This is a genomic window from Amycolatopsis mediterranei, from assembly GCF_026017845.1.
Classification (GTDB): domain Bacteria; phylum Actinomycetota; class Actinomycetes; order Mycobacteriales; family Pseudonocardiaceae; genus Amycolatopsis; species Amycolatopsis mediterranei.
Genome location: NZ_CP100416.1, coordinates 9,364,366 through 9,420,528, shown reverse-complemented (window position 1 = coordinate 9,420,528; position 56,163 = coordinate 9,364,366). Strand labels below are relative to the sequence as shown.

The following is a 56,163-nucleotide window of genomic DNA, read 5'->3' as shown; positions in this document are numbered from 1 at the left end:
GGTCGCCGTCGGCGAGACCGGCCTCGACTACTACTGGGACTACTCGCCGCACGACGCCCAGCAGGAGGCGTTCCGCTGGCACATCGACCTCGCGAAGCGGCTGGGCAAGCCGCTGATGATCCACGACCGCGAGGCCCACGACGACGTGCTGCGCATCTTGGCCGAAGAGGGTGCGCCGAATGCCGTAATTTTCCATTGCTTTTCCGGGGACGCGGAAATGGCCCGCCAGTGCGTCGAAGCGGGATATGTCCTTTCCTTCGCGGGCACCGTCACGTTCAAAAACGCCAAAGGCCTCCACGCCGCGGCCCGGCTCTGCCCACCGGGGCAGTACCTCGTCGAGACCGACGCACCGTTTCTGACCCCCCACCCGTTCCGTGGGCGGCCCAACGAGCCGTTCGGCGCCGCCTACACCGTCCGTCACCTCGCGGCGCTCAGGGGCGAAGCTGTCCACGAAGTCGCCGAAGCGGTCCGGACCACCGCCGAGCGGGTCTACCGACTCCCCAGTGTCACAACGGGTTGAACGCATTGCGACAACAGGGTTCCCCGCTCGTCCACCTGATGGAGTGACCCAGATCACGACACTCCGGGGGGTGTTTGCGCAACCCGCCGCGACCCGTTACTGTCCCGTGATCGTGCCGGTCGGTACTGCGCATGCAGTTGCCGGCTGTTACGCCCACAGTCACGTCAGTGCACGTCGGGGAAGCGGAACCAGGAGCGGTACGGCCTGGAACCGTGACGATGGCGCCGGCTGCGGGCCCAGACGTAAAGACGTCGCCCCGAACGATGTCTTGGGAAAGGGAACGACCCGGTGACAGGTAGCAGACAGGCTGGAGCGCGCTCCGCGGCCGTCCTCGAGCGCGATTTCGAGAACACTGCGTACGGCCAGCTCGACTTCTCCGACGACCCGAACATCACGCAGCAGGACATCCTCGCCGCGCTCGGCCCGGACGCCGACGCGATGATGGCCGAGATCGACGTCGACGTCGACGAGCTGATCCGGCTCATCAACGCCGAGACGACGTACCTGCCGCCGATCGTCATCCCGGACGAGATCGAGTCGGACCGGACCGCGTCCCCGCAGGCCAAGCGGGCCGCGCTGGACGAGGGTCTGCGCGAGACCACCAAGATCTGGAAGCGCCGGTTCCTCAAGGGCGCCGTCCTCAGCGTGATGATCAGCGTCGCCGGCGGCGGCGCGGCCGCGCTGGCGATGAACAAGAGCATCACCGTCGACGTCGACGGCCACCAGCAGACCGTGCACTCCTTCGGCGGCACCGTCGGCGAGGTGCTCGAGGACGCGGGCCTGTCCGTCGGCGCGCACGACTCGCTGTCCCCCTCCCCGCAGGCGGAGGTCGGCGACGGCGGTGTCATCAAGCTCGAGCGCGGCCGCCAGCTGAAGATGATCGTCGACGGCGCGGAGCACACCTCCTGGGTCCGTGCGACCCACCTCGGCGACGCGCTGTCCCAGCTGGGCATGACCGGCATGGACAAGCCCGGCACGTGGATGTCGATGCCGAAGGACGGCGAACTGCCCCTGCAGGGCGCGACCGTCGAGATCAAGACCCTCAAGAACATCACCCTGTACGACGGGGCCAACGCGCCGAAGCAGGTGAAGACGACCGCGGTCACGACGAAGGAGTTCCTGGGCGAGTACAAGCTCACCCTGGGCCCGGAGGACCAGGCCGAGGGTGGTCTGGACGTCAAGCTGACCGACGGCGCCGAGGTGCACATCAGCCGCACCGGCGTCTCGACGGTCGTCCAGAAGGAGTCCATCGACCCGCCCGAGCAGAAGGTCGACGACCCGGACCTCGCCAAGGGCAAGACCTCGGTCGAAGACCCGGGCACGCCCGGTGAGAAGGAAGTGACCTACAAGGTCACGCAGAAGAACGGCAAGGAGGTCGCTCGCGAGAGCGTCTCCGAGAAGGTCCTCACCCAGCCGAAGCCGAAGATCATCCACGTCGGCACCAAGCAGGCCCCGACCCCGGACGTCGGCGACGGTTCCGCGTGGGACCGCATCGCGCAGTGCGAGTCGGGTGGCAACTGGGCCATCAACACCGGCAACGGCTACTACGGCGGCCTCCAGTTCGACAAGCAGACGTGGAACGCCTACGGCGGCGACGAGTACGCCGCGCTGCCGAACCAGGCCTCCCGTGAGCAGCAGATCGCGATCGCGGAGAAGGTCAAGGCCGGCCGCGGCGGCAGCTACAGCGCCTGGCCGGTCTGCGGCAAGAAGGCCTGACGCTTTCCCGGAACGGCCCCCGTCCTCAGTGGACGGGGGCCGTTCCGCGTGCGCCAATCACGCGAGTTCCGCCGCTGATCACGCGAGTTCCGGGGTCAAGTAGGCTCGTCCGGTGGTTGAACTGCTGGGACCTGCCGAGATCCGCGGGCTGGCGGCCGAACTCGACGTGCGGCCGACGAAGAAGCTCGGGCAGAACTTCGTGCACGATCCCAACACCGTCCGCCGGATCGTCGAGCTGGCGAACGTCGCTCCGGGCGACGTCGTGCTCGAGGTCGGGCCCGGGCTCGGGTCGCTGACCCTCGGGCTGCTCGCCACCGGTGCCCACGTCGTCGCCGTCGAGATCGATCCCAAGCTCGCCGAGCGGCTGCCCAAGACCGTCGCCGAGCGCGGACCCGAGGTCGCCGGGAACCTCGACGTCGTCGGGGCCGACGCCATGCGCGTCACCCGGGGAGAACTGGGTGAGCCGACCGCCCTCGTCGCCAACCTGCCCTACAACGTCGCCGTGCCCGTCGTGCTGCACCTGCTGGCCGAAGTACCTTCGCTCCGGAAGGGCCTCGTCATGGTGCAGACCGAGGTCGCCGACCGGATGGCCGCCGGCCCCGGCAGCCGGATCTACGGCGTGCCGAGCGTGAAGCTCGCCTGGTACGGCTCCGCACGCAAGGTCGCCGCCGTGCCACGCTCGGTGTTCTGGCCCGTGCCGAACGTCGATTCCGCGCTCGTCGCCTTCGAACGCGGCGACACGACGGCGTCCGAAGACCGGGAGCTGCTCTTCGGTCTGGTGGACGCCGCCTTCTCACAACGCAGGAAGACGCTCCGGGCCGCGCTCGCCGGCTGGGCGGGCTCGGCCGAGCGCGCCGGCGAGCTGCTGACGGCCGCCGGGATCGACCCCCGGACCCGCGGCGAGCAGCTGGACGTGCACGACTTCGCCCGGATCGCCGCCGCGCGTTAGCCATCCGCCCGTGGGATATCCACAGTGGAAGCGTGAAAATACGCCCTCGCCGCCCGTGATCCCGCCATTCGGACACCTCCACTCGTGTGATCTGGGCCAACGGGCTTGCGTTCGCTCCTCGGGATCGGTTTTACTCAGTACGTCCATCCCGAGCGACTGAGAGACCTGGCTCGCCGAAGTCGCAGCAACCACCCTCCACAGGGCAGGTGCTACCGCCAGGACCGATGGAGGCCGTTTTCGATGAAGAGGGTAGCTCGCCCCCTGCTCCTGACCAGGCGTCGCGTAGTCGACGAAGGCCGCCGCTCCGTGACCGCATGTCGACGCTCCAACTGAGCTTGTCGTAGCCGGTCCACCTCTTCTTCATGCACCGTCCGAACAGGACGGAACTTGCTTGCGGCCGGGTGCCGCCATGCGTGCACCCCGTTTTCTGGAGCCTTCGTGATCACCGTCGAAAATCTGTCGAAAACCTTTGCCACCAATGGAAATTCCGTCGTCGCGCTGCGGGACGTGAGCGTCGAAGTCCAGGCCGGCTCGCTCTTCGGCGTGGTCGGTCCCGCCGGGTCCGGCAAGTCCGTTCTCGCCCGGTGCATCGCGCTGCAGGAGCGCCCCGACCGCGGCGTCGTGCGCCTCGACGGCCTCAACACCGGCACCCTCGACGGCCGCCGCCTCCGGGAGATCCGCCGCCAGCTCGGCGTCGTCTCGACGAAACCGGAGCTGATCGCCGAACGCACCATCGCCGGCAACATCGCCTCCCCGCTCGAGCAGCTCGGCATCGACGGCCCGCAGCGCCGCAGCCGGGTCGGCTCGCTGCTCGACCTCGTCGGCTTGACCCCGCGCGCCGCGCAGCGGCCCAGCGAGCTGTCCGCCGGTCAGCTGCGCCGCGTCGCGGTCGCGAAGGCCCTGGCGGCGGCCCCCGCCGTGCTGCTGGCCGACGACCCGACCGCCGGTGTCGACCCGGAGGAGGCCGGCGCGGTGCTCGCCGTCCTCGACCGGGCGCGCTCCGAGCTGGGCGTCACCGTCGTCGTCACGACGCCGGACGCGGGCGTGGTCCGCAGGGTCTGCGACGACGTCGCGGTGCTGGAGGACGGCACGGTCGTCGAGCGCGGCACGGTCCTCGACCTGATCTCGGACCCGGCCAGCCGCACCGCGCAGGCGCTGCTGCCGGCCATCGAGACCGCCCGCTCGCAGGCGGCGCGCTACGACCGCTCGGCCGACGTCGTGCTGGTCGGCTTCGCCTCGGTCGGCGCGCTGCTGCCCGAGGCCGCGGGCCGCTTCGACGTCGAGTTCGCCACCATCGGCGGCGGCCTGACCCGCGTCGGCGACACCCCGGTCGGCCGGTTCCGCCTCGGCGTCCGCGGCGAGCGGGCCGACGCGGCGCTGGCGTGGGTCGCCGAGCGCGGCGGCCACGTGACGTACACCGCCCGCGGGCCCCAGGGCGTCGCGGCCGCTTGACCCGTAGCTCCCGAACGCCCCGATGCGCAGGTCGCATCGGGGCGTTTCGGCGGGCACGTAGGCTGGTCGGGTGCTCGCCGTAGTTCCGCCCCCAGTCACCGTCCGGGTCCCGGCCAAGGTGAACCTGCACCTTGCGGTCGACGACCTGCGCGAAGACGGTTACCACGAGCTGGTGACCGTCTTCCAGGCGCTGTCGCTGACCGACGAAGTGACCGTCGCGGTCACCGAAGAGCCCGGCATCGAGGTCTACGGCGAGGGGGAGGGCTCGGTCCCGACCGGCCCGAAGAACCTGGCCTGGCGGGCGGTCGAAGCGCTGGCCGGGCACGTCGGCCGCGCCGGGGAGCCGAAGGTCCGGGTGGTGCTGCGCAAGGGCATCCCGGTGGCCGGCGGCATGGCGGGCGGCAGTGCCGACGCCGCGGCGACGCTCGTCGGGCTGGCGAGCCTGTGGAACCTCGACGTCACCCGGGACGAGCTGGCCGAAATCGCCGCCGGCCTGGGCAGCGACGTCCCGTTCGCGCTCTACGGCGGCACCGCGCTGGGTACCGGCCGCGGTGAGCAGCTGGTCCCGGTGCTGTCGCGGCACACGTTCCACTGGGTGCTGGCCTTCGCCGCCGAAGGGCTGTCCACGCCGAAGGTGTTCGGCGAACTGGACCGCCTGCGCGCGGCGGGCAACCCGCCCCGGATCGGCTCGCACACGCCGGTCGTCGAGGCGCTGGCCTCCGGCGACCCGCGCCAGCTGGCCCTGCTGCTGGGCAACGACCTGCAGGCGGCGGCGGTCTCGCTGCGGCCCGACCTGCGCCGCACGCTCCGGGCGGGGGTCAACGCGGGCGCGCTCGCGGGCACGGTGTCCGGCTCCGGCCCGACGTGCGCGTTCCTCTGCGAAGACGCGCAGTCGGCGGTGGAGGTCGCGGCCGAGCTGTCGGGTGCCGGCGTGTGCCGGACGGTCCGCGTGGCCCACGGCCCGGTCCCCGGCGCCCGCGTGGTCGGCGGCGACGACGCGAACCGGCCGACGCCGCCGCGGGTGCACGCGTGAAGCACGCCGAGTTCGCGTTCCCCGGCCCGCTGCGCGACAAGCTGGTCGCGGCGATCCTGCGCGGGGAGAAGACGTCGACCACCGGCTTGGTCGCCGAGTACGAGAAGTACGGCGAAGAGCTGCCTGTCGTCGGCGAGCGCGAGCTGATGATCGACTCGGCCGGCGTGGGGGTCGCGGTGCTCGAGACCACCGAGGTGCGCGTGCTTCCTCTGTCCGAAGTGGACTTGCAGCACGCGCTCGACGAGGGTGAGGGCGACACGAGCGTCGCCGGATGGCGCGCCGGCCACACGGAGTACTGGCAGGGCGACGAAATGCGCGCCGCGCTCGAAGATCCGGAATTCACCGTGGACGACGCGACCATGGTCGTGGCGACCCGGTTCATCATCGTTGAAAGGATCGGCTGAACGGATGGCCAACCTGGTCAATCTCGAGTCGGTGAGCAAGTCCTACGGGGTTCGCCCGCTCCTGGACGGCGTCTCCCTCGGCGTCGCGGCCGGGCAGCGCATCGGCGTCGTCGGCCTCAACGGCGGCGGCAAGACCACCCTGCTGGAAGTCCTTTCCGGACTCGCCGAGCCCGATTCCGGGCGGGTGAGCCACGTCGGCGGCCTGCGGATGGCCGTCGTCACCCAGCGGACCGAGTTGCCGCACGGCAGCAGCGTCGGCGAGGTCGTGCTCGAACGCTACGGCGCCGAGCACGAATGGGCGGCGGACGCGCGCGTCCGATCCATTGTGGACGGTCTGGGTATCACCGCGATCGGGCTCGACACGCCGACCGCGAACCTCTCCGGTGGCGAGCGGCGCCGCGTTTCGCTGGCGGCCGCGCTGACCGGCGAGCTCGACCTCGTCGTGCTCGACGAACCGACCAACCACTTGGACGTCGAAGGTGTCCAGTGGCTCGCCGACCACCTGCTGACCCGGCGGATCGCGGTCGTGGTCGTCACGCACGACCGGTGGTTCCTCGACACCGTCGCGACGCTGACGTGGGAGGTCGCGAACGGCCGCGTCGAGCAGTACGAAGGTGGTTACGCCGACTGGATCTTCGCGCGCGCCGAGCGGGCGCGGCTGGCCGCGACGGCCGAGGAGAAGCGGCAGAACCTGGCCCGCAAGGAGCTGGCGTGGCTGCGCCGCGGCCCGCAGGCACGCTCGTCGAAGCCGCGCTACCGCATCGAGGCGGCCGAAGCGCTGATCGCCGACGTCCCGCCGCCGCGGGACTCCGTCGAGCTGCAGGCGTTCGCGAAGCGGCGGCTCGGGAAGACCGTGCTGGAGCTGGAAGACACGACGTACCAGGTCGGCGAGCGGACGCTGCTCGACCACGTCACCTGGCGGATCGGGCCGGGCGACCGGATCGGCCTGGTGGGCATCAACGGCTCGGGCAAGACGTCGCTGCTGAAGCTGCTCGGCGGCGACATCGAGGGCTCGACCGGCCGCCGGATCGAGGGCAAGACCGTCGCGCTCGCGCACCTGCGCCAGGAGCTCGACGACCTGCCCGGCGACCTGCGTGTGCTGCAGGCGATCGAGCAGGTGGCCGGGCGCGTGGTGTTCGGCAAGCAGGAGATGACGGCGTCGCAGCTGGGCGAGAAGCTCGGGTTCCCCCAGGCGCGCCAGTGGACGCCGGTCGCGGACCTCTCCGGCGGCGAGCGGCGCCGGCTGCAGCTGTGCCGGCTGCTGATGGCCGAGCCGAACGTGCTGCTGCTCGACGAGCCGACGAACGACCTGGACATCGACACGCTGCAGCAGCTGGAGGACCTCCTCGACGGCTGGCCGGGCACGATGGTCGTGGTCTCCCACGACCGCTACCTGGTGGAGCGGGTGTGCGACACGATCGTCGCCTTGTTCGGCGACGGCCGGATCACCCACCTCCCGGGCGGCATCGAGGAGTACCTGAACCGCCGCGCCCTCGCCAAGGAACCGGCGCCCGCGGCGGCCTCGACGGCGGCCAAGACCGAGGCGAAGAAGTCGGCGGCGGACCTGCGCGCGGCCCAGAAGGAACTCGGCCGGCTGGAGCGCAAGCTCGACCAGCTGCACGCGAAGGAGCAGAAGCTCCACGCGTCGCTGCTGGCGGCGGCGACAGACCCGGCGAAGCTGATGGAGCTCAACGCGGAGCTGAAGGGCGTCCAGGGCGAGATCGAGGACGTCGAGGGCCGCTGGCTGGAGACGTCCGAACTGCTGGAGTGACACGGCTGCCAGTAATGTCTGCCTCATGAGCAGGTTCGTGGACACGCTCGTCGCCACCGCGACGAAGCGGGGGCAGCAGCGCGGCATGGTCACCGGAGAGCCGAAGGAGCCGGTCCGGCGGACCTGGGCCGAGGTGCACGAAGAAGCCCGGCGAATCGCCGGCGGGCTCGTCGCGGGCGGGTTCGAGCGCGGGACGGCGGTCGGGGTGCTGGCCGCCGCGCCGGTGCTGATCGCGCCGACCGTGCAGGCCGTCTGGCTGGCCGGTGGCAGCGTCACCATGCTGCACCAGCCGACCCCGCGCACCGATCTCGCCGAGTGGGCCGAAGACACCGTGCGGGTGCTCGGCATGATCGGCTCAGACCAGGACGCTTTGGGGGGTCCAGGGGGGCTTGCCCCCCGGCCGGGGTCCGGGGCTGGGCCCCGGAATGTCACAGTGCTGCTGGGCGAGCCGTTCGACCAGCTGGCGCCCGTCCTGGAGCAGAAGGGCATCGGCTTCCAGCTCATCACCGAGCTCGCCGCCGCCGAGCCGCTGCCGGACGTCGTCGTCACCGATGAGGGCGACACCGCGCTGCTGCAGCTCACCAGCGGCTCGACCGCCGACCCCAAGGCGGTGCGGATCACCTACGGGAACCTGTACTCCAACGTCAAGGCCATGGTCGAGCGCGCGGAGTTCGACTTCGACGTCGACGTGATGGTGTCCTGGCTGCCGACGTTCCACGACATGGGGATGGTCGGCTTCCTGACCGTGCCGATGACCTTCGGCGTCGAGCTGGTCAAGATCACGCCGGTCGAGTTCCTCTCCGGGCCGCTGATCTGGCCGGAGCTCATCACGAAGTACCACGGCACCACGACGGCGGCGCCGAACTTCGCGTACGCCATCGTCGGACGCCGGATGGCGCGCGTCGACGAGGATGACGCCTACGACCTCTCGAAGCTGCGCATCGCGCTGAACGGCGCCGAGCCCATCGACGAGACCGCCGTCCAGACCTTCGTGGACGCCGGAGCCCGGTTCAAGATGCCGGCGGAATGCGTCTTCCCGGCCTACGGCATGGCCGAAGCGACGCTCGCGGTGTCGTTCGCGCCGCTGTTCACCGGTCTCACCCTCGACGTCGTCGAAGCCGACGCGCTGGAGGCGGAGAACCGCGCGGTGCCCGTCCCCGAAGGCGACCCGCGGCGCGGCACCGACGGTGTCCGGTCGTTCGCCCTGCTCGGCCGGCCCCTCGACGGGCTGGAAGCGGAGATCGTCGACGACGCCGGCAAGCGCGTCGACGAGCGCGAGGTCGGCGAGATCCGGCTGCGCGGCGAGGCTGTGACCCCCGGCTACCTGACCATGGACGGCCCGCTCGCGACGCAGGACGAGGACGGGTGGCTGAACACCGGCGACCTCGGTTACCTGGTGGACGGCCAGATCGTCATCTGCGGCCGCCGCAAGGACGTCATCATCATGGGCGGCCGCAACCTGTACCCGACCGACATCGAGCGCGCGGCGACCTCGGTCGAGGGCGTGCGCGCGGGCAACGCGGTGGCGGTCCGGCTGGACGCGGGCAGCCGCCGCGAACGGTTCGCGGTGGTCCTCGAGTCGAAGCTGGCGGGGGACGCCGAAGCCGAGAAGAACCTGATGAAGCAGGTGTCGGCCCGGGTCCGCGACGCCGTCGACATGCGGCCGTACGCGGTGGTGGTGCTCCCGGCGGGCAGCCTCCCGAAGACGCCGTCGGGCAAGGTCAAGCGCGCGGCGACGGCGCAGCAGTTCGCGGACCGGATCAAGAAGAACGCGGACGCCTGATCGACGCAGTGAATGACTCATTCATGTCGTCAGATGACATGAATGAGTCATTCACTGCGTTCGGGGTCAGCGTTGCTGGACGCGCACCGCCCGGAGCGTCGGTGGGGCGGCGCGCTCGGTGGTGGCTTCGGGCGCCGTGCGGGCGCCGGGGAGGTCGGGGGCCTGGCCGGTACGGGCGGCGAGCTGGTCCTCCACCGCGTCGAGGAACTCGTCGACCTCCCGCTCGTCGTAGCCGCGCTTACCGATCAGCGGCTTCGCGAACATCACGTGGTGCACTTCGGCGGCGGTCAGGTCGTCCTCGTCGGCGAGCGTCTTGGCGATCCGCCGGATGAACGCGTCCACCTCGTGCTTCGCGTAACCACGGCGGCCGATCGGGGCGTGACCGAAGGTGACCTCGGCGAGGTCTTCGGCGGTGAACGACATGGAACTCTCCGATTCCGGGGTAGGGCGGGTGCGAACTCCCGTACACCGTCCTAACCCGTGAACAGGCTGCCCGAAAGGGGCTGACCCCAACCTCACCCCGACGGGCGGGCCCGCGCCCGCCTTCGGGTGAGCTTGCGCTACTCAGCGCTGTGTGTCCGGGTTCACACCGTGACACCCGACAAGAAGTGCTGTCAGCCGCGCCCGAACCACTTCCGGGGCCCCTGCGGCCGCCGCTCCTCCTCGACCTCCGCCGGCCGCGGGTTGCGCAGCTCCACCAGCGCCGCCTCGGCCTCGTCGAGGAACAGGTCGACCTGGGCCTGGTCGTAGCTGCGCATGCCGACCGGCATGATCGTGAACTCGACGTAGTGGATGTCGTCCGGCGTGAGGATGTTCCGCCCGGCCAGCGCCTCCGCGATGAGGTCGAGGAAGGCGTCCACCTCGTCCTCGTTGTAGCCGCGCCGGCCGAACCGGGGCTTGCCGAAGGCGATCGACCGAGCTTCGTCGGGGGTCATGGCTTCACCTCGCCACCCATGTCAGCCCGCGTGGAAGGAGTTCTGCGCGGCGGCGAGGCCGGTGCCGATCAGTGCTTCGGTCGCGTCCGCGCACCGGTCCACCTCCAACGGGAGTTCTTTGCGCTCGACCGTCGAAAAGTCCTTCAGCACGAAGTCCGCCGGGTCCTGGCGGCCGGGTGGGCGGCCGATGCCGAACCGCACCCGGTAGTAGTCGCGGGTGCCCAGCGACTTCGAGATCGAGCGGAGTCCGTTGTGGCCGTTGTCGCCGCCGCCGAACTTCAGCTTCAGCGTGCCGAAGTCGACGTCGAGCTCGTCGTGCACCACGACGACGCCGGACGGCTCGATCTTGTAGAACTTCGCCGCGCCGGCCACCGGCCCGCCGGAGAGGTTCATGTACGACCGCGGCTTCACCAGCACCACGCGGCGGCCGGCCAGCCGGCCCTCGAGGACTTCGCCGCCGGACTTGTGCGTCTTGAACTTGCCGCCGATGCGGGCGGCCAGCTCGTCCAGCACCATGAACCCGACATTGTGCCGGTTTCCGGCGTACTGGGGTCCGGGATTGCCGAGGCCGGCGAGCAGGATCAGCTCGCCGGCCCCAGGCAGGTCTTCCGTCATGCGGCGATGTTATTCGGCCGCTTCGGTGGGCTCTTCGCCCGCCTCGTCCTCGTCGCCGGCCTCTTCACGCTGCGGCTCGTTGACGGCCACGACGAGCGACTCCGGGTCGGTGACCAGGGTCGCGCCCTGCGGCAGCTCGACCTGGCCGGCCAGCACCTGGGAACCGATCTCGAGGCCCTCGATCGAGACCTCGAACTGCTCCGGGATGTGCAGCGCCTCGACCTCGACCTGCAGGGTGTCGACGTCCTGGTTGACCAGGCCGCCCGGGCCGGGGTTGCCGGTCACGACGACGGGGACGTCGACGACGATCTTCTCGCCGCGCTTCACGACCAGCAGGTCGACGTGCTCGATGTAGTTCTTCAGCGGGTGGACCACGATGGTCTTGGTGAGCGCCAGCTCGACCGAGCCCTCCAGGTCCAGCGTGATGACGGCGTTCGAGCCGTTCTCGCGGACGACGCGGGCGAACTCGATCGCCGGCAGCGCGAAGTGCCGCGGGTCCGACCCGTGGCCGTAGAGGACGGCGGGGATCTTGCCGGCGCGACGCGTGCGGCGCGCGGCGCCCTTGCCGAACTCGGTGCGCGGCTCGACGGACAGACGTACCTCGGACACGGTGTGGCACTCCTTCAAATCAAAGACAGCATGCTGCGGCGGGGGAAGCCGATGTGTTCTGTTCAAGGAAGTTCCGGCGGCGAGTTTCCGGGCGTGCACGACGACGGGGGCTACTCGAGCCGCCGCGTCGATCACGCCGGGCACCCCAGAAGGGCCCCGCCTCGCCGAGACAACCTCAAGAGTGTAAACCAACCTCATCACGGTGGGTTGCGGCGGGTGCCCGGCCCAGGCTAGAACCCTCCTGGAACCCCGGTACGTGACGACACAAATCCGGTGGCGGGACAACGCCGGCCGAGGTGTGCTCGGTAGCGGGAGAGCAGGGGGCGGTAAATGCGGGCTCGAGCGAGCAGAGTGGCGGCGGTGCTGCTGCTGGGTGGGCTGCTGGCGGGCTGCCAGGTGGCGGTCGCCGGCACCGCCGGTGTCTCCGCGGCCGACCAGGCGACGGCGGACCGGCGCGCCGAGCAGCGCGAAGCGGTCGACGCGGCCCTCACGGCGCTGGGCCAGGCGCCCGCGATCGCGCTGAAGTCCACGGTGCAGGGCGCCGATCAGCAGTTCCGGATCACCCGCGGCGGCTACGCCTTCGGCGGGCTGCCGCTCGACGGCCGCTTCATCCAGGTGACGGCCGCCGCCGCCCAGTTCTACCTGCAGGCCGACGCCGACTACTGGAAGGCGCACGCCATCGACGAGGGCACGCAGTTCGGCACGAGCTGGGTGCGCTCGCTCGGCTCCGAACTGCCCTTCGACCCGGCGGCCCGGTTCGCCCCGCCGGCGCTCGCCGCCGGGCTGCGCAAGGCGCTGGCCGGGCTCGACCGGCAGGGTGAGCCGGTCAAGGCGAAGCAGCCGGACGGCACCGAGGTCTACCAGCTCGGCGCCGCGCCCAGCGTCCTGCGCGTCACGACGGCCAAGCCGAACCGCGTCGTCAGCTTCGCGCCGGTGCTGCTCGACCCGCAGAACGGCCCGAAGTACGGCGCCGAGTTCCAGGTCGCCACGCTCGCCGGGGACGCGGTGAAGACGTTCCACACCGACCTCGACGCCGCCGTCGGCGGGCTCGGCCAGCCGTTCGAGGGGCTGGTGCAGGCCAGCGCCGTCGTCACCAACGACCACCTCGACTGCAAGGACTTCGTCGGCTCCTGCACGACGACGGTCGACGTCTCCAACAGCGTCGTCGGCACGCCGGCGTCGGGGGAGAAGAGCGTCGTCCACATCACCCTCTCGGTGGAGGTCAGCGCCGAGTCGCTCGGCGCGCAGACGTGCACGACGGCCGGGGACGCGGAGCCGTACAAGACGATCCAGCTGTCCTGCGCGGTGAAGTTCAAGCTGCCCAACCGCACGGCCAGCTACCAGGTGCTGTCGAAGCCGAACGCGACGGCGGAGGTGCGCGCGGGCCTGGACGTCGACGCCGTCAAGCAGCGGGTGGCCGCGGAGTTCGCCGGCCTCGGCGGCTGACCTGGACACCTACCCCCGGGTGTGTTGCTTCCGTTGAAGTAGGTGATCTTCCGTTCCTACCATCGGCCGGGAAGGCCGACGACGAACGAGGAGATTCCATGGCCAAGCTGGTGGTTTTCGGAGCTACGGGGTACGCCGGAGGCAAGATCGGCGCCGAGGCGCTGCGTCGCGGACACGAAGTCGTCGGCGTCGCGCGCAACGCGGGCTCGGTCCCCGAAGGCGTCGAGGCCCGGCAGGGTTCGCTGCACGACGAGGACCTCGTCGCGCAGGTCGCGAAGGACGCGGATGTCATCGTGGTCGCCACCCCGGCCCGCGAGCTCGACGGCAAGAAGCTGATCGACGCGGTGCCGGCCCTGGCGCGGATCGCGAGCGAGAACGGCGTCCGGCTGTCGTTCGTCGGCGGCGCGGCGAGCCTGCACGTGGCCGAGGGTGGCCCGCGGCTGTTCGACACCCCGGAGTTCCCGGCCGAGTACAAGGACGAGGCCGGCAGCCACGCCGAGGTCCTCGGCCTGCTGCGCGAGCAGCCCGAGAGCCTCGACTGGTTCTACGTCAGCCCGGCCGCCGAGTTCGGCGCCTGGACCCCCGGCGAGCGCACGGGCGAGTTCCGGATCGGCGGTGACGTCCTGCTGACCGACGAGAACGGCAAGTCGCACATCGGCGGCGACGACTTCGCGATCGCGTACGTCGACGAGATCGAGCAGCCGAAGCACCGCCGCGCGCGCTTCACCGCGGCTTACTGAAGCTCTTTCAGCACGGGCGCGAAGGTCTCGAGGTTCGGCTCGAAGACCGTGATGTTGGAGAAGCCGTAGCGCTCGCGCCGGGCTTCCAGCTGCCCGGCGATCTCCTCGACCGTGCCCAGCAGGAGCTGGGGGGCGTCGAGGAGTTCCCGGGCGTCGGCGACGGCGCTGCGCTCGGTCAGTTCGTGCCACGCCTCGGCGGCTTCGAGGCGGTTGTCAGTGACTTCGACGTGCTGGACCAGCATGTTGTATTCGGGGTCGCGGCTCGTCCGGGACCGGAAGAACGCGACCCGCTCGTCCATCGCCTCGGCGTTGTCGAGCTTGAAGGTGCCCGGCGGCTTCCCGGGCTGCTGCCGGAGCCCGCCGAACCCGACGACGTCCGCGTGCTCGGCGGCCAGCTCCAGGACGCCGTCGCTGTTGCCCGCGATCAGCAGCCGCGGGTGGTCGATGCCCTCGTCCTCGAAGTGTTTCCGCAGGTAGCCGAGGCTCTCTTCGAGGCGGTCGATCCGTTCTGACGCCTTCTGCCACGGCAGCCCGGCGGCGTCGAACTCGGCCTTCATGTGGCCGGCGCCGAGGCCCAGGTCGAGGCGTCCGTCGAGCAGGGCGGCTGTCGTGGACGCTTCGCGCGCGAAGAGCGCGAGGTTGTAGAAGGGCACGTTGGAGACGAGGGTGCCCAGCCGCGGCCGTTCGGTGACGGCGGCGGCCATGGCCAGCACCGGGAACGGCGCGAAGCGGCCGGTGCCGAGGTGGTCGGGCACGGTGATGACGTCGTAGCCGAGCTCCTCGGCGCGCCGGCACTTGGCGATCCAGGCGTCCCGGGTGCCGATCTCGCGGAAGCTGACGCCGAACTTGAAGTTCCCCATGCCGGCGACGCTAGCGCCGGGAACCCCCGCCGGGCGCGGAGTTCGCGCCCGGCGGACGGGTCGTCAGGCGTTGCCGTCGAAGAGGGACGTCACCGAGCCGTCTTCGAAGACCTGCTGGATGGCCTCCGCCAGCATCGGGGCGATCGACAGCACCGTCAGCCCCGGGAACCGCTTCTCCTCCGGGATCGGCAGCGAGTTCGTCACGATGACCTCGCGCGCCTTGCACGCCGAGAGCCGCTGCGTCGCCGGGTCGGACAGGATGCCGTGCGTGGTCGCGATGACCACGTCGGCCGCGCCTTCGTCGATCAGGGCCTCGGTGGCCTTCACGATCGTGCCGCCCGTGTCGATCATGTCGTCGATCAGCACGCAGAGCTTGCCCTCGACCTTGCCGACCACGCGGTTGGCCACCGCCTGGTTGGGCTTGTCCGGGTCGCGCGTCTTGTGGATGAACGCGATCGGGCGGTCACCGAGGGTCTGCGCCCACTTCTCGGCCAGCCGCACGCGGCCCGAGTCCGGGGAGACGACCGTGATGTCCGCGTCGCCGTAGGTGGCCTTGATGTGGTCGGCCAGCACGGTCTGCGCCATCAGGTGGTCGACCGGGCCGTCGAAGAAGCCCTGGATCTGCGCGGTGTGCAGGTCGACGGTCATGATCCGGTCGGCGCCCGCGGTCTTGAACAGGTCCGCGATCAGCCGCGCCGAGATCGGCTCGCGGCCCTTGTGCTTCTTGTCCTGGCGCGCGTACGGGTAGAACGGCATCACCACGGTGATCCGCTTCGCGCTCGCCCGCTTGAGCGCGTCCACCATGATCAGCTGCTCCATCACGTACTCGTTGATGGGCGTGGTGTGGGCCTGGATGACGAAGGCGTCGGTGCCGCGGACGGATTCCTCGAACCGGACGAACAGCTCGCCGTTGGCGAACGTGTGCGCCGTCTGGGGGGTGATCGTCACGTTGAGGTGCTGGGCCACCTCTTCGGCGAGCTCCTTGTGCGCGCGTCCGGAGAAGAGCATCAGGTTCTTCTTCGGCGTGCCTTGCTTCGGACTCATGCTGGTGACTCCCCGTCGGTTCCTGCTGCTGAATCGGCGTCGAGGGCGGCCTGGGCCGCCTCCGCCGCGGGCGTACCTGGCCGGCGCCGGATCGCCCAGCCTTCGATGTTGCGCTGCGGCGGCGCCGACACCGCGAGTGTGCCCGGCGGGACGTCTTCGCGGATCACGGCACCCGCACCACTGTAAGCGCCGTCACCGATGTGCACCGGAGCGACGAAGGTGTTGTCCGCGCCCAACCGGACATGCGACCCGATAACGGTCCGGTGCTTGTGCACGCCGTCGTAGTTCACGAACACGCTCGAGCAGCCGATGTTGCTGTGCTCGCCGATCGTGGCGTCACCCACGTAGGTCAGGTGGGGCACCTTCGTGCCGGCGCCGATGTCGGCGGCCTTCGTCTCGACGAACGCACCCAGCTTCGCCTTGACGCCCAGCTTGGTGCCCGGCCGCAGGTAGGTGAACGGGCCGACGTTGACGCCGTCACCGAGCTCCGAGTCCGAGCCGTGCACGCGGACCACCGAGGCGCCCGCGCCGATGGTGACGTTCGTCAGCGTGCTGTCCGGGCCGACCGTGCTGCCCTCGCCGATCGACGTCGTGCCCTTCAGCTGCACGCCCGGCTCGATGACGACGTCACGGGAAAGGGTGACGCCGGCGTCGATCCAGGTCGTCGCCGGGTCGACGATCGTGACGCCTTCGCGCTGCCAGCGCTGCACGATCCGGCGGTTGAGCTCGGCGCCGAGCACCGAGAGCTGCACGCGGTCGTTGACGCCTTCGGTGAGCCACGGGTCGTCGACCACCAGCGCGCCGACGTGGAGCCCGTCGCCGTTCGCGATGCCCAGCACGTCGGTGAGGTAGAGCTCGCCCTGCGCGTTGTCGGTCGAGAGACGCGAAAGGCCGTCGCGCAGCACCGCCGCGTCGAAGGCGTAGACGCCCGAGTTGATCTCGGTGATCTCGGCCTGCTCCGGGGTGGCGTCCTTGTGCTCGACGATCCCGGTGACCTTGCCCGCGCTGTCGCGCACGATCCGGCCGTAGCCGGTCGGGTCGGCGACCACCGAGGTGAGCACGGTGACCGCGTTCTTCGCCTCGGTGTGCTCGTCGAGCAGCGCGCCGAGGGTCGCGGTGTCGAGCAGCGGGACGTCGCCGTAGCTGACGAGCACGGTGCCGGTGAGGTCGGCGGGCAGGGTCGCGAGCGCGCAGGACACGGCGTGGCCGGTGCCCTTCTGCTCGGCCTGGACCGCGGTGCCGACGGTGCGCCCGAGCGCGTCCCCGACCGCGGCCAGCCGTTCGCCGACCGCTTCGCGGCCGTGCCCGACGACCACCACGAGGTGTTCGGGGTTCAGGCCGGCGGCGGCCCGGACGGCGTGCTCGACCAGGGGCCGCCCGGCGATCGGGTGCAGCACCTTCGGCGTCGAGGAACGCATGCGGGTGCCTTCACCCGCAGCCAGGATCAACGTGCTCAGCGGGCCGGTCAACGGCGCTCCCAACGGTTACCAACAAGCGGCTTCTGTCGGGCGCCAATCCTAACTGTGCTGGATGTCAGCAATCCGACCGGCAGCCACGGCGGAAAGAGTGCCGGTGAGCGGGTCGGCTCCGGACCGTGTCCGCCTACCTTCGGCCGAATTGCTAACTGTGGTCTTCGGCGTCCCACGCGGGGTCGGTCGGCGGCGCCTCGCTCGCCCACGCGGCGGCCGGGTCCGCGGCCATCGAGTTGGCCGACGCCACCTGGTTGCCGCCGCCGCGTTTCGCCTGGTACATGGCCGCGTCCGCGCGGGCGAGGACCTGCTCGCCGCGTTCCTGCGGCCGCAGCGAGACCAGCCCGATCGACAGCGTCACGCCGTGCGAAAGGTGGTGCGGCAGGTTGGCGACGGACTTCACCGCGCGGCCGAGCGCCATCTTCGCCGCGGACGCGGGCGTGCCCGGGAGCAGGACGATGAACTCGTCGCCGCCGTAGCGGGCCACCAGGTCGTCGCCGCGCAGGGCGTCACGAAGGGTGCTCGCGACGACACGCAGCACGTTGTCGCCTTCGGCGTGCGACTGCTTGTCGTTGACGCCCTTGAAGCCGTCGAGGTCGACCAGCGCGACCGCCAGCGGTTGCGCGTCGGCCGACGAGGCGAGCTGACGCAGCTTCTCGTCCAGCGCGCGCCGGTTCGGCAGGCCGGTGAGCGGGTCCTGCAGGGCCTGCTGGGTGATCGCGCCGTGCTCGGCGGAGAGCCGTTCGTGCTCGCGGCGGGCGTTCAGCGTGGCGATCTGCGACTCGCGCAGGCTCCACATCTCCGACTCCAGGCGCCGCGCGTAGTCGATCAGCGACTCGCTGGCGCCGGAGGCGTAGTCCGGGCTCGTGTCGAGCCGGGCCAGCTCGCGGGCGATGTTCAGCCGCATGGACGGCTGCGAGGTGTCGTCCGAGATCGACTGGCGGGTGTCGCGCAGGACGGTGAGGGCCTCGCTGCGGCGGCCCTCCTTGTCCAGGCAGCGCGCCAGCGCGATCGCGACGATCTCCCGGTCGTGCCCGAACGCGCGCTCGGTGTAGAGGTGCTGCAGCCGTTCGACGTGCTCGGCGCCCGGCTGGTTCAGCGCCGGCGCCGCGGCCAGGACGCCGACCTGGTCGATCGCCGCGACGTTCGCCTTGCGCGGGAACAGCGACTCGGCGAACGGCCCTTCGGCGGCCGCCCCCATCGACGCCGCGGTGCGGAACTTCTCGGCGCTCTCGTCGTACTCGTCGATGCGCTCCAGCCGCAGGCCCCAGCCGAGCAGCATCTTGATCCGGTTGATCAGCTGCAGGGCGATGTCGTGCGGGCTCGCGCTCTCGCGGATCGCGGTGGCGGCCCGGCCGATGACCTCCTCGGCGGCTTCGTAGACGCCGAGCTGGTTGAGCACCAGCCAGCAGTCGATCAGCGTCGAGGAGAGCAGCCGGTTCCAGTTGCGCAGCCCGACCTGCCGGTCCGGGATGGTGGAGTCGTCGAGGATGGCCAGCGCCCGGGCGATCTCGGTGAGCGCGGCGTCCTCCTGCGCGGCGATCACGAGCCGGCGCCCGCGCAGCGCGTGCGCGTCGGCCCGCAGCAGGGCGATGCCGTGGCGCCGGGTGTGCGCGAGCATCTCGTCGAGCCGGGGTTCGGCCTCCGCGGCCAGGCCCTTCGTGGCCAGCCGGGCCAGCGCGGACGAGCGCAGCAGCTGGGCCACGAGCAGGGGCTCGCCGCGCCGCTGGGTCTCGTCGAGCAGCTCGTCCATCATCGCGACGATCTCGAGCTGCTGGGTGTACTCGTGCCGCTGGACCGCGGCGTTCAGCTCCCGCGCGCGCCCGACGATCCAGGCGTCGGACATCTCGGCCAGCGCGGGACGCCTGGCCGTCACCGGGTCGGTCGCCTCGTCGGTCAGCGCCAACCTCCCGGTGTCGTGGGGTTCCGGTTCCTTCTGCTGCTCCGCCGCCAGGATTCGAACCTGAACTGTCAGAACCAAAATCTGAAGTGCTGCCGATTACACTACGGCGGATCGATCCTGGTCAGGATAGCGACGATCGGGTGTCGTCCGCGCGGGGGATGCGTTATGCGCCCGTCTGCCGGGTACCCCGGTTCCGAACGACCGGTGTGAGTTCGGGCTCTCCCCAGCGGCCCGAACCTCCTGTACCGTAACTTACGGCATCGTAGGTAAGGGCGCCCTTGGTGAGAAGGCGCGCCTGTGTAGGAAGAAGTGAAGCGTATGACGGCCACGCTCGACCGTTCTCAGCCCGCCGGAGAACCTTCGGCCCCGAAGGGCCCCAAACCAGTCACCGAGGGCACGCGCGGCATGGGCGTGCAGCTGTCGGTCTACTTCGGCGTGATCGCGCCGCTGGTGGCCCTCCTGGTCGCCGTGCCGTTCGCGTGGGGCTGGGGACTGAGCTGGGTCGACGTCGGCATCTTCGTGGTGTTCTACGCGATCAGCGGGCTCGGCATCACGGTGTCCTACCACCGCTACTTCACGCACGGTTCGTTCAAGGCCAAGCAGTGGCTGCGCGTGTTCATGGCCATCGCGGGCAGCATCGCCCTGCAGGGCCCGGTGATCACCTGGGTCGCCGACCACCGCCGCCACCACGCGTTCTCCGACCGCGACGGCGACCCGCACTCGCCGTGGGCGTTCGGCACCTCGCCGTGGGCCATCGCCAAGGGCTTCTGGCACGCGCACATGGGCTGGCTGTTCGAGCGCGACCAGACCAACGCCGAGCGCTTCGCGCCGGACCTGGTGAAGGACCCGGCGATCAAGAAGGTCGACGACCTGTTCTGGCTGTGGGCGCTGGTCAGCCTGCTGCTGCCGGCCATCCTCGGCGGGCTCATCTCCTGGTCGTTCTGGGGCGCCGTGACGGCGTTCTTCTGGGCCGGCCTGGTCCGCATCTGCGTGCTGCACCACGTGACGTGGTCGATCAACTCGATCTGCCACATGATCGGCGACCGCCCGTTCAACGCCCGGGACAACTCGGCCAACTTCTGGCCGCTGGCGATCTTCTCGTTCGGCGAGTCCTGGCACAACCTGCACCACGCCGACCCGACGTCCGCCCGCCACGGTGTGAAGCGCGGCCAGATCGACATCTCCGCGCGGCTGATCTGGATCTTCGAAAAGTTCGGCTGGGTGCACGACGTCCGCTGGCCGACGCCGCAGCGCTTGGCCCGTATCACCACCGAAAAAGCCTAGTCAACTAGGCTGCCCCGATGGCGGGGAGACGACGTTCGAAGCGTGAGCAGGTCACCGGGGCGCGTCCGGCCGCCCCGGTGACCCGGGTGCGGATGACCGGGTCCGAGCGGCGTCAGCAGCTGCTGAACGTGGCCCGGGCCCTGTTCGCCGAGAAGGGTTTCGACGGCACGTCGATCGAGGAGATCGCCCACCGCGCCAACGTGTCGAAACCGGTGGTGTACGAGCACTTCGGCGGCAAAGAGGGCATCTACGCGGTGGTCGTCGACCGCGAGACGCAGCTGCTGCTCGACCGGATGGTTTCGACGCTCCACGGCGGTCACCCGCGGGTGATGCTGGAGCAGGCGGCGACGGCGCTGCTGTCCTACGTCGAGGACTCCCACGACGGGTTCCGCATCCTGGTCCGTGATTCGCCGGTGGCGAGCTCCACGGGGACGTTTTCGACGGTGCTGAACGACATCGCGAGCCAGGTCGAGCACATCCTGGCCCAGCAGTTCGGATCCCTCGGCTACGACGAGAAACTGGCCGCGCTGTATGCGCAGGCGTTGGTGGGCATGGTGGCGCTGACCGGCCAGTGGTGGCTGGACGCACGCAAGCCGAAGCGCGACGAGGTGGCCGCGCACCTGGTCAACCTGGCGTGGAACGGGTTGTCGCACCTGGAGCACAAACCGAAGCTCCGGCTGGGCTGACGGCTCCTTCCGCACTGCGGCCTCCGGCGAGCCAGGCGACGGGCCGTTGCCTGGCGTTTTCGCGGGACGCGCTGCTCATCGCAGCGGCCCGGCCTCGCGGAGGTGGTCGAAGATGAGCTGGTCCACCGCGGAAAACCGGCCGCGGTCGGCGTAGCCGAGCCACGCGACCTCTTCGATCTCGCTGCTCGCCTTCAGCGTGCCGCGGTATTCGGCGGTGTAGCAGGTCATCCGCACCAGCGTGCCCGCGGCGTGGCCGTCGGCCTGCGCTTCGAACGTCCCCGCCGCGGCGATCGAATCCGGCGTGATCGCCACATCGAGTTCCTCGCGGATTTCGCGGACGAGCGTGTCGCGGTCGGTTTCGCCGGGCTCGCGTTTGCCGCCGGGGAGGTAGTAGACGTTCTTACCGCGGGAGCGCGTGCTGAGGATCCGGCCGCCGGCCAGGTGGATCCAGGCGATCTTGTCGATCACGCCAGCGCCGCCAGCGCCTCGTCGGTCGTCAGCACCGTGCCCAGGCGCGGGAAGATCTTCGTGATGGCGTTTTCGTGCGAAATATCGGAAAGGGCCGTCATCGCGTCCGACACCGCGACCGTGTCGTAGCCGTGGTCCGCGGCCGCGCGCAGGGTCGACTCGACGCCGAACTCCGTGGCGATGCCGCCGAAGACCACCGTGCGGACGCCCGCGCCGCGCAGGAACTCGTCGAGGTCCGTGCCCGCGAAGCCGCCGATCGTGTACTTCGTGACGATCTTGTCGTCGCCGGCTTCGAAGACCAGCTCGTTGCCCGGCGGGTTGTCCGGTCGCGACACCTTCACGATCACCACCGGCGCACCGGTCGCGCGGAACGCGTCCCCAGCCGCAGTGCGTTGGCGAGGACTTCTTCGCCGCTGTACGGCGTGGTGGGCAGCGCCAGGATCCGCTCCTGCAGGTCGATCAGCACGAGTGCGGCCGTGGCCGGTTCGATCTTGCTCATCCCCCGATCGTAGGCACTAGGGTCGGGTTCATGGCGAACAACAGGGAAATCGTGGTGACCGGCGGCGGCACGGGCATCGGTTACGCCGTGGCGGCGGCCTTCGCCCAGGCCGGCGAGCGCGTCACGATCACCGGGCGCCGGGAGAAGGTGCTCACCGAAGCCGCGGCGCTGGCCGGTGCACGGCCCGTGGTCTTCGATGCCGCCGATCCCGTGGCCGTCGAAGGCGCGCTGGACGAGCTGCCCGGCCGAGTCGACGTCCTCGTCAACAATGCCGGTGGCAACACCGATTTCCTCGACGGTGACGGCGAAGAGGGGCTGGCCGGGTTCGCGGCCGCGTTCGAGCGGAACCTGCGGTCCAATGTGGTCAGTGCGGCGCTGGTGACGCACGCCCTGCGCGACCGGCTCGGCGAAGGCGCCCGGATCATCACCATCGGATCGATCGCCGCGCACACCGGCGCCGGGTCCTACGGTGCCGCGAAGGCCGCGGTCGAGGGCTGGAACGTCAGCGTGGCCCGGCAGTTCGGGCCGCGTGGGATCACCGCGAACGTCGTCGCGCCGGGGCTGATCGGGGAGACCGAGTTCTTCCACGGGCAGCTCAGCGACCAGCGCCGCGACCGGCTGATCGGCAACACGATGAACAAGCGCCCGGGCACGCCGGACGACGTCGTCGCCGTGGTGACGTTCTTGGCGAGCCCCGCCGCCGGGCACGTCACCGGGCAGGTGGTGCACGTCAACGGCGGTGCCTACCTCGGTAGCTAGGCGGGCGCATCGGCCGGATGGCCGATGCCCGCGCTCGCCGCCACCCGGTTGTCCACCGAACGGCCAAAACAGCCCGGCTCATCGGGCGATCCCCGCCGTCGACCTCCGCAATAGCTTCGGATTCCTCACGAATCCGGCGGAGGTGGACTGGTGCTCGAGCGACTGAACAACGTGAAGGTGCTCGTGGCGATCGCGGTGGTCATCGTGATCGGGGGCTTGGGCATCGCGTTCGCCGTCAACAGCGGTTCCGGCAGCGACAGCTGGCGCGCCGGGTGCGGCTCGCCGCCGGCCGATCCCGCGGACAACCAGGCGAGCCGGGTCGCCGAAGCCAGAAAGACGCTGCTGAGCACCGGGAACGACCCGCGCCTCGGGATCGAGATCGTCGACCTCGGCGCCTGCGCTGTCGAAACGAGGTGGAAGGCCGACCAGCCGCAGCCCACCGCGTCCGTGGTGAAGCTGCTCGTCGCGCTCGACCTGATCGACCGGTCCGGAGTGCCTTCGGACAGCGAAGGGACGGCCGTCCACGCCATGCTCGCCGCCAGCGACGATCGCGTCGCCAACCGCCTCTGGCAGCAGAACGGCGGCCCGGACATCGTCCGGCGGCAGGTCGCGAAGCTGGGGCTCACGCACACCACGCCCCCGGACGACCCCGGCCAATGGGGCTCCACCCGGATGTCACCCACCGACGTCGTCACGGTCTACCGGTACATCACCGCGGGACTGTCCGAAGAAGGCCGCGCGTTCCTCACCGCGGCGATGGAAAGCGCCCCGCGCAACGCCGCCGACGGGTTCGACCAGCACTTCGGGATCCCGCGCGCGTTCCCGGACGCGACGTGGGCGGTGAAGCAGGGCTGGGGCAGCTCCGAGGCCCGGCGGGTGCTCAACACCACCGGGCTGGTCCGGACCGCGTCCCGTACCTACGCCGTCGCGGTGATGGTTTCCTGGAAGGAAACCATCGAGTGGCCGGCCGCGACCACGGCACTGACCGCCGCCGTCGGCGCGCTGAAGGGTTCGCTCCGGGCAGGCAAGGCCTGAACCGATCGGAAGTGGATGCCGGTCCCCGGGTCGCCAGGTCGGCGATGGCGCCCGGGGACCGGCGCGGTGCTGCCGCGGGAACGCTCTCTTCGGACCGCGTCCAACACGCGTCGGGGGCGGGCGAAAGCTTTGGTGCACACCATGTTCCGCGATCCGCTGCCCCGGCGGAAGTGTCCACGGCACCCGGCGGCCGTGCTTTTTTCATGATCCGGCTTCATGATCCAGGTTCCTGATCCCGGCTTCGTGATCAGGCGGGCGTGACCTTCAGCAGCTTGTCGTTCGTCCCGTCCGACGTGGTCACGTACAGCGCGCCGTCCGGGCCGCTGCGCACCGCGCGCAGGCGGCCGAACTTGTCGTCGAACTCCGGGGGCAACGTGACGTCGAGGACCTTGCCCGCCGGATCCAGGTGGTACAGCAGCAGTTTCTGGCCCTTGAGCGCCACCACGACCAGCGCGCCGTCGTTCGTGCCCCACTGCGCGCCGGTCAGGAAGGCGTCACCGCTGATCGCCTCGGTGATCTTGCCGGATGTCCACAGTGGACTAACCGCGTCCGGGAACCGCTTGAGGTCGGTCATCGGCACGCTCTCGTCGTAGCTCGTCCCGGTGCCGCCCTTCGACGGGTCCCAGCCGTAGTTCGCGCCCGGCTTCAGCAGGTTGACCTCGTCGTCGAACGTCGGCCCGTGCTCGGCGGTGATCACCTGGCCGCTGCCCGGCCGGATCGCCACGCCCTGGACGTTGCGGTGGCCGTAGGTGTAGATCAGCCGTTCGTGCGGGTCACTCGAAGTGATGAAGGGGTTGTCCGGCAGCGCGTTCCCGGTCTTCGCGTCCAGCCGCAGCACCTTGCCACCGAGGGAGTGGCGGTCCTGCGCGATCGACGCGCGCGCGGTGTCACCGGTGCCGACGAGCAGCGCACCGTCCGGGGCGAACGTCGGACGGCAGCCGGAGTGCCGTCCGCTCGGGTTCACCGGCAGCCCGGTGAGCAGGTTCTTCACCTTCGACGCGCTCGTGCCGTCGGCGGCCAGCGTCCAGGTGACCAGCCGGATGTCGACGGCCTTGCCGCCTTCCTGGTGATCCTGGCAGGTGATGAACTCGCGGCTGGTCGCGAAGTCCGGGCTGACGACCAGGCCGAGCAGCCCGCCTTCGCCCTGGACGAGGACGTCGGAGAAGTCGGCGCGCACCTCGGCGGCCTGCCCCTTCCGGATCAGCGCGAGCTTGCCGGGCCGCTGCGGCACGAGGATGCCGCCGTCGGGCAGGAAGCCGACGTCCCAGCCGTGCTCCAGCCCGCCGGTCACGGTCTCGACCTTGAACTTCCCGCTCGCGGCGGTCGGCGTGGCGGCGGGCGGGACGCTCTGCACCGGCTCGCTGGCCGCCCCCGAACAGCCCAGGACCAGCAGGGACACCACACCGATGAGACCCAGCGAACGCCGCATAAGTCTCATCCTGCCACCAAGTGGTGAAATCGCCGTTCGACGCCGGGCGCGTGCGGAACTCCAGGGCGGTGTCGCCGAAGGGCCGGTGCTCAGGAACCCGGACGCACCAGCCCGGACTCGTAGGCGAACACCACCGCGTGCACCCGGTCGCGCAGCCGCAGCTTGCCGAGGACGCGCCCGACGTGCGTCTTCACCGTCGTCTCGCCGATGTACAGCTTCGCGGCGATCTCCGAGTTCGACAGCCCGCGCGCGATGAGGCCCAGCACGTCCTTCTCGCGTTCGGTCAGCACGCCGAGCCGCGCGATGTCCATGGGGTCGCGCTCGTCGGCGAGATAGCGGTCGAGCAGCCGCCGCGTGACCGACGGCGAGACCATCGAGTCGCCCCGCAGCACGCCCCGGATCGCGACGAGCATCTCTTCCGAAGGCGCGTCCTTCACCAGGAACCCGCTGGCCCCGCCCCGCAGCGCGGCGTACGCGTACTCGTCGAGGTCGAAGGTGGTGATGATCAGGACGCGCACGTCCGGCAGCTCGGCGCAGATCCGCGCGGTCGCGGCGACGCCGTCGAGCACCGGCATCCGGACGTCCATCAGCACCAGGTCGGGGCGCAGGTCCCGGGCGAGGGTGATGGCCTGTTCCCCGTTGGCGGCTTCGCCGACGACGGTGAGGTCGTCTTGGCTTTCGACGATCATGCGCAGGCCGACGCGGACGAGCTGCTGGTCGTCGCAGAGGAGGATCCGGGTGGTCACGGGCCCACCACCAGGCTCGCGGACACGCGGTACCCGCCGCCGGGCAGCGGCCCGGTGGTCAGCTCGCCGTGGTACATCTCGACGCGCTGGCGCATGCCCGCCAGGCCGCGGCCGGACGACGGGAGCGCCGGGGCGGGTGGTGCGTGGCCGCCGGTGTTCGTCACCTCGATGCGGACCTCCGGTGGCTCGAAGGCGACGCCGACGCGGCCGGTCGCGTCGGCCGGCGCGTGCTTGATCATGTTGGTCAGTGCCTCCTGGACGATCCGGTACGCCTGCAGCGCGGCACTCGCGGGCAGGGCGCCCGGGTCGCCGGTGACGTCGAGCGTGACGTCCCGGCCGGACTGGCCGACCAGCTCGCGCAGCTCGGCGAGCGTCGGCTGGGGACTGCGCGCCGCCTGGCCGGCGTGCAGGACTTCGAGGAGCCGCCGCAGCTCGCCCAGTGCGTCCCGGCCCGTGTGGACGATGGTGTCGAGCGTGCGGTCGACGGCTTCGGGGTCGCGGTGCCGGGCGAGCTTCGCGCCCTCGGCGTTCAGCACGATCACGCTCATGCTGTGCGCCAGGACGTCGTGCAGCTCGCGCGCGATCCGGGTGCGCTCCTCCGCGACCGCGGCGCGGGCCTGCGCTTCGTCGCGCTTCTCCTCTTCCGCGGTGAGCTGTTCCTTGGCGCGGAAGAACTCCCCGAGCGTCCAGGCCGCGACGTGCAGCGGCAGGATGCCCACCAACGCCAAGGTCGGGTACCCGGTTTCCGGCGCGTAGAGGGCGACCCACTGGACGTCGAGGACGACGATCGCGAAGGCGATCAGCGCGGCGAACCGCCGTTGGCCCAGCTTCACCAGGTTGAACAGCACGACCGCCATGGCCAGTTCGGTGCGGCCGCGGTCGTAGGCCCAGACGTCGTCGAGGTACACCACCGCCGCCCCGGCGATGATCAGCACGGCGGCCGTGCGCGGGAACCGGCGGCGCAGCAGCAGGGGGAGCAGGAACAGCATCGGGATCGCGCGGACGGCGTAGGGGCCGGAACCGACCCAGTTGGGCGCGAGGAAGACGAACACGGCGTACAGCGGCAGGTCCACCGTCCACCGGTGCCGGCGCACCCACTTCACGAATCGTTCCACGTCCCGAACGTAATGCCGGAACCTCGTCCGGGGCGTCCTTCCTCCGGCCTGATCTTGTCCTCCTCGGGGATGACCCGGCCGGCCGGTCCGGCGGATTCGGGACCACCCCGGCCGTTCCTAGCGTCGGGATCATGTCGATCACCAGGGAATTCCTCCGCCACCCCGTGCTGACGGGCGCGATCGCGCCGAGTTCGCCGCGGCTGGCCGAAGAGATGACGGCCGGCCTCGGCCTGGAACGCGCGTCGTGCGTCGTGGAGCTCGGGCCGGGCACCGGCGTGTTCACCGAAGCGGTCCTCGCGCTGCTTCGCCCCGAAGCGCGTCTGACGGCCATAGAGATCAACCCGCGTTTCGCGGTCGCTCTGAGCGAACGCTTCCCCGAAGCCGACGTCGTCACCGGCTCGGCGGAACACCTGGCGCTGGACGGCGTCGACGTCGTCGTCTCCGGGCTGCCGTGGACGGCCATGACCGCGTCCCGGCAGCAGCACATCCTCGACGCGGTCACCGCCGCCCTCGCTTCGAACGGCCGCTTCACGACGTTCGCGTACGCCCACACAGCCTGGACACCACCCGCTCGCCGCTTCGCCGCGTCGCTGCGAAGCCGCTTCGCGGTCGTGGAGCGCACCCAGGTCGTCTGGGGCAACCTGCCGCCCGCGTTCGTCTACCGCGCGGCGCTGCCGGTGGCCGTGGGGAGGGCGCGGCGTGGACAGCCTGCTGCGGCCCCTGCTTGACGCGCCCCCGGCGGTCGTCTACCTCGTCTGCGCCCTGCTCATCACGGCGGAAACCGCGCTGCTGCCGGGAATCGTGCTGCCGACGTTGTCGACGCTGCTGCTGATGGGCTTCCTCGCCGAGCGGGGCACGCTCCACCTCGGACTCGCTTGGGCGGTCGCCGTCGCCGCGGCCGTCCTCGGCGACCAGCTCGCCTACCTCGAGGGGCGCCACTGGGGACCGCGGCTGGCCGGCCGCGTCGGCCGGGATCGTTGGGAGCGCGCGGAAACGGCGGTCGCGCGCTGCGGCGTCCCGGCGGTGATCGCGGGCCGCTGCCTGGCCGGCGTCCGGACGCTGGTGCCGCGCGTCGCGGGCTCGGCGGCGATGCCGTACCGCCGGTTCGCGGTGGGCAGCGTGGCGGCGGCGGTGCTGTGGGCGAGCGCGGAACTGCTGGTGGGTCACACGACGGCGCTGATGGTTTGAAGGCGTTCGGCGGTCTCGGCGTCCGCGGGCAGGAACGTCTCCAGCTTCAGCTCGGAGACGGTCACGTCCGCCGCCGTCGCGAACGTCGTGATGGCCGTGATCAGCCGCAGTTCGCCGGCGGAAGTGGCCAGCCGGACCGGTACCGCGAACCCCAGGTGCTCCGGGCCGGGCGCGGCCGGCGGCGGCAGGTACCCCGTCAGCTCGGCGAGCTGGGCGGCCAGCCGTTCGTCCGGGGTGCGGGCCAGGTCGTTGCGGAGGCGTTCGAGGATGTGCCGCGCCCAGTCGTCGAGGTTGCGCACGCGCGGCGCCATCCCGCGCGGGTGCAGGGCGAGCCGCAGCGTGTCCACCGGCTCTTCGAGGAGCTCCGCCGCGACACCCTCGGTGAGCAGCGAAAACGCGTCGTTCGCCGCGACCAGCACGCCGTAGCGGTCGACGACGATCGCGGGGTAGGGCCGGTGGCCGTCGAGCAGCCGCCGCAGCCCGTCGAGCACCGGCCGGATCGCCGGGTCGTCGAGCCGCGTCTCGGGGTACGACGGGGCGAAACCGGCGGCGAAGAGCAGGCCGTTGCGCTCGCGCAGGGGCAGTTCCAGCGACTCGGCGACGCGCAGCACCATGCCGCGGCCGGGGAGCGAGCGCCCGCTCTCCATGAAGCTCACGTGCCGCTGCGTCGTCCCGGCCCGCAACGCCAGGTCGAGCTGGCTGAGGTGCCGCCGCGTGCGCCAGTCCTTCAGCGCGGTTCCGAAGTTCACGGTCCCATCCTGCTCGCCCGGTCCATTCCCCGCGGGGAATTGAGGGCATTCCCCGGCCCGGCCAGGCTCACCGCATGACGAACTACGGCCTGGTCATCCCGACCTACCAGCCCATCCTCGACGCCGGGCGGACCGCGCCCGAGCTGGTCGCCACCGCTGTCGCCGCGGAGGAGCTCGGCCTCGACTCGGTCTGGGTCGGCGACACCCTCGCGCGGGCGCCCCTGGACGCTCTCGCCGTCCTGGCCGCCTTCGCCGCCCGGACGTCGCGCGTGACCCTGGGGACGTCCGCACTGCTCCCGGCCCTGCGGAACCCGATCTTGACGGCCAACCAGCTGCTTTCGATCGATCTGCTGAGCTCCGGACGGCTCACCGTGGCCGTCGGCGCCGGGTTCGCCGGGCGCAGCGAACCGGAGTTCGCGTTCGCGGGGGTCCCGTGGCAGCGCCGCCGGGCCCGGCTGGACGACATCGTGGCCCTGTGGCGCGCGATCTGGCGCGGCGAGTCCTCGTTCCACGGCTCGGTGCTGCACCACGACTCGCTGCCGGTGTTCCCCGCGCCCACCCGTCCGGGTGGCCCGCCGGTGTGGCTGGCGGCGTACACCCCGGGCGCGCTGGAGCGCGTCGGCCGGTTGTACGACGGCTGGCTGCCCTACCCGCCGGACCCGGCCGACTACGGCACCGGCCTCGCGCACATCCGTTCGACGGCGTCCCGGCCGGTGACCCCGGCGCTGTTCGCGACGGTCCTGGTCGAGGACGACGCCGACCGCGGACAGGCGCTGCTGGAGGAGTACTGCGAGCGCAACTACGGGCGCCCGGCGGCGTTCGTCCAGGGAATCCAGATGCAGGTGTGCGGCAGTGCCGCGGAAGTGGCGCGGCAGCTGCGGAAGTACGAAGGCGTGGAGCACTTCCTGCTGCGGATCGCGAGCACGGACCCGAAGGTGTTCGACGAGCAGCTGCCCCGGGTCGCGGAGGTCGTGGACCTGCTGCGCTCGTGACAGCTTGCGTTCCGGCCCGCGACCAGCCGGGATCGGAAACCTGTCGGGGGTGGCGGTTAGGCTGGGAGCGTGACCGACGCTCCATTGTCCGGACTCCTCACCGCCATCCTTCCCGACCCGGCCCTGCGCGGCGTGGTCGAGCGCGCCGGCGCGCCGCTGCTCGAGCTGCAGGGCCCGATCGCCGCCCGGCAGCTCGTCGCCGCCGCGCTCGCGGCCGACGACGGCGCCGGCAAGCCCGTGCTCGCCGTCACCGCCACCGGCCGCGAGGCCGACGAGCTGACCGCGTCGCTCAAGGCGCTCATCGGCGAGAGCCGGGTCGCCGACTTCCCCAGCTGGGAGACCCTTCCGCACGAGCGCCTCTCCCCGCGCGCGGACACCGTCGGCCGCCGCCTCGAGGTGCTGCACCGGCTGAAGACGGGCGACGACGATCTGCGCGTCGTCGTCGCCACCGTCCGCAGCCTGATCCAGCCCATGGCGCCCGGGCTCGGCTCCCTCGCCCCGGTCGACCTCGTCGTCGGCGAAGAACAGAGTTTCGAAGGCCTCCTCGAACGGCTGGTCGAGCTGGCCTACACCCGCGTCGACATGGTCGAGAAGCGCGGCGAGTTCGCCGTCCGCGGCGGCATCCTCGACCTGTTCGGGCCCACCGCGCAGCACCCCGTCCGGGTGGAGTTCTGGGGCGACGAGGTCAGCGAGATCCGGGCGTTCGCCGTCTCCGACCAGCGGTCGCTGCCCGGCGACATCCCGCGGGTCACCGCGCCGCCGTGCCGCGAGCTGCTGCTCACGCGGCCGGTCAGGGAGAAGGCCGCGGAGCTGGCGAAGACGTACGAGTCCGACGCGCACCTGGCCGAGATGCTCACCAAGCTCGCCGACGGCATCCCGGTCGAGGGCATGGAGGCGCTCATCCCGGTCCTCTGCGAAGGCGAGCTCGAACTGCTCACCGACGCGATGCCGGCCGGCACCCACGTGCTGCTCACCGACCCCGAGAAGATCCGCGCCCGCGCCGCCGACCTGGTCCGCACCGGCCAGGAGTTCCTCGAAGCGTCCTGGACGACGGCCGCGGCCGGTGGCCAGGCTCCGATCGACCTCGGCGCGTCGGCCTACCGCGGGCTCGACGAGATCGCCTCCCACGCGCAGGACACCAAGCGCGCCTGGTGGACGATCACCCAGCTGACCAGCGAAGACCCCGACGTCTACCGCGTCTCGGTCGAGGCCGCGCCCGCGTACCGCGGCGAGCTCGAGCGCGCGACGGCGGACCTGCGCGCGCACACGGCGGCGGGCGGCACGGCGGTGCTCGTCGTCGCCGGGCACGGCACCGCGGCTCGCGCGGTCGAGCAGTTCTCGGCCGCCGACGTCCCGGCCTCCTTGGCGGGCGACGGCCTGAAGGGCGCGCCGGCGCCGGGCGTCGTCACGGTCACCTGCGGCGGCCTGACCGACGGCTTCATCTCGCCGGAGCGCGCGCTGGTCGTGCTCACCGAGGCGGACCTGACCGGCCGCGGCTCGGGCGCCGGAACGTCCACAAAGGACCTCACGACCAAGATGCCGTCCCGGCGGCGCAACGCCGTCGACCCGCTCGCGCTCAAGTCCGGTGACTACGTCGTGCACGAGCAGCACGGCATCGGCCGGTTCGTCGAGATGGTCCAGCGGACGGTCGCGGGCGCCACCCGGGAGTACCTGCTGCTGGAGTACGGCTCGTCGAAGCGCGGGCACCCCGGCGACCGGCTGTTCGTGCCGACCGACCAGCTCGACGAGGTGTCCAAGTACGTCGGCGGCGAGCTGCCGACGCTGAACAAGCTCGGCGGCTCCGACTGGAAGAACACCAAGGCCAGGGCCAAGAAGGCGGTCAAGGAGATCGCCGCCGAGCTCGTCCAGCTGTACGCGGCGCGCCAGGCCGCGCCCGGGCACGCGTTCGGCCCGGACACGCCGTGGCAGGGCGAGCTGGAGGACGCTTTCCCGTTCACCGAGACGAACGACCAGCTCGCGGCCATCGACGAGGTCAAGGCCGACATGGAACGCGGCGTCCCGATGGACCGCGTCATCTGCGGCGACGTCGGCTACGGCAAGACGGAGATCGCCGTCCGCGCCGCGTTCAAGGCGGTGCAGGACGGCAAGCAGGTCGCGGTGCTGGTGCCGACGACGCTGCTCGCCCAGCAGCACCTGAACACCTTCCACGAGCGGATGCGCTCGTTCCCGGTGACGATCAAGGGCCTGTCCCGGTTCACGAACAAAACCGAGTCGGACATCATCCTGGAGCAGCTCGCGAGCGGCGAGGTCGACATCGTCATCGGCACGCACCGCCTGCTGCAGACGGGTATTCGCTACAAGGACCTCGGGCTCGTGATCGTCGACGAGGAGCAGCGCTTCGGCGTCGAGCACAAGGAGCACATCAAGGCGCTGCGCACGCACGTCGACGTGCTCACCATGTCGGCGACACCGATCCCGCGCACCCTGGAGATGTCGCTGGCCGGCATCCGCGAGATGTCGACGATCCTGACCCCGCCGGAAGACCGCCACCCGATCCTGACCTACGTCGGCGCGTACGACGACAAGCAGGTCGGCGCGGCCATCCGGCGCGAGCTGCTGCGCGACGGCCAGGTCTTCTACGTCCACAACCGCGTCTCCTCGATCGAGAAGGCGGCGCGGCGGATCCGCGAGCTGGTGCCGGAGGCGCGGGTCGTCACCGCGCACGGGCAGATGAACGAAGACAAGCTCGAAAAGATCATCCAGGGCTTCTGGGAGAACGAGTACGACGTCCTGGTGTGCACGACGATCGTCGAGACGGGTCTCGACATCTCGAACGCCAACACGCTGCTGGTCGAGCGCGGCGATCTGCTGGGGCTGGCGCAGCTGCACCAGCTGCGCGGCCGGGTCGGGCGCGGGCGGGAGCGCGGGTACGCGTACTTCCTGTACCCGCCGGAGGCCCCGCTGACCGAGACCGCGCACGACCGCCTGGCGACGATCGCCCAGAACACCGAGCTGGGCGCGGGCATGGCGGTCGCGATGAAGGACCTCGAAATCCGCGGCGCGGGCAACATCCTCGGGGCGGAGCAGTCGGGGCACATCGCCGGTGTCGGGTTCGACCTGTACGTGCGGTTGGTCGGCGAAGCGGTGGACGCGTTCCGGAGGCACGCGGGTGCCGAGCCGGCGGAGGAAGAGGAGATGGCCGACGTCCGCGTCGACCTCCCGATCGACGCCCACATCCCGCACGACTACGTGCCCGGCGAGAGGTTGCGCTTGGAGGCGTACCGCAAGATCGCGGCGGCGCCGGACACCGAGGGCCTCGACGCGGTCCGCGAAGAGCTCATCGACCGGTACGGCCAGCCGCCGGCCCCGGTCAACCGGCTGCTGTCGGTGGCTCGCTTCCGGCACACCTGTCGTGAAGCGGGTGTGACGGAGGTGGCGGTCCAGGGCAACACGATCCGGTTCGCACCGCTGCCGTTGCTGGATTCGCAGATGGTGCGCTTGAAGCGGCTGTACCCGAAGGCGGTGTTCAAGGCGGTGACGAACACGGTATCGGTGCCGAAGCCGACGGAGGGCCCGGCCGGCGGGCGGATCGGCGCGCCGACGTTGCGGGACGAAGAACTGCTGGAGTGGTGCACGAAGCTGCTGGTCCAGCTGACGAAGAAGCCCGCGGCTGTGTAGGGGCGCGGTGTAAAGGGGAGCGGACACCCGGCGCCATTTCGGGGGACTTTCCGTTGTGGCGCCTGGTTCGTACCGGTGATGGCCTTAGGTTCGGCCCATGGCGGAATATCGCGGGCCGAACATCCGGGGAAGGCAGCTCGGAGAACGGCTGCTCCAGCGCATGTCCGAGAAGAACTGGGGCGTCCGCGAGATGTCGCGGAAGCTGGACATGAGCGCGCAGTGGGTGTCGGCGGTGACTCGCGGGCTCACCCGGCCGGAGCCGGTCCGGATGGCCCGGTTCCTCACGACACTCGGGTTCGACGGTGCGGAATACCGTGAGCTGATGGGGCTGGCTGATGAAATCCGCAAGCCAGGGTTGCTGGAAAGTTACCCCGGCGGTTGGCAGGTGCAGACGCTGGCCTGGCACGAGGAACGTGCCGCCGAGATCGCGGCGTTTCAGGGTTTGATCCTGCCGGGACTGTTACAGACCGCAGACTACGCGCGGAGCCTGATGGTCGAAACCGGCAATGCGCCATCGCCGGACGGCATCGACGAGCGAGTGTTCGCGCGCATGGCACGGCAGCTGGTGCTCACTCGCCGCCCGAGGATCGAGTTTCAATTTTTCATCCACGAGTTCGCGCTGCGTCTGCCGGTCGGCCGCCAGGATCGCTCGGTCATGCGGGGACAGTTGGCACATCTGCTCCGGGTCTCGGCCCAGCCCAACGTCTCGATCCGCGTGGTGCCCGCGCGAATCGGCGGCCACCCGGCCGTCTCGGGCCATTTCAAGCTCATCGAGTCGACCGAATTCGAGCCTGTGGTCTACATCGAACACGAGATTTCGTCGCTCTTCCTCGAAGCGCCGGATGAGATCGCGGTCTATCGCCAGGTGGTGGCCAAGCTCGGCGATGTGGCACTCGATGCGGCACGATCGGAGGCTTTCATCGCCGGACTGGCGGAATGATCCGGGACACCAAGGACCGTGAAGGCGGCACTCTCGCCGCCTCCACCTCCGCTTGGTGCGGACTGCTCAGCGAACTTCGCTGAACATCGGCGGCATAGCCTCCGCCAGCCCCATCCGCACCGACTCCACGGGCACCGGGACCGCCCCGGCGCCCGCCATCGGCAACGGCCGGGGCCTCCGCGGCATGCGCGACCCCGAACCCCCACCCCTCCCCGGGTACACGAGCAACCCCCGCGTCGGGTCCGGGACCGCGTCCAGCGCCGCCGTTACCGCCGGCAGCGACCTGAACGCGTCTCGCCTCTCCTCCGTCAAAAATTCGATCTCCAGCACCACTCCCCAGCGGTGCTCGTGCCAAACCCACTGCTCAGCGCCGTTCGTCAGCGCCGCTTCGGTGAGAGCGTCCCCTTGAGCCAGGCGCCACAGCGAAGCCGAATGCTCCCCGTCGAACACTTCGATGGTCAGCCAATGGTCCATAAGTCGACATTACCGCCGCCGCGTCCTCATGGGTGTTGCGTTTCGGGGGCGATGGTGTGAGAGGGTATGGCCTGTGATGCGGATCATGGGGCGCCCTCGCGCGCTGGTCGCGGTCGTTGCCGGTGCACTTCTGCTCGCCGGGTGCGGCTCGGGCCCCAGCCAGGTCGGCAGTGCCGTCATCGTCGGCGATCGGTCGGTCTCCCTCGACCAGGTCCAGTCGATGATCGACCAGGCCCTCCGTGAACACCCGTACGCGCAGAAGCTCGCCGCCGAGCACAAGCTCGACGTGCTGGGCCGCGAGATCGTCCGGCAGGCCGTGCTGCACGAACTGACCCTGCGCGCCGCCAAGCAGGAAAACCTCGGCGCCGACCAGGCGAAGGTCGCCGGGCTGGCCGCGCAGCTGACCCCCGCGCCGGTCACCGACACCAAGCAGGGCGACCAGGTCGCCGTCACGCAGATCGTCTCGAAGCTGCGCGACCGGAACGAGGTCGCGAGCGACGTCCTGCTCGAGCAGGATCTGGCCCGGAAGGTGCTGCCGAAGCTGTCGGTCGGCGCGGACTACGTCGGCATCAGCGCGACCGGCGACAACGACCGGGCGGCCCGCACCCGCGCCTTCGGCCTCGCGAAGGAGTTCGCCGACGACCCCGCCAAGATCCAGGGGGTCGTCCAGCAGGCGCAGCAGGAAGGCCAGCAGGCCCAGCAGACCGGCGCGCCCGGCCCGGGCGGGTACTCCGCCGGCCAGGCCGCCGAGCTCTTCGGCGCCGCGCAGTACCCCGGCCTCGCGCAGACCGCGCTCTTCGGCTCCGACAAGAACAGCGTCGTCGTCTTCCAGGCGCAGAAGCCGCAGAGCGCGGACTGGTTCGTCTTCGTCATCCGCGCCCGCGGCACCGACAAGGCCGTGCCGGCCGACCAGGAAGCGCAGAAGCCGACGGACGCGCAGCTGACCGCGATCGGCACCCGGCTGCTGCAGCCGTACCTCGGCCAGAGCGGCCTGCGCATCAACCCGCGGTACGGCGTGTGGGATCTTGTTGGCATGAACCTCGTGCCGAACTCCGACGCCACCCAGGGCGTCGTACTGCCCATTCGCGGTGCCGCGACCGCGCAACAGTGAGCACGGGTGTCGTCGTCATCGTCCGCGGGACGACGCTGCCCGGCGCGGCGCTCAAGATCCTGCGTGACGCAGGCGCCGTCTACGCGGCCTCGGACGTCGATCCGGCCGCGTTCGGTGTCCCGGCCGTCATCGAGGCGCCTTCGCTGGTCGACGTCGTGCTGCTCGCCGGGTCCCGGGACGAGCCCGCGGCGTCGCTGCTCATCGCGACCGGCGCGGAGGTCATCGAGACGCCGGTGCCGCCGCTGGTCGAAGCCGCCGAGGTGATGGACCGGCTCCGCTCGCCGGGCGGCTGCCCGTGGGACGCGGTGCAGACGCACGATTCGCTGCGGCAGTACCTGGTCGAAGAGACCTACGAGCTGCTCGACGCCATCGAAGAAGGCGATCGCGAGGCGCTGCGCGAAGAGCTCGGTGACGTCCTGCTGCAGGTGCTCTTCCACGCGCGGGTCGCGGCCGAGGACGCCGAAGACCCGTTCGGCATCGACGACGTCGCCGCGGCGCTCGTCGCGAAGCTGGTCGGCCGGCACCCGCACGTCTTCGCCGACGCCGACCAGGTGCACACCGTCGAGCACCAGAACCTCAAGTGGGAAGAGCTGAAGCAGCGCGAGAAGCAGCGCCAGTCCATTGTGGACGGTGTCGCGCTCGGCCAGCCCGCCGTCGCGCTGGCGGGCAAGCTGGGGCAGCGCTCCGGGCGCGCGGGCATCCCGCTCGACCTCTTCCCCGAAGGGACCGCGGCGGCCGCCCAGCTGTTCCGCATCGCGGCCACCGCGCGCCGGGCGGGTGTCGACGCCGAGGGTGAGCTGAGGGCGGTGGCGAAGCAGTTCGCGAAGGACATCCAGGCCGCCGAGCAGGCCGCCCGCGACGCCGGGCTGGCGCCGACGACGCTGGAGGCCGACGGCTGGCGGAAGTTCTGGCCAACGCGCCCGGTGTGACGCAGCACACATCCGGGTGAGAACCGGTTCCGCTCGTCCGGCGTCTTGCCTGGTGTGAAGCACACGCCACTGGAGGACGCCGACGAGGACCACCTCGTCCGGCGCACGGCCCAGGGCGACCGCGCGGCGTTCGAGGAGCTGTACCGCCGCACGGCGCCCTGGCTGGCCGTGCGCCTGCGCCGCCGCTGCGCGGACGAGCAGATCGTCGCGGAAGTCATGCAGGAGACGTTCCTGGCCGTCTGGCGGGCGGCGGCGTCGTTCGCGGGCGCCGCCACCGGCGGCAGCGCGGTCGGCTGGGTCTGGACGATCGCCGCGCGCCGGCTGGTCGACGCGTTCCGGCGCCGGGCGCACCACGCGCAGCCGCCGCCCGCGGTGGCCCTCGACGTCGCACCGGTGGTGGCGGCCGAAGACGAGGCGCTGGCGACGACGATCGGCGACGAGGTCGGTGCCGCGCTGCGCGACCTCGCGCCGGAGCTGCGGGCGGTGCTGCAGGCGATGGTGCTCGACGGGCTGACCGTCCGGGAGACCGCCGTCCTGCTGGGGTTGCCGGAGGGGACCGTCAAGACCCGGGCGCGCCGGGCCCGGATCGCGTTGCGGGAGGCACTGTCATGAACCATGCGCCGGAGCGGCTCATCGCCGCGTACGTGGCGGGTGACGACCTCCCGGGTGACCAGCTGTGGGGTCTCGAGGCCCACCTCGAGGCGTGCCGCGAATGCCGGGCGCGGCTCGCGGAGGCCGCACCGGTCCAGCCGGTCGTGGACCTGGTCTGGGACCGGCTTTCGGCCGAGGTCCGGCGGCCGGTCGCCCGGCCGCGGCGCCGGCGCCGGTGGCTCGACACCTGGGTGACGCCCGCGATGGCGCCGTGGCTGGCGATGATCGTGGCCGTCACGCTGGTCGCGCTCCTGCTCGACACCGTGTGGCGCGCGGTGCTCGACGTGCCGGCGGTGCAGCTGTTCGCCCCGGTGCTGCCGGTGCTCGGGGTCGCCGTGTCGTGGGCGCGGGGCCTCGATCCGGCCTACGAGGTCGTCACCGCGACCCCGCGGGCCGGGCTGTACCTGGTCGCCCGGCGGACGGTGGCGGTGCTCGCCGTCGTCCTGCCGGTACTGGGGGTCGCCGGGTGGCTGACCGGCACCCAGCCGGCGCTCTGGCTGCTGCCGAGCCTGGCCTGCACCACCGGCACGCTCGCGCTCGGCGGGCTGATCGGCGTCAGCCGGGCGGCGTACGCGCTCGTCGCGCTGTGGGGGGTGATCGTCGTCCTGCCGGCGTTCGTCCAGCGGGGGCAGGTGTTTTCGCTCGGCACCGGCGCGCTGCCGGTGTGGGCGGCGCTCTTCGTGCTGACCACGGTGATCGTCGCCCTGCGCGGGCCGGCGTTCACCCGGCTCGGCGCACGTCATTAGGTCTTCAGGTCTTCAGGTCTTCAGGGAGGAAGCACATGCGGGCAGTAGGGGCCGCCGAGGTCGCACCGGCGACCTACGCCTGGGAAATCCAGGCGCAGGGGCTGAAGGTGCGGGTGGGGCGGCGGAAGATGGCCGTGGACGGGCTGGACCTGTCCCTCGGCAAGGGGGTGCACGGGCTGCTCGGCCCGAACGGCGCCGGCAAGACGACGCTGATCCGGGCGTTGGCGACGGTGCTCCGGCCCGCGTCGGGCAGCTTGTCGCTGCTCGGCACCCCGGCCGGCGGGAGCGGGGGCCAGCGTGCGCTGCGCCGCCGGATCGGGTACCTGCCGCAGAACTTCGGCTACTACAAGCGGTTCACGGTCCGGGAGTTCGTCGAATACCTGGCGTGGCTGAAGGAGATGTCCAAAGAGGACATCCCGGGGGCGGTCCAGCGGGCGGTGGAGCGGGTGGGCCTGGCCGACCGCGCGGACGACCGCATGAAGACGCTCTCGGGCGGCATGGTGCGCCGGGTCGGCATCGCCCAGGCCATCGTCAACGACCCGGAGATCCTGCTCCTCGACGAGCCGACGGCCGGCCTCGACCCGGCGCAGCGGGTCCGGTTCCGCGAGCTGGTCCAGGAACTGGGCCGCGACTCGTGCGTGCTGATCTCGACGCACCTGGTCGAGGACGTGGCCACGGCGTGCACGGACGTGGTGCTGTTCGCCGAGGGAAAGCTGGTGTTCCAGGGAACGCCGGACGGGCTGGCCGCCGCGGGCACCCTCGAGCACGTCGGGGACAGCCCGATCGAGCGCGGCTATTCGGCGCTGCTGAACCACGAGCCCGGCAAGGGGGCGTGGTGATCTTCCGCATCGAACTCCGGCGCTCGATCGCGCCCTGGGCCGGTCTGGCGCTCGTCGTCTTCGCGCTCGCGTTCCTCTTCCTGCTCTCGGGGCCGTGGTGGAAGGTCCCCGCACCCTGGTCGGCGAACACCACCACGACCGCGCTCTGGATCCGGTTCCTGCTGCAGTTCCTCTGGCCCGTGGTGGTCGGGGCCGGGGCCATCCAGGGCATGCGCGACAGCCGCTCCGGCATGATCGAGCTGCTGGCCACCACCCCGCGGCCCGCGTGGCACCGGGCGATCCGGCTCGCCGGCGCCGTCGGCGCGCTGGCCGCACTGGGCTACCTGGTCGTGTTCGGCGTGGGCGTCGCCGAAGTCCTGGCCCACGACGGGTTCGTCTCGGCCGTCTTCGTCCCGGTGCTGGGCGTCGGGGTGCTCGCCGTGGTCGCCGGGTGCTGGCTGGGGCTGGCCGTCGGGCGGCTGCTGCCGCACCCACTGACCGCTCCCGGGCTGGCCGTGCTGACCCTCGTCGGGACGGTCCTCTGCTGGATGTCGCTCGAACCGGGCCTGGACGCCGTCCTGCCTCGCCGGGCCGGTCCGCTGGCGCCGGCGCTGGCCGAGCCGCGCGGGTCGATGGTCACGACCACCGTGTCGCTCGACGCCGGGCAGACCGCGTGGTTCCTCGGCCTCGCCGTCACCGGGTTCCTGCTGCTGTCGGTGCAGTCGGTGCGAGCGCGGCTGCTGAGCCTGCTGCCGCTCGTGGCCGGGGCCGCCATCGCGCTGCCGCTGTTCCCGGCGGAGGCCCTCACCGCCGACAGCGTCGCCGCCCGGAAGGTCTGCGACGGACCGGTCTGCGTGGCGGAACTGCACCGGGATCGGCTGGCCGCGCTGGCCGGCCCCGGGCGGGAAGCGCTCGCGATGCTGGCGAAGCTGCCCGGAGCGCCGACGCGGGTCGAGGAGCAGGTCGCGGCCGGCTCGCCGATCGAACGCCCCGGGCGCGATCCCGGCGTCGTCCTGCTCGACTTCCAGCACAACGAGGAACTCCTCACGGCGGACGCGAGCGACCTGCGGGTGGCGGTGCTCTCCGGGGCCGGCGTGCCGTCCTGCGAGAGGCCGAGCGCGCCCAGCCTGCCGGACCGGGGCGCCCGGATGATCGCGGCGGCGTACTTCACCGGGGAGCTGAAACCGCTGCCCGAGTACTTGCGGAACTGGTTCAAGAGGCAGTCCGGCCCGATCGAGCAGGCGTGGCAGCAATTCCGGGCCCTGCCCGCGGACGTCCGGTTCACGCGGATCGTCGCGTTGCGCCGAGCGTTGCTGACGTGCCAGGGCGATCCGATGGACACGCTGGTGCCGGGAGCCCTCCGATGAGGTGGGCGGCGCTGTACGCCCGCTCGCGGCAGCTGCCGGCGGCGTTCGGGGCCCTGCTGGTGGCGACCTGCGGGGTCTGGTTCCTGGGCCGGGACTCCTGGAACACGATGCTCGTCGCGCTGGCGCTGACCACGGCGGTCGCGGTGGCGGCGATCGGGCTCAGCGGCCAGGACCCCGACCTCGACCGGACTGCCGCCCTGCCGTGGCCGGCCCGGCGGTTCGCTCACCTGGCGCTGATCGCGATCGGGGCCGGGGTGGTGGTGCTGGGGGTGCAGGAGCTGGGCTCGTCGGCGGTCGCCGCGTCGATCATCGTGCGCGACGCGGCCGGTCTGGCGGGCTTGGCCGGCCTCGCGGCCACGATCGCGGGCGGCCAGTTCGGCTGGACGCTCCCGCTGGCCTGGTCCGCGGTCAGCCCGTTCGTCCCCCACGACGAGTCGGCGCCGAGCCGGGTCCTGACCTGGCTCCTGCAACCCGCGCAGACCCCGGCGGCCACCTGGACGGCGGTGATCCTGGCGGTCACGGGAGCAGCGGTGTACACCACTTGGGGCGGTCGCCGCTAGCCGTAGCGCCCCGGGCAGCGATCACACGTTGCGGATGTTCGTCTCCACCTCCAGAGGCTCCCGGTCCCAATCTTCGACGCCGAAGGCGAGGATGCGTTCCGGGTGGATCCGGATCACCGCGTCGTCGAAGTGGTTGTCCGGCAGGTTCACGCCCACCAGGGCCTCCGCCCGGCCGCGGATCTCCAGGCACCGCACCCGCCACGGGTTCGTCGACGGGAGGTCGTCGACGACGAACGCCACCCGGTCGTGCGTGGCGATGTTGCGGAACTTCTTGCTTTTCCGCAGGTTGTGCCCGGTGACGTCGATGGTCTGCTCGTCCGGGTTGTAGCGGAAGCCGACCGGGTTGGCCTGGAGGGTGCCGTCCGGCTGCTGGGTCGCCAGCCGGCCCAGCCGCTGGGCGGCGAGGTAGGCGAGTTCTGCTTCGGTGAACATGCCCGAAGCCTCCAACTTCAAGCTCCCTTGAAGTCAAGCTTCGAGGACCAGCGAGGCGAACCGCGCGCCGATCCGGCGGTGGGCCGCCGGGCACGGGTGGAGGTCGTCCGGCAGCGGTAATTCCGCGAAGTCCTCCGAGCCGTACAGCGAAAGGCCGTCCAGGTAGGTCAAGTGCGGGTCCGCGGCCTGCCGCTGCGTCACGATCCGGGCCAGCTCGGCGCGGATGACCTCCAGCGTCAGCTTGCCCGCCGCCCGCTCGGCCGGGTCGCCGGTCGCGCGGAACCGGACTTCGCCGGCGGCCAGTGCCTCGTGGTCGAAGTCGCCCGGCCCGGGTGTCTGCTCGTGAATCGGGCAGTACAGCGGCGAGACGACCACGAGCGGGGTGTCCGGGTGGCCGTCGCGGATCGTGTCGAGGAAGCCGTGCACCGCGGGCCCGAACGCGCGCAGGCGCATCAGGTCCGCGTTGACCACGTTGATCCCCAGCTTGACGCTGATCAGGTCGGCGGGCGTGTCGCGCAGCGCCCGCGCGGTGAACGGGTCGAGCAGCGCGTTGCCGCTGAAGCCGAGGTTGACCAGCTCGACGCCGGCCGCGGCGGCGGCGAGCGCGGGCCACGTCGTCGCGGGGCTCGCCGCGTTCGAACCGTGGCTGATCGAGCTGCCGTGGTGCAGCCACACCCGGCCGAGCGGCACGGGCTCGACCGGCGCGTCGGTGCGCAGGGCGACGAGCTCGGTGAGCTCGTTGTGCGGCAGCCAGAGCTCGACGTCCTTGGGCTGCCCGCCCAGCCCGGCGAACCGGACGACACCGGGCGGCCCCGCGGTCAGCGACGACGCCCCGGTCGCCATGTCGACGTTCAGGGTGTTGCCGCCGGTCACACTCGCCTGGGCGGCCAACGAGCCGTCGATCACCAGGTCGTACACGCCGTCCGGCCGCGGCGGGGCGCCGGCGTAGACCTGCTTGGTCGGCAGCGTCGCCAGCTCGACGACGTCCGCCCGGGTCCGGAACCGCAGCCGGACGCCCGCGGGCTGCGCCTCGGCCATCGCGAGCCGCGGGTCGGTGTTCTGCGCCCGCGCGCGAGCCGGCAGCCGGTGCGGCACCAGGCCGCGCTCGGTGCGTTCGAGTTCGAGGGCGCCGCGGACGAGTTCCGCGGTCAGGGGGGTGTCGATCACGATCGTGGCCAATCACGCAGGAGGGAATCGAGGACGTCGAGGATGCGGGCCCAGCTCTCGGGCGCGGCGGGCGAGCTGTGGTCGAACCCGCCCTGGGTTTCGAGGCTGACGAACCCGAGGAAGACGCTGCCCAGCAACCGAACGGCGTGCGTCTCGTCGGGCCCGGTCAGGTCGTAGCCGCGGAGGATCGCGCGCATCATCTCGGCGTGCCGGGGCCCGGCGCTCGCGGCGGCGGTCTCCGGATCGAGCCGCAGCTGTGCGGCGGCGTACCGGCCGGGGTGCTCGCGGGCGTAGTCGCGGTAGACGTCGGCGAAGGCGACGAGCGCGTCCCGCCCGGCCCGGCCCGCGAGCGCGGCGGCGGCCCGGTCGGCGAGCTCGGCCAGCGCCAGCAGCGCGACCTTCGTCCGCAGCTCGTGCGCGTTCTTGACGTGCGAATACAGGCTGGCGACCTGGACGCCGAGCCGCCGGGCCAGCTCCGACGGCGTCACCGCGGCGAAGCCCGCCTCGTCGGCCAGCTCCGCGCCGGCGCGCACCACGCGTTCCGTGGTCAATCCTGCCCGAACCATGAACCTTCTCCCTGTTGCCTAAAGCCAGGCTAGCTCAACCTAAAGGCTTTAGGCAACCGGGGTCAGGAGAACAGCGCGTCCGCCCAGCTCGACTCGCGGGTCACCCCCGGCGGGACCGCGAAGTGCGCGGAGCCGGTGTGCTGGACGTACTCCATCATCGCGTCCTTCGACGACAGCGCCTGCTGCATCGGCACGTACTGCTTCCGGGTGTCGCGGTTGAACGCCAGGAAGAACAACCCCGCTTCGAGGTGCCCGACGCCGTCGGAGCCGTCGACGAAGTTGTAGCCGCGGCGCAGGATCCGGACGCCGTTGAGCGCCTGGTGGGAGGCCAGCCGGACGTGCGCGTCCTCCGGGATCACCTTCTCGCCGCCCGCGCCGCCGACGTCGAGGTCGAGCTCGTCGAACTCCGCGGTCTGGCCCAGCGGGGCGCCGGAGCCCTTCGTGCGGCCGATGATCTTCTCCTGGCCGTCGAGGGTTTCGCGGTCCCACGTCTCGATGTGCATCCGGATCCGGCGCGCCACCAGGTACGAGCCGCCCGCCATCCAGGCCGGGCCGTCGGCCGCGGTGGCCCACACCTGGTCGCCCAGCACGTCGGGTTCCTCGGCCTTGATGTTGTTCGTGCCGTCCTTGAACCCGAACAGGTTCCGGGGTGTCTGCTGCTCGCGCGAGGTCGACGAGCTGCGGCCGAAGCCGAGCTGCGACCAGCGGACCTCGGTGACGCCGAAGCCGAGTCGCACCAGGTTGCGGACCGCGTGCACCGCCACCTGCGGGTCGTCCGCGCAGGCCTGGATGCACAGGTCGCCGCCGCTGCGGGCCGGGTCGAGCTTGTCCTTCGGGAACAGCGGCAGGTCGATCAGCTGCGGCGGCCGCTTGCCCGCCAGGCCGAACCGGCCGTCGAACAGCGACGGCCCGAACCCGATGGTCAGCGTCAGGTTCGAGGGCGGCAGGTCGAGCGCCTCGCCGGTGTCGCCGGGCGGGGCGTACGCGCCGTTGCCCACCGCGCCGTTCGCGACGACCTCCTGGCCCGCCGTCATCCGGCGGGCGGCGTCGGTCCACGTCTTGAGCAGCTGCCGCAGCTTCTCGCGGTCCTTCGTCGTGACGTCGAGGGCCGCGAAGTGCAGGTTGGCCTGCGCCGGCGTGACGATCCCGGCCTGGTGCTCGCCGTGGAAGTCGACGGTGTTCGTCGACGCCTCGGCGTTGCCGCTCGTCGCCTTGTCGATCCCGATGCCGGCGGCGGCCCCGGCCCCGGCGAGCGCGACCCCCGCGCCCGCCAGGCCGAAGAGCTTCCGCCGCGAGACGCGGGTGCCCTCCGCTCGACTGCCCTCTGCCGACGTCACTTGGAGACGACCTCCGCAACCTTGCTCAGCGGTTCGCTCAGCGCGTCGACGGCCGAGGCGAACTCCTTGACCTGGTCCTGGGAAAGCTCGGTGTAGGACTTGAAGCCGTCACCGGCGCGCTGCTTGTCGAGCAGCCCCTGCACGTTCGCGAACTCCTTGTCCAGAGTGGACACCAGCGCCGGATCCTTGGCCTGCAGGACCGGTCGCAGCGCGGTGATCGCGCCCTTCGAACCGTCCACATTGGCCTGGAAGTCCCAGACGTCGGTGTGCGAGAAGGCCTCTTCCTCGCCGGTGATCTTGCCGGTCGCGACCTCGTCGAGCAGGCCCTTCGCGCCGTTCGCGAGGTCCAAAGCGGACAGCTCGAGCGTCTTCGTCTTGGCGACCAGGTCCTTGACGTCGGTCACCAGCTTGTCGGCGATCTGGCCGCTGTCGGCCTGCAGGCCGGTCTTGAACAGGTCCTTCTCCAGCCGGTGGAAGCCGGTGAACTGCTGGTTCGGCTCGAGGTCGGCCTCGCGGACGTCGATGGCCGGGTCGAGGTCGCCGAACTTCTCGGCCACCGGCTCGATCCGCTCGTAGTAGACGCGGGTGCGCGCGTAGGCGGCCTTCGCCTCGTCGACCTTGCCCGCCTTGACGAGGTCGGCGAACTTGCCCGTCTCGTCCTGCAGCGCGGAGGTGTTGTTCGCGATGTAGTCGGCGTAGCTCTTGGTGGCCTGGGCCTTCTGGGCGTTGCTGTCGTTCTGCTTCGCGACGCCGCCGGTGACCGTGAAGTCGCCGCGGATGCCGGTGCCGGACATGCCGGGCTTGCACGCGGTCTGGTACTTGCCGGCGTCGGCGACCTCGACGATCAGCCGCCGGTTCAGCCCGGGTGCGATGTTCTCGACCTCGCCCATGATCCGGTCGCCCTCGGCGTAGAGGTAGAACTCGGTGACCTTGGCGCCCTTGTTGGTGATCTCGAAGGTCAGGTTGCCCGCGTTGGCCGTGGTCGCGGAGACCTCGCACGCGGTGTCGGACGCCGAGACCTTGATCGGGCCACCGTCGCCCGCGGCACCCGCGGGGTCGCTCTTGCTGTCGCACGCGGCCAGCGTCACCAGGACGGCGGCGCCGGCCAGTACGGCCAGCGCGGGGGTCTTGCGCACGGTCACTCCTTCGAGGCGGCCGCGGCGACGGGCGCCGGCGCGGTCTTCTTGCTGGGCTTGAGGAAGAGGGGCAGCACGACGCCGACGTAGGCGACCCAGGCGACGGCCTGCAGGACGGTCGTCTGCTGCGAGTAGTTGAAGATGCCCTTCAGCAGCGCGCCGTACCAGGACGTCTCGGGCAGCGTGGCCGAAGCGTCGAAGGCGAGGGTGTGGATGCCGGGCAGGAACGCGGCCTCCTGCAGGTCGTGCAGGCCGTAGCCGAGCACGCCCGCGGCGACGAACACCAGCAGCACGCCGGTGATCGTGAAGAACTTGGAGAGGTTGAACCGCACCGCGCCCTTGTAGAGCAGGTACGCGAGCACCACCGCGGCCGCGATGCCGACGGCGAAGCCGATCAGCGGCTGCACGGTCTCCTTCTGCGCGGCTTGGACCGTCGAGTAGAAGAACACCGCGGTCTCCAGCCCTTCGCGCCCGACCGCGAGGAACGACAGCAGCAGCACGGCCGCGGGGCCGACGTCCAGCGCGTCGTCCATCTTCCCGCGCAGCTCGGCGGCGATGCTCTTGGCCGCCTTGCGCATCCAGAAGATCATCGCGGTGACGAACCCGACGGCGACGATCGACAGGCTGCCGCCGAGCAGCTCCTGGTGCTCGAAGGTCAGCTGGGCGGTCGTGAAGGTGAGGACCGCGCCGACGGCGATCGACAGCAGCACCGCGGCGCCGACGCCCGGCCACACCCAGCGCAGCGCGTGGCGCCGGTCCGTCTTGACCAGGAACGCCACCAGGATGCTGACGACCAGTGCGGCTTCCAGGCCTTCGCGCAGCCCGATCAGCGCGCTCGAAAACAACACCGGTTCCGCCTCCCTGAGTTCTGCTTCCGTGATGTTTTTAGGTAAGGCTCACCTGTAAGTCCAGTGAGCGTACGCCCGCATGAGCCGGAGTAATCGGGCAAAAGGGATTCGGTGCCGAAGTTAGGTTAGGGTAACCGCAGGTCAGGGGCCTGCGCGTCGACTCGGTAACAAAATTTGTGATGTCGCTGGCAGGGGGAGGGTTTTTACCCTCCGCTTGCCTGGTCAGGCTGCCGAGGTACGTCTTTCGGGGGTTCCGGGTGGCGGGAGCCCCCGGCCCGGGGCGAAGCCCCGGAGTAGCACGGCCCCTCTTGAGTGCCTCCGTAACCTGTTCGGGTGGCCGATACCGCTCAGCCGACCGTCACCCCTCCGGGACCCCCTCCTTCGGGTGGCCCGCCGCGGCGGTATCTCGGCCGGGCGGCCCTCGCGGTGGGGCTCGTGCTCACCGGCGTGGTCCTGGTCGTCACCATCGGTGTCCGGAACCCGGACGCGCCGGCCGCGTCGCCGCCGGTCCAGCCGGCGCTCGCCATCCCCGAACAGCGTCCGCAGCCCGGCGCCGAGGCGCCGCGGGCCGGGCTCGCCGCGCCGGTCGACCGGCCGCAGGTGTCCGACCGGGCCGAACTCGACGCGTGGGCGGCCCGCGTCGCGGACAAGACGCACATCCCGGTGCGCGCGCTGTCGGCGTACGGGCGGGCGGAGATGTGGATGCAGCGCCAGAAGCCGACGTGCCACCTCTCGTGGGCGACGCTCGCGGGCATCGGCCGGGTCGAGAACGAGCGCGGGGAGTTCGACCTCGCGGCGATCGGCGCGGACGGCCGGGTGGCGAAGCCGGTGGTCGGGCCGCCGCTCGACGGCTCGGCGGGCATCCCGGCGGTGCGCGACAGCGACGGCGGCAAGCTCGACGGCGACAAGTCGTGGGACCACGCGATCGGCCCGATGCAGTTCCTGCCGTCGACGTGGAAGAAGTACCAGGAGCGCGCGAGCGGCGACGGCGGCACCCCGGACCCGCAGAACATCGACGACGCGGCCTTCACGGCGGCGCGTTTCCTGTGTTCCGGGGGCGACGATCTTGGCACCCCGGCGGGCTGGTGGCGGGCGATCCTGTTCTACAACCAGGCCCTCTCGTACGGCCAGGACGTCTTCAGCGCGGCGGACGCCTACGCGGAGGCGAGCGTCGCGCCCTGAGTCAGAGCTCGCGGTCGGCAACGAACGGCGTGACGGCCATCAGCACCAGCAGCAGCAGTCCGGCGTAAGCACCCAGCGTGGCGAAGATCGACATCGTGGTTCCTCCCTGTTCGGTCTGGAACCAGCTTCGCCGGACGAGGGGGTGCCGGACATCGGTCGAGGGGCCCGCCTCGGTCGGCCGAACGGCTGAGGTGACCCGGGCCGTTCGGCCCTGGCCGGCTCAGGGCTCGCGCAGCGCGATGCGGGCCTTGACCTCGCTGATCGCCTCGAGGTACTCCGGCACCGGGTGCATCGCGGAGGCGATCTTCATCTGCGCCAGCGCCTCGACGAGCCGGCCGAGGCGCTGCAGCGTGCGGCCCAGGATGAACCGCGCGTAGTGGTCCGTCGGGTCCAGCTCCAGCACCCGGGTGAAGGCCTCTTCGGCCCGCCGCAGCTGGGCGGAGTGGAAGTACGCGCGACCGGCCAGCAGGTGCACCGACGGTTTGTCCGTTTCGGATTCCAGCAGGGGCCGCAACGCCTTCAGCGCGTCGAGCGGACGACGGCGGCCGACCAGGTCTTCGGCCTGGCGGAAGGCATGGAACCGCGACTCCTCGGGAGGCTGCGAAGCAGCTGCGGCGTCCGTCATGGTCACTCCCACGTTACCGCGAGAGAGGGGCTTGCACACGCCTCCGATCGGGACGTGATGGACTGTGCCGCCATGAGCAGCGGGTACCGGGGCCTGGCGCCCTACCTCTACTACGCCGACGCCACGGCGGCGCTCGCCTGGCTGACCAGGACCTTCGGCTTCACCGAGGAGGTCCGGTTCTGCGACGCGGCGGGCGAGGTCTTCCAGGCGACCCTGCGCGCGGGCGAGGCGCCGATCCAGATCGCGGGCGTCGGGCCGGGCTACTGGCAGGCCAAGGGCGTCGACGGCCCGGTCGGCCAGCTCAACATCGTCTACGTCGACGACGTCGACGAGCACTACGAGCGGACCTCCGCCGCGCTCGGGGACGAGTGCGAGCTCGATCCGCCGCAGGACCAGCCGTACGGCGCCCGGGTGTACACCGTCGCCGATCTCGGGGGCAACAGCTGGACCTTCTGGCAGCAGACGTCCGAGACTGTCGAGCTGCCGCCGGGCTGGCAGGCGATCCGCACCGACGGGTGAGTGACCGGCCGTGCCTCCAACGGGTGAACTGCGGCGACGGCTAGGCTGGGTGCGAAACCGCAGGCACGACGCACCGAGGAGCATGGCGTGGCTCTCATCGAGCAGGTAGGCGCGCGCGAGATTCTGGACTCGCGCGGCAACCCGACGGTCGAGGTGGAGGTGGCTCTCGACGACGGCACCCTGGCGCGGGCCGCGGTCCCCTCGGGGGCGTCGACCGGTGAGCACGAAGCGGTCGAGCTGCGGGACGGCGACACCGGCCGCTACAACGGCAAGGGCGTCGAGCGCGCGGTCGCCGCGGTGCTCGACGAGATCGGCCCGGAGATGGTCGGCATCGAGGCCGTCGACCAGCGGATCGTCGACCAGAAGCTGGTCGACCTCGACGGCACGCCGGCGAAGTCCCGCCTCGGCGCGAACGCCATCCTCGGCGTCTCGCTGGCCGTCGCGAAGGCCGCCGCCGAGTCGGCCGAGCTGGAGCTGTTCCGCTACCTGGGCGGGCCGAACGCGCACGTGCTGCCGGTGCCGATGCTGAACATCCTCAACGGCGGTTCGCACGCGGACAGCAACGTCGACGTCCAGGAATTCATGATCGCGCCGATCGGCGCGGAGACCTTCCGCGAGGCCCTGCGCTGGGGCGCCGAGGTCTACCACTCGCTGAAGTCGGTGCTGAAGGGCCGCGGCCTGTCGACCGGTCTCGGCGACGAAGGCGGCTTCGCGCCGAACCTGGCGAACAACCGCGAGGCCCTCGACCTGATCCTGCAGGCCATCGAGAAGGCCGGCTACACCCCGGGCCGCGACGTCGCGCTGGCCCTCGACGTCGCCGCGACCGAGTTCTTCGCCGACGGTGCCTACACCTTCGAAGGCAGCAAGAAGAGCGCCGAGCAGATGTCGGCGTACTACGCCGAGCTGATCCGCGACTACCCGATGGTCTCCATCGAGGACCCGCTGAGCGAGGACGACTGGGACGGCTGGGTCACCCTGACCGCCGACATCGGCGAGAAGGTCCAGATCGTCGGCGACGACCTGTTCGTCACCAACCCGGACCGCCTGGAGGAGGGCATCACCCGCCGCGCCGCCAACGCGCTGCTGGTGAAGGTCAACCAGATCGGCACCCTGTCCGAGACGCTCGACGCGATCTCGCTGGCCACGTCGTTCGGCTACAAGTCGATGATGAGCCACCGCTCCGGCGAGACCGAGGACACGTTCATCGCGGACCTGGCGGTCGCCACCGGCGTCGGCCAGATCAAGACCGGTGCCCCGGCCCGCGGCGAGCGGATCGCCAAGTACAACCAGCTGCTGCGCATCGAGGAGACCCTCGGTGACGCCGCCCGGTACGCCGGCGAGCTGGCCTTCCCGCGGTTCAGCGCCGAGGCCTGACGCCGATGGCGGACCGGGGGAGGACACGCGGCCGCCGTGGCGGTGGCGGCGGGGCGTCGCGGGCCAACCGGCCCGCACCGGCCCGCCGCCCCGAAGCGGCGCGGCGCCGCACCGGCGACGCGGAAACGACCAGGGCCCGGCTGCGCCGGGGCTTGGCGGCGAAGCGGGCGTCGGGTGCGGCGAAGGTGCTCGGCATGTCCACCACCCGCCGCGCGGCGGTGGTGGCGATCGTGGTGTGCGCGCTGGCGTTCACCATCGCCGTGCCCCTGCGCACGTACCTCTCCCAGCGGACCGAGGTCCGCGAACAGCAGGCGCAGCAGGCCCAGCTGCAGCAGGAGGTCGCTCAGCTCCAAGGCCGCAAGGCGGAGCTGAGCGACCCGGCGCAGATCGAGGCCGAAGCCCGGCGGCGGCTGCGGTACGTCAAGCCGGGCGAGACGCCGTACATCGTCCAGCTGCCGGAGGACAAGGCGCCCGACGCGGCCCCGCCGGCCGGACAGCAGCAGGTCGCGGGCAGCTCCTGGTACGAGAACCTCTGGAGCCAGGTCTCAGGCGGCTGAACCGCAGTGAATGACTCATTCCTGGCGTGCGACGCCAGGAATGAGTCATTCACTGCGGTCGGAGGCGGCTTTGGGGCGCTTGGGGCGCGGGCCGGGTGGCGCGGGGCACGCTCTAACCTTGACCACGTGAACAGCACGCAGCAGCACCGGTTCGAGCCCGTCACCGACGCCGACCGCGAGATCATCGCGGAGCAGCTCGGACGGCCGCCGCGGGCGCTGCGCGCGATCGCCGCGCGGTGCCCGAGCGGGCACCCCTCCGTGGTGCAGACCAGCCCGCGGCTGGAGAACGGGACGCCGTTCCCGACGCTCTACTACCTCACCTGCCCGAAGCTGAACTCGATGATCGGCACCATCGAGGCGTCCGGGATCATGAAGGAGATGACGGAGCGGCTGACCACCGATCCCGAGCTCGCCGCGCAGTACCGGCGCACCCACGAGGTCTACCTCGCCGAGCGGGACGCCATCGAGCCGCTCGGCCACCAGGTCACCGCCGGGGGGATGCCCGGCCGCGTCAAGTGCCTGCACGTGCACGTCGCCCACGCCCTCGCCGTCGGGCCGGGCGTGAATCCGTTCGGTGACGAGACGCTGGCGCTGCTTAAGGCCAACGGGTGGCCCTCGGGGGACTGCGCCGCGTAACACTCGCGCCGCGTGAACAGATAACTGGTCTGGGTGAGCGAAAACCTCGATCGCGTCTCTCGATGGGCTGAAACTCCGCCGCGGGTGCGGCAGGCTGTGTCCCGAGAGCGGCGACCGATCCGGCCAGGAGGGCTCAGAGCATGCGTGTGCGGCGGCTGCGAGACGCAGCCGGAAGCTACGCCCGGAGATTCGGGATCCGCCACCGCACCGCCTACCCCCTGGTCGCCGGCATCCTGGCCGTGGTCCCGGCGCTGGTCGCCGGTGGTGGCACCCTCGGCTGGCTCGGCGGCACCGGTGAGCACACCCGCGACGCCGCGCTCGGCCAGGGCTACGACCCCCGGCAAGCCGCCCTCCAGCAGATCGCCGTCGACGGCACCCTCCCCGGCGCGCCCACCCCGCTGCCGCTGCCGGCCTACGAGCTCCCGGACGGCCCGCTCGGCATCCCGGCCACTGCGCTCGCCGCGTACAAGAACGCCGCCGGCATCCTCGGCCGCGAGCAGCCCGCCTGCCACATCGACTGGGCCCTGATCGCCAGCATCGGCCGGATCGAGTCCAACCACGCGCGCGGCGGGTACGTCGACGCGGCCGGGACCACCCGCGAGCCGATCCTCGGCCCGCAGCTCAACGGCCAGGGCGGGTTCGCCGCGATCCCGGACACCGACCAGGGCCTGCTCGACACCGACCCGGTGTGGGACCGCGCGGTCGGGCCGACCCAGTTCATCCCCGCGACCTGGAAGGGCTACGCGTCCGATGGCAACGGCGACGGGAAGTCCGACCCGAACAACCTCTTCGACGCGGCCCTGGCCACCGGCCGCTACCTGTGCTCCGGCGGCTTCGACCTGGCGAACCCGGACCAGCTGCGCGGGGCGATCCACCGGTACAACAACTCCGACACCTACGTGAACACGGTGATCCTGTGGGCGGACGCCTACCGCAACGGGATCATGCAGGTGCCGGACAGCACGGTGCCGATCGGCGCGCCCAACGCGGCGGCCCTGCCTGCGCCGCCGTCGATCCCGCCCCCGCCGGTGCCGGCGACGACGGTTTCCACGCCGCCGCCGACCACGCCGGGCACGCCGGGCACTTCGGAGCCGCCGACCACGTCGTCGCCCACGTGCGTGCCGCCGACGACGACAACGGCCGTCCCGACGACGATCACCAGCTTCACGACCGTGCCGGCACCGACCGGCACCACCACCGAGACCACCACCACGCCGACGAAGACCACGCCGCCGGAACCGACGTGCGGGCAGATCGTCACGGAGGTGCCCACGTCGGTCGTCCTGATCACGACCACGCCGCCGACGCCTACGACCTGACGCGTCCGGGCCGGTTAGGGTGATCGCATGCCTCGTGTTGCCGCGATCGACTGTGGGACCAACTCCATCCGCCTGCTCGTCGCCGAGCTGACGCCGCGCCACGACGGCACGGTCGACCTGCGCGACCTGCACCGCGAGATGCGGATCGTCCGGCTCGGCCAGGGCGTCGACGCCACCGGCGAGCTGGCCCCCGAGGCGCTCGAACGCACCCGGGCCGCGCTCGCGGACTACACGGTCGCCGCGCGGCGCAAGGGCGTGGAGAAGGTCCGCATGGTCGCCACGTCCGCGACCCGTGACGCGAAGAACCGCGACGAGTTCTTCCGCATGACCCGCGAAACCCTCGGCACCGAGGCCGAGGTGATCAGCGGTGACGAAGAGGCGCGGCTGTCCTTCACCGGCGCGGTGGGCGAGCAGGACCCGGACGACGGCCCGTTCGTGGTGGTCGACGTCGGCGGCGGCTCGACCGAGCTGGTCCTCGGCACCTGGGACGGCAAGCGGGCCGACGTGCTCGCGGCGAAGTCCGTCGACATCGGCTGCGTCCGCATCACCGAGCGCGCGCTGAAGAGCGACCCGCCGACGGCGAGCGAGATCGCGACCGCCCGTGACCTGGCGGGCAAGGTGCTGACGGACGCGTTCGACGTGGTCGACGTCGCCCGCGCCCGGACGTGGGTGGGCGTGGCGGGCACGGTGACGACGCTGTCGGCCATCGCGCTGGGGCTGCCGGAGTACGACAGCGACCGGGTGCACCTGTCCACGTTGAGCGCGGCGGACATCGACAGCCTCGCGTCCCGCCTGCTCAGCGAGGACCACGCCACCCGAGCGGCCAACCCGGTGATCCACCCGGGCCGGGTCGACGTGATCGGCGGCGGCGCGGTGGTGGTCCAGACCCTGGCCGAGCAGCTGGCGGCCCGCGGCGGCCCGACGGAGCTGGTCGTCAGCGAGCACGACATCCTCGACGGCATCGCCCTCTCCCTCGTCTGAGCGGCCCGCTCCACCGCACCGAGACACCCCGCCGCCCAACGCCCGCTTGCTCGCCTGACCGACCGTTCGGCCACCCGGAAGGGGTTGCGCCACAACGGGACCGAGGGTGAGCGCGTGATGACCTGCTGTCCGCGCTACGCCATCCGGAGGATCCGGATTCCTACGTTGGTTGTACTCCAACCAGGTGATCACGACGACCGTCACACATTTGCAACACCGCATTCCTGTGATCGGCTTCATCGCCCCCGATAGCGTGCGTCTCACCTTTCGGACACACCGGAAATGGAGGGGATCATGCGTCGTTCGCGCAGGCTCTGGGGACCCACGGTGGTGATGACCTCGCTGGCGCTCGTGCTGGCCGCGTGCGGTGGCGGTTCGGGCAGCACCACCGCGGGCGCCGGCGAGACGAACCCGGACGGCGCGGTCAGCGTCTACGGCACGGAACCACAGAACGCGCTGGTCCCGACCAACATCAACGACCTGGGCGGCACCAAGGCGATCCAGGTCATGTTCGCCACCCTGGTCGGGTTCAAGGGCGCGGACGCCAAGCCGTTCAACCTGATGGCCGACTCGATCACCACGACCGATTCCAAGGTCTACGACATCAAGATCAAGCAGGGCTGGAAGTTCCACGACGGCACCGAGGTGAAGGCGCACAACTTCATCGACGCCTGGAACTACGGCGCCTACGGGCCGAACGGCCAGCTCAACACCGACTTCTTCTCGAACATCCAGGGGTACAAGGACGTCCACCCCGAGGACGAGAACGCCAAGCCGGCCACGGACAAGATGTCCGGCCTGGTCGCCAAGGGCGACTACGAGTTCCAGGTGACGCTGGACGCGCCGTTCTCGGTGTTCGACATCAAGGTCGGCTACCAGGCGTTCGCGCCGCTGCCCGATGCGTTCTTCAAGGACCCCAAGGGCTTCGAGCAGCACCCGATCGGCAACGGGCCGATGAAGTTCGTCTCGCGGACGCCGAACCAGGACATCAAGCTCACCCGCAACGACGACTACAAGGGTGACGACAAGGTCCACTTCAAGGACCTCGACATCAAGATCTACGCCAGCCAGGAGACCGCCTACCAGGACCTGCTGAGCGGGCGGCTCGACTTCATGGAGGCGCTGCCGCCGTCGGCGGTCGCGGGCGGCAAGTACAAGAACGACCTCGGCGACCGGCTGGTCACCGGCCACCTGCTCGGGATCAGCACCATCGCCGTGCCCTACTACGTGCCGGGGTACAACAACCTCGAGCTGCGCAAGGCCATCTCGATGGCGATCGACCGCGCGCAGATCACCAAGACCGTCATGAACGACACGTACGTGCCCGCGGACGGCTACATCTCGCAGGGCATCGCGGGTGCGCGTCCCGGTGTCTGCCAGTTCTGCAAGTTCGACCCGGCGGCGGCCAAGGAGGCCTTCCAGAAGTCCGGCTTCCAGGGCAAGCTGACCATCGCGTCCAACGCGGACGGTGGCCGCAAGGAACCGCTGGTCGCGGCCTGCAACAGCATCAAGAACACCCTCGGCGTCGAGTGCGACTTCGTGCCCGCGACCGACTTCGGCCAGTGGCGCAGCATCGTCACCAAGAAGAAGCTGACCGGCATGGGCCGCTCGGACTGGTCCGCGGACTACCCGTCCATCGAGGACTTCCTCAACCCCATCTACAAGACCGGTGGGTCGTCGAACGACTCCAGCTACTCGAACCCGCAGGTGGACGCGCTCCTCGGGCAGGCGGACGCCACCGCCGACAAGGACGCGGCGGTCAAGCTGTACCAGCAGGCCGAGGACCTGATCGCCAAGGACCTGCCGTCGATCCCGGTGTGGGACGAGAAGGGCGTCGCGGCGAAGTCGAAGAACCTCAAGTCGGCGGCCCTGGACTTCCGGCGCATGCCGGACTACCCGTCCATCGAGGTCCTGAAGAAGTAGTGACGCGCTGAGAAGCCGCACCCACCACCACGGCGTGGGGGGGGGGGGGGGGGCGGCCCCCCCCCCCCCCCCGCCCCCCGGCCGCCCCCCGCAGCGCGACGCGCGACAGCGCGGCGCGGCGGCGGGG

57 protein-coding genes, 1 tRNA gene and 1 riboswitch (1 of these 59 only partly in view) are annotated in these 56,163 nt (G+C 71.1%); of the genes, 34 read left to right on the top strand and 24 right to left on the bottom strand.

The features are described 5' to 3' along the window. From ISP_RS42620 to ISP_RS42585, 8 genes are all read left to right on the top strand, one after another. A protein-coding gene (locus ISP_RS42620; protein WP_013229979.1) for a TatD family hydrolase crosses the window boundary here: on the top strand, nt 1–520 show its 3' portion. Its footprint begins 317 nt before the window's first position; only the last 520 of its 837 coding nucleotides appear in the window; its start codon lies beyond the left edge, outside the window; its stop codon occupies nt 518–520. 288 nt (nt 521–808) lie between these two features. Continuing rightward, entirely contained in the window at nt 809–2,236 is a 1,428-nt protein-coding gene (locus tag ISP_RS42615; protein ID WP_013229978.1) for a resuscitation-promoting factor, read from the top strand. Nucleotides 2,237–2,348: 112 nt separating this feature from the next. Further along, a complete protein-coding gene (rsmA, locus tag ISP_RS42610; RefSeq protein WP_013229977.1) occupies nt 2,349–3,185 on the top strand; it encodes a 16S rRNA (adenine(1518)-N(6)/adenine(1519)-N(6))-dimethyltransferase RsmA in 837 nt (278 codons plus the stop codon). 140 nt (nt 3,186–3,325) lie between these two features. After that, nucleotides 3,326–3,416: riboswitch (SAM riboswitch) on the top strand. A 207-nt stretch (nt 3,417–3,623) separates the two neighbouring features. Next, nucleotides 3,624–4,637, top strand: a complete 1,014-nt coding sequence (locus ISP_RS42605; protein ID WP_013229976.1) for a methionine ABC transporter ATP-binding protein — start codon at nt 3,624–3,626, stop codon at nt 4,635–4,637. A 70-nt stretch (nt 4,638–4,707) separates the two neighbouring features. Continuing rightward, entirely contained in the window at nt 4,708–5,670 is a 963-nt protein-coding gene (locus tag ISP_RS42600) for a 4-(cytidine 5'-diphospho)-2-C-methyl-D-erythritol kinase (protein WP_013229975.1), read from the top strand. After that, complete coding sequence (locus ISP_RS42595; protein ID WP_013229974.1) at nt 5,667–6,074, top strand: ASCH domain-containing protein; 408 nt, start codon at nt 5,667–5,669, stop codon at nt 6,072–6,074. The genes ISP_RS42600 and ISP_RS42595 overlap by 4 nt, the downstream gene beginning before the upstream one ends. A gap of 4 nt (nt 6,075–6,078) precedes the next feature. Then, entirely contained in the window at nt 6,079–7,845 is a 1,767-nt protein-coding gene (locus ISP_RS42590; RefSeq protein WP_013229973.1) for an ABC-F family ATP-binding cassette domain-containing protein, read from the top strand. 25 nt (nt 7,846–7,870) lie between these two features. Then, nucleotides 7,871–9,628 carry a fatty acyl-AMP ligase gene (locus ISP_RS42585; protein ID WP_013229972.1) on the top strand — a complete coding sequence of 586 codons (1,758 nt, stop codon included), beginning with the start codon at nt 7,871–7,873 and terminating at the stop codon, nt 9,626–9,628. Nucleotides 9,629–9,694: 66 nt separating this feature from the next. Here the strand turns inward: ISP_RS42585 and ISP_RS42580 are convergent, their stop codons facing one another. The 4 genes from ISP_RS42580 to ISP_RS42560 form a co-directional block, all read right to left on the bottom strand. Further along, on the bottom strand, nt 9,695–10,051 hold the full coding sequence (locus ISP_RS42580; RefSeq protein ID WP_013229971.1) for a DivIVA domain-containing protein: 357 nt from the start codon (nt 10,049–10,051) through the stop codon (nt 9,695–9,697). A gap of 191 nt (nt 10,052–10,242) precedes the next feature. Continuing rightward, nucleotides 10,243–10,563, bottom strand: a complete 321-nt coding sequence (locus ISP_RS42575) for a DivIVA domain-containing protein (protein ID WP_013229970.1) — start codon at nt 10,561–10,563, stop codon at nt 10,243–10,245. Between the two features lie 21 nt (nt 10,564–10,584). Further along, nucleotides 10,585–11,178 carry an aminoacyl-tRNA hydrolase gene (gene pth, locus ISP_RS42565; protein WP_013229969.1) on the bottom strand — a complete coding sequence of 198 codons (594 nt, stop codon included), beginning with the start codon at nt 11,176–11,178 and terminating at the stop codon, nt 10,585–10,587. 9 nt (nt 11,179–11,187) lie between these two features. Further along, entirely contained in the window at nt 11,188–11,787 is a 600-nt protein-coding gene (locus tag ISP_RS42560; protein WP_013229968.1) for a 50S ribosomal protein L25/general stress protein Ctc, read from the bottom strand. Between the two features lie 351 nt (nt 11,788–12,138). Between ISP_RS42560 and ISP_RS42555 the strand changes: the two genes are divergently transcribed. Both ISP_RS42555 and ISP_RS42550 read left to right on the top strand, forming a co-directional pair. Further along, complete coding sequence (locus ISP_RS42555; protein ID WP_013229967.1) at nt 12,139–13,233, top strand: hypothetical protein; 1,095 nt, start codon at nt 12,139–12,141, stop codon at nt 13,231–13,233. Between the two features lie 98 nt (nt 13,234–13,331). Then, entirely contained in the window at nt 13,332–13,973 is a 642-nt protein-coding gene (locus ISP_RS42550) for an NAD(P)-dependent oxidoreductase (RefSeq protein WP_013229966.1), read from the top strand. Here the strand turns inward: ISP_RS42550 and ISP_RS42545 are convergent. From ISP_RS42545 to ISP_RS42525, 5 genes are all read right to left on the bottom strand, one after another. Next, on the bottom strand, nt 13,967–14,833 hold the full coding sequence (locus ISP_RS42545) for a TIGR03621 family F420-dependent LLM class oxidoreductase (RefSeq protein ID WP_013229965.1): 867 nt from the start codon (nt 14,831–14,833) through the stop codon (nt 13,967–13,969). The two genes, ISP_RS42550 and ISP_RS42545, sit on opposite strands and share 7 nt — an antisense overlap. A 63-nt stretch (nt 14,834–14,896) precedes the next feature. Next, nucleotides 14,897–15,877 (bottom strand): ribose-phosphate diphosphokinase, encoded by a 981-nt coding sequence (locus tag ISP_RS42540; protein WP_013229964.1) that lies wholly within the window; start codon nt 15,875–15,877, stop codon nt 14,897–14,899. Beyond that, nucleotides 15,874–17,346 (bottom strand): bifunctional UDP-N-acetylglucosamine diphosphorylase/glucosamine-1-phosphate N-acetyltransferase GlmU, encoded by a 1,473-nt coding sequence (glmU, locus tag ISP_RS42535; protein WP_014467757.1) that lies wholly within the window; start codon nt 17,344–17,346, stop codon nt 15,874–15,876. The genes ISP_RS42540 and glmU overlap by 4 nt, the downstream gene beginning before the upstream one ends. 151 nt (nt 17,347–17,497) lie before the next feature. Continuing rightward, nucleotides 17,498–19,252, bottom strand: coding sequence for a GGDEF domain-containing protein (locus ISP_RS42530; RefSeq protein WP_013229962.1), 1,755 nt, complete (start codon nt 19,250–19,252; stop codon nt 17,498–17,500). A gap of 36 nt (nt 19,253–19,288) precedes the next feature. Further along, nucleotides 19,289–19,360 (bottom strand) — tRNA-Gln (locus tag ISP_RS42525). Between the two features lie 207 nt (nt 19,361–19,567). On the opposite strand from ISP_RS42525, the gene ISP_RS42520 reads away from it, so the two are divergent. Both ISP_RS42520 and ISP_RS42515 read left to right on the top strand, forming a co-directional pair. Then, nucleotides 19,568–20,533, top strand: coding sequence for an acyl-CoA desaturase (locus tag ISP_RS42520; RefSeq protein ID WP_013229961.1), 966 nt, complete (start codon nt 19,568–19,570; stop codon nt 20,531–20,533). Between the two features lie 92 nt (nt 20,534–20,625). Then, nucleotides 20,626–21,219, top strand: a complete 594-nt coding sequence (locus ISP_RS42515) for a TetR/AcrR family transcriptional regulator (RefSeq protein WP_014467756.1) — start codon at nt 20,626–20,628, stop codon at nt 21,217–21,219. Between the two features lie 75 nt (nt 21,220–21,294). Here the strand turns inward: ISP_RS42515 and ISP_RS42510 are convergent, their stop codons facing one another. The 3 genes from ISP_RS42510 to ISP_RS42500 are packed head-to-tail and all read right to left on the bottom strand — an operon-like array spanning nt 21,295 to nt 22,186. Next, complete coding sequence (locus ISP_RS42510; protein ID WP_013229959.1) at nt 21,295–21,687, bottom strand: NUDIX hydrolase; 393 nt, start codon at nt 21,685–21,687, stop codon at nt 21,295–21,297. Next, the gene (locus ISP_RS42505) at nt 21,684–22,037 is read right to left on the bottom strand and encodes an isochorismatase family protein (RefSeq protein ID WP_013229958.1); all 354 of its coding nucleotides are present in this window, start codon (nt 22,035–22,037) and stop codon (nt 21,684–21,686) included. Before ISP_RS42505 ends, ISP_RS42510 begins: the two co-directional genes overlap by 4 nt. After that, the gene (locus ISP_RS42500; protein WP_014467755.1) at nt 22,031–22,186 is read right to left on the bottom strand and encodes a cysteine hydrolase family protein; all 156 of its coding nucleotides are present in this window, start codon (nt 22,184–22,186) and stop codon (nt 22,031–22,033) included. The genes ISP_RS42505 and ISP_RS42500 overlap by 7 nt, the downstream gene beginning before the upstream one ends. Nucleotides 22,187–22,216: 30 nt before the next feature. Here ISP_RS42500 and ISP_RS42495 point away from each other — a divergent pair, with 30 nt between their 5' ends. Both ISP_RS42495 and ISP_RS42490 read left to right on the top strand, forming a co-directional pair. Further along, nucleotides 22,217–22,945 carry an SDR family NAD(P)-dependent oxidoreductase gene (locus ISP_RS42495; RefSeq protein WP_013229957.1) on the top strand — a complete coding sequence of 243 codons (729 nt, stop codon included), beginning with the start codon at nt 22,217–22,219 and terminating at the stop codon, nt 22,943–22,945. Between the two features lie 150 nt (nt 22,946–23,095). Beyond that, nucleotides 23,096–23,980: a serine hydrolase gene (locus ISP_RS42490; RefSeq protein ID WP_013229956.1), complete on the top strand. Its 885-nt coding sequence runs from the start codon at nt 23,096–23,098 to the stop codon at nt 23,978–23,980. 247 nt (nt 23,981–24,227) lie between these two features. On the opposite strand, the gene ISP_RS42485 is transcribed toward ISP_RS42490, so the two are convergent. From ISP_RS42485 to ISP_RS42475, 3 genes are all read right to left on the bottom strand, one after another. After that, nucleotides 24,228–25,409 (bottom strand): PQQ-dependent sugar dehydrogenase, encoded by a 1,182-nt coding sequence (locus ISP_RS42485; protein ID WP_013229955.1) that lies wholly within the window; start codon nt 25,407–25,409, stop codon nt 24,228–24,230. Between the two features lie 89 nt (nt 25,410–25,498). Beyond that, nucleotides 25,499–26,155 (bottom strand): response regulator, encoded by a 657-nt coding sequence (locus ISP_RS42480; RefSeq protein ID WP_013229954.1) that lies wholly within the window; start codon nt 26,153–26,155, stop codon nt 25,499–25,501. Continuing rightward, nucleotides 26,152–27,270, bottom strand: coding sequence for a sensor histidine kinase (locus ISP_RS42475; protein WP_014467754.1), 1,119 nt, complete (start codon nt 27,268–27,270; stop codon nt 26,152–26,154). Before ISP_RS42475 ends, ISP_RS42480 begins: the two co-directional genes overlap by 4 nt. 131 nt (nt 27,271–27,401) lie before the next feature. On the opposite strand from ISP_RS42475, the gene ISP_RS42470 reads away from it, so the two are divergent. Both ISP_RS42470 and ISP_RS42465 read left to right on the top strand, forming a co-directional pair. Next, nucleotides 27,402–27,998, top strand: a complete 597-nt coding sequence (locus ISP_RS42470) for a class I SAM-dependent methyltransferase (RefSeq protein WP_013229952.1) — start codon at nt 27,402–27,404, stop codon at nt 27,996–27,998. Beyond that, nucleotides 27,970–28,458 (top strand): DedA family protein, encoded by a 489-nt coding sequence (locus ISP_RS42465; RefSeq protein WP_013229951.1) that lies wholly within the window; start codon nt 27,970–27,972, stop codon nt 28,456–28,458. Before ISP_RS42470 ends, ISP_RS42465 begins: the two co-directional genes overlap by 29 nt. Here the strand turns inward: ISP_RS42465 and ISP_RS42460 are convergent. After that, nucleotides 28,434–29,207, bottom strand: a complete 774-nt coding sequence (locus tag ISP_RS42460) for a helix-turn-helix transcriptional regulator (protein ID WP_013229950.1) — start codon at nt 29,205–29,207, stop codon at nt 28,434–28,436. The two genes, ISP_RS42465 and ISP_RS42460, sit on opposite strands and share 25 nt — an antisense overlap. 74 nt (nt 29,208–29,281) lie before the next feature. Here ISP_RS42460 and ISP_RS42455 point away from each other — a divergent pair, with 74 nt between their 5' ends. From ISP_RS42455 to ISP_RS42445, 3 genes are all read left to right on the top strand, one after another. Further along, nucleotides 29,282–30,199 (top strand): LLM class flavin-dependent oxidoreductase, encoded by a 918-nt coding sequence (locus ISP_RS42455; RefSeq protein WP_013229949.1) that lies wholly within the window; start codon nt 29,282–29,284, stop codon nt 30,197–30,199. 84 nt (nt 30,200–30,283) lie between these two features. Next, a complete protein-coding gene (gene mfd / locus ISP_RS42450) occupies nt 30,284–33,838 on the top strand; it encodes a transcription-repair coupling factor (RefSeq protein ID WP_013229948.1) in 3,555 nt (1,184 codons plus the stop codon). 97 nt (nt 33,839–33,935) lie between these two features. Further along, nucleotides 33,936–34,778 (top strand): helix-turn-helix domain-containing protein, encoded by an 843-nt coding sequence (locus ISP_RS42445; protein WP_014467752.1) that lies wholly within the window; start codon nt 33,936–33,938, stop codon nt 34,776–34,778. Between the two features lie 66 nt (nt 34,779–34,844). Here the strand turns inward: ISP_RS42445 and ISP_RS42435 are convergent, their stop codons facing one another. Then, nucleotides 34,845–35,252: a hypothetical protein gene (locus ISP_RS42435; RefSeq protein WP_013229946.1), complete on the bottom strand. Its 408-nt coding sequence runs from the start codon at nt 35,250–35,252 to the stop codon at nt 34,845–34,847. 85 nt (nt 35,253–35,337) lie between these two features. Between ISP_RS42435 and ISP_RS42430 the strand changes: the two genes are divergently transcribed. From ISP_RS42430 to ISP_RS42400, 7 genes are read left to right on the top strand one after another with little or no spacing between them, the layout of a single operon-like run. Beyond that, nucleotides 35,338–36,363, top strand: a complete 1,026-nt coding sequence (locus tag ISP_RS42430) for a hypothetical protein (RefSeq protein ID WP_230468609.1) — start codon at nt 35,338–35,340, stop codon at nt 36,361–36,363. Next, nucleotides 36,360–37,292: a nucleoside triphosphate pyrophosphohydrolase gene (locus ISP_RS42425; protein ID WP_013229944.1), complete on the top strand. Its 933-nt coding sequence runs from the start codon at nt 36,360–36,362 to the stop codon at nt 37,290–37,292. Before ISP_RS42430 ends, ISP_RS42425 begins: the two co-directional genes overlap by 4 nt. 54 nt (nt 37,293–37,346) lie before the next feature. Next, nucleotides 37,347–37,904: an RNA polymerase sigma factor gene (locus ISP_RS42420; RefSeq protein ID WP_013229943.1), complete on the top strand. Its 558-nt coding sequence runs from the start codon at nt 37,347–37,349 to the stop codon at nt 37,902–37,904. Next, nucleotides 37,901–38,689 (top strand): zf-HC2 domain-containing protein, encoded by a 789-nt coding sequence (locus tag ISP_RS42415; RefSeq protein ID WP_013229942.1) that lies wholly within the window; start codon nt 37,901–37,903, stop codon nt 38,687–38,689. Before ISP_RS42420 ends, ISP_RS42415 begins: the two co-directional genes overlap by 4 nt. A gap of 35 nt (nt 38,690–38,724) precedes the next feature. Further along, nucleotides 38,725–39,528: an ABC transporter ATP-binding protein gene (locus ISP_RS42410; RefSeq protein ID WP_013229941.1), complete on the top strand. Its 804-nt coding sequence runs from the start codon at nt 38,725–38,727 to the stop codon at nt 39,526–39,528. Next, a complete protein-coding gene (locus tag ISP_RS42405; RefSeq protein ID WP_230468608.1) occupies nt 39,525–40,874 on the top strand; it encodes a hypothetical protein in 1,350 nt (449 codons plus the stop codon). The genes ISP_RS42410 and ISP_RS42405 overlap by 4 nt, the downstream gene beginning before the upstream one ends. Further along, on the top strand, nt 40,871–41,434 hold the full coding sequence (locus tag ISP_RS42400; protein ID WP_013229939.1) for a hypothetical protein: 564 nt from the start codon (nt 40,871–40,873) through the stop codon (nt 41,432–41,434). Before ISP_RS42405 ends, ISP_RS42400 begins: the two co-directional genes overlap by 4 nt. A 21-nt stretch (nt 41,435–41,455) precedes the next feature. On the opposite strand, the gene ISP_RS42395 is transcribed toward ISP_RS42400, so the two are convergent. From ISP_RS42395 to efeU, 6 genes are all read right to left on the bottom strand, one after another. After that, nucleotides 41,456–41,866 (bottom strand): PPOX class F420-dependent oxidoreductase, encoded by a 411-nt coding sequence (locus tag ISP_RS42395; RefSeq protein WP_013229938.1) that lies wholly within the window; start codon nt 41,864–41,866, stop codon nt 41,456–41,458. A gap of 33 nt (nt 41,867–41,899) precedes the next feature. After that, the gene (locus ISP_RS42390) at nt 41,900–43,033 is read right to left on the bottom strand and encodes a GDSL-type esterase/lipase family protein (protein ID WP_013229937.1); all 1,134 of its coding nucleotides are present in this window, start codon (nt 43,031–43,033) and stop codon (nt 41,900–41,902) included. After that, complete coding sequence (locus ISP_RS42385) at nt 43,030–43,599, bottom strand: TetR/AcrR family transcriptional regulator (protein ID WP_034284050.1); 570 nt, start codon at nt 43,597–43,599, stop codon at nt 43,030–43,032. Before ISP_RS42385 ends, ISP_RS42390 begins: the two co-directional genes overlap by 4 nt. A 62-nt stretch (nt 43,600–43,661) precedes the next feature. Continuing rightward, nucleotides 43,662–44,936 carry an iron uptake transporter deferrochelatase/peroxidase subunit gene (efeB, locus tag ISP_RS42380; RefSeq protein ID WP_013229935.1) on the bottom strand — a complete coding sequence of 425 codons (1,275 nt, stop codon included), beginning with the start codon at nt 44,934–44,936 and terminating at the stop codon, nt 43,662–43,664. Continuing rightward, on the bottom strand, nt 44,933–46,078 hold the full coding sequence (gene efeO / locus ISP_RS42375) for an iron uptake system protein EfeO (RefSeq protein WP_013229934.1): 1,146 nt from the start codon (nt 46,076–46,078) through the stop codon (nt 44,933–44,935). Before efeO ends, efeB begins: the two co-directional genes overlap by 4 nt. Next, a complete protein-coding gene (gene efeU / locus ISP_RS42370; RefSeq protein WP_013229933.1) occupies nt 46,075–46,920 on the bottom strand; it encodes an iron uptake transporter permease EfeU in 846 nt (281 codons plus the stop codon). Before efeU ends, efeO begins: the two co-directional genes overlap by 4 nt. Nucleotides 46,921–47,355: 435 nt before the next feature. Here efeU and ISP_RS42365 point away from each other — a divergent pair, with 435 nt between their 5' ends. Next, on the top strand, nt 47,356–48,102 hold the full coding sequence (locus ISP_RS42365; protein WP_013229932.1) for a murein transglycosylase: 747 nt from the start codon (nt 47,356–47,358) through the stop codon (nt 48,100–48,102). Nucleotides 48,103–48,322: 220 nt separating this feature from the next. Here the strand turns inward: ISP_RS42365 and ISP_RS42360 are convergent, their stop codons facing one another. Beyond that, entirely contained in the window at nt 48,323–48,727 is a 405-nt protein-coding gene (locus ISP_RS42360; RefSeq protein ID WP_034284181.1) for a tetratricopeptide repeat protein, read from the bottom strand. 72 nt (nt 48,728–48,799) lie between these two features. On the opposite strand from ISP_RS42360, the gene ISP_RS42355 reads away from it, so the two are divergent. The 7 genes from ISP_RS42355 to ISP_RS42325 all read left to right on the top strand — a co-directional run bounded on the left by ISP_RS42355 (nt 48,800) and on the right by ISP_RS42325 (nt 56,036). Continuing rightward, nucleotides 48,800–49,246 carry a VOC family protein gene (locus ISP_RS42355; RefSeq protein ID WP_013229930.1) on the top strand — a complete coding sequence of 149 codons (447 nt, stop codon included), beginning with the start codon at nt 48,800–48,802 and terminating at the stop codon, nt 49,244–49,246. An 87-nt stretch (nt 49,247–49,333) separates the two neighbouring features. Then, complete coding sequence (gene eno, locus ISP_RS42350) at nt 49,334–50,620, top strand: phosphopyruvate hydratase (RefSeq protein WP_013229929.1); 1,287 nt, start codon at nt 49,334–49,336, stop codon at nt 50,618–50,620. Between the two features lie 194 nt (nt 50,621–50,814). Further along, complete coding sequence (locus ISP_RS42345) at nt 50,815–51,177, top strand: FtsB family cell division protein (RefSeq protein ID WP_013229928.1); 363 nt, start codon at nt 50,815–50,817, stop codon at nt 51,175–51,177. A gap of 126 nt (nt 51,178–51,303) precedes the next feature. Then, on the top strand, nt 51,304–51,813 hold the full coding sequence (locus ISP_RS42340; RefSeq protein ID WP_013229927.1) for a DUF501 domain-containing protein: 510 nt from the start codon (nt 51,304–51,306) through the stop codon (nt 51,811–51,813). A 140-nt stretch (nt 51,814–51,953) separates the two neighbouring features. Beyond that, a complete protein-coding gene (locus ISP_RS42335; RefSeq protein ID WP_013229926.1) occupies nt 51,954–53,132 on the top strand; it encodes a lytic transglycosylase domain-containing protein in 1,179 nt (392 codons plus the stop codon). 27 nt (nt 53,133–53,159) lie between these two features. Further along, the gene (locus ISP_RS42330; protein ID WP_013229925.1) at nt 53,160–54,113 is read left to right on the top strand and encodes a Ppx/GppA phosphatase family protein; all 954 of its coding nucleotides are present in this window, start codon (nt 53,160–53,162) and stop codon (nt 54,111–54,113) included. Between the two features lie 294 nt (nt 54,114–54,407). Next, nucleotides 54,408–56,036, top strand: coding sequence for a peptide ABC transporter substrate-binding protein (locus ISP_RS42325; protein ID WP_230468607.1), 1,629 nt, complete (start codon nt 54,408–54,410; stop codon nt 56,034–56,036). Nucleotides 56,037–56,163 lie beyond the last annotated feature (127 nt).

Excerpts from the sequence above, each read along its gene's own strand:
- ISP_RS42485 (WP_013229955.1), bottom strand. The coding sequence starts at position 25,409 with ATGCGGCGTTCGCTGGGTCTCATCGGTGTGGTGTCCCTGCTGGTCCTG.
- ISP_RS42515 (WP_014467756.1), top strand. The coding sequence starts at position 20,626 with ATGACCGGGTCCGAGCGGCGTCAGCAGCTGCTGAACGTGGCCCGGGCC.
- ISP_RS42495 (WP_013229957.1), top strand. The coding sequence starts at position 22,217 with ATGGCGAACAACAGGGAAATCGTGGTGACCGGCGGCGGCACGGGCATC.
- ISP_RS42415 (WP_013229942.1), top strand. The coding sequence starts at position 37,901 with ATGAACCATGCGCCGGAGCGGCTCATCGCCGCGTACGTGGCGGGTGAC.
- ISP_RS42590 (WP_013229973.1), top strand. The coding sequence starts at position 6,079 with ATGGCCAACCTGGTCAATCTCGAGTCGGTGAGCAAGTCCTACGGGGTT.
- ISP_RS42355 (WP_013229930.1), top strand. The coding sequence starts at position 48,800 with ATGAGCAGCGGGTACCGGGGCCTGGCGCCCTACCTCTACTACGCCGAC.
- ISP_RS42400 (WP_013229939.1), top strand. The coding sequence starts at position 40,871 with ATGAGGTGGGCGGCGCTGTACGCCCGCTCGCGGCAGCTGCCGGCGGCG.
- ISP_RS42585 (WP_013229972.1), top strand. The coding sequence starts at position 7,871 with ATGAGCAGGTTCGTGGACACGCTCGTCGCCACCGCGACGAAGCGGGGG.
- ISP_RS42580 (WP_013229971.1), bottom strand. The coding sequence starts at position 10,051 with ATGTCGTTCACCGCCGAAGACCTCGCCGAGGTCACCTTCGGTCACGCC.
- pth (WP_013229969.1), bottom strand. The coding sequence starts at position 11,178 with ATGACGGAAGACCTGCCTGGGGCCGGCGAGCTGATCCTGCTCGCCGGC.
- ISP_RS42445 (WP_014467752.1), top strand. The coding sequence starts at position 33,936 with ATGGCGGAATATCGCGGGCCGAACATCCGGGGAAGGCAGCTCGGAGAA.
- ISP_RS42455 (WP_013229949.1), top strand. The coding sequence starts at position 29,282 with ATGACGAACTACGGCCTGGTCATCCCGACCTACCAGCCCATCCTCGAC.
- ISP_RS42540 (WP_013229964.1), bottom strand. The coding sequence starts at position 15,877 with ATGAGTCCGAAGCAAGGCACGCCGAAGAAGAACCTGATGCTCTTCTCC.
- ISP_RS42550 (WP_013229966.1), top strand. The coding sequence starts at position 13,332 with ATGGCCAAGCTGGTGGTTTTCGGAGCTACGGGGTACGCCGGAGGCAAG.
- ISP_RS42430 (WP_230468609.1), top strand. The coding sequence starts at position 35,338 with ATGGGGCGCCCTCGCGCGCTGGTCGCGGTCGTTGCCGGTGCACTTCTG.
- ISP_RS42335 (WP_013229926.1), top strand. The coding sequence starts at position 51,954 with ATGCGTGTGCGGCGGCTGCGAGACGCAGCCGGAAGCTACGCCCGGAGA.
- ISP_RS42345 (WP_013229928.1), top strand. The coding sequence starts at position 50,815 with ATGTCCACCACCCGCCGCGCGGCGGTGGTGGCGATCGTGGTGTGCGCG.
- ISP_RS42360 (WP_034284181.1), bottom strand. The coding sequence starts at position 48,727 with ATGACGGACGCCGCAGCTGCTTCGCAGCCTCCCGAGGAGTCGCGGTTC.
- ISP_RS42575 (WP_013229970.1), bottom strand. The coding sequence starts at position 10,563 with ATGACCCCCGACGAAGCTCGGTCGATCGCCTTCGGCAAGCCCCGGTTC.
- ISP_RS42470 (WP_013229952.1), top strand. The coding sequence starts at position 27,402 with ATGTCGATCACCAGGGAATTCCTCCGCCACCCCGTGCTGACGGGCGCG.
- ISP_RS42325 (WP_230468607.1), top strand. The coding sequence starts at position 54,408 with ATGCGTCGTTCGCGCAGGCTCTGGGGACCCACGGTGGTGATGACCTCG.
- ISP_RS42520 (WP_013229961.1), top strand. The coding sequence starts at position 19,568 with ATGACGGCCACGCTCGACCGTTCTCAGCCCGCCGGAGAACCTTCGGCC.
- ISP_RS42330 (WP_013229925.1), top strand. The coding sequence starts at position 53,160 with ATGCCTCGTGTTGCCGCGATCGACTGTGGGACCAACTCCATCCGCCTG.
- ISP_RS42410 (WP_013229941.1), top strand. The coding sequence starts at position 38,725 with ATGCGGGCAGTAGGGGCCGCCGAGGTCGCACCGGCGACCTACGCCTGG.
- ISP_RS42435 (WP_013229946.1), bottom strand. The coding sequence starts at position 35,252 with ATGGACCATTGGCTGACCATCGAAGTGTTCGACGGGGAGCATTCGGCT.
- ISP_RS42385 (WP_034284050.1), bottom strand. The coding sequence starts at position 43,599 with ATGGTTCGGGCAGGATTGACCACGGAACGCGTGGTGCGCGCCGGCGCG.
- ISP_RS42500 (WP_014467755.1), bottom strand. The coding sequence starts at position 22,186 with ATGAGCAAGATCGAACCGGCCACGGCCGCACTCGTGCTGATCGACCTG.
- ISP_RS42545 (WP_013229965.1), bottom strand. The coding sequence starts at position 14,833 with ATGGGGAACTTCAAGTTCGGCGTCAGCTTCCGCGAGATCGGCACCCGG.
- ISP_RS42395 (WP_013229938.1), bottom strand. The coding sequence starts at position 41,866 with ATGTTCACCGAAGCAGAACTCGCCTACCTCGCCGCCCAGCGGCTGGGC.